Here is a 57,069-nt window from a genome sequence, read left to right on the forward strand (position 1 = left end):
CTCGCGGTGGGCTACACGGTGGCGGTGGCCCGGCGGCCCAGGTGCGCCGGCATGTGCGCGTACCCGTGCAGCGTGTAGAGCGGGCGGCGTTCGGGCGCACCCGCCAGCGCCAGATCCGGGAACGCGTCGAACAGGGCCCGCAGCGCGTGCACGCCCTCCATCCGGGCCAGGCTCGCGCCCAGACAGGTGTGGATGCCGCTGGAGAAGGTCAGGTGCTCGCGGGCGTTCGCGCGGGTGATGTCGAACCGATTGGGGTCGGTGAACTTCTGGGGATCGCGGTTCGCGCCCGCCAGCGACATCACCAGGACGCTGCCCGCCGCCAGCCGCTGATCGCCGACCTCGGCGTCGGCCAGGGCGATGCGCGCGGTCATGGTGACCGGCGGGTCGAAGCGCAGGATCTCGTCGATAGCCTGCGGCCACAGATCCGGATCCGCGCGCAGCATGGCCAGCTGCTCCGGGTGCGACAGCAGCTGGACCACGCCGTTGCCGATCAGGTTCACGGTGGTCTCGAACCCCGCACCCATGAGCAGGCTCGCGGTCGCCTTCAGCTCGCGCTCGTTCAGTTCCCCGGCCGTCACCAGACTGGACAGGATGTCCTCGCCCGGGGTGGCCCGCAGCTTCGCCAGATGCCCGTTCAGGTACTCGTCCATCACGCCCATCGCCGCGTACGCGTCGCGCCAGGCCCGCCACGAGACGCCGATGTCCAGCAGCGGGCTGGCGGCGTCACCCCAGCTCAGGAACTCGTTGCGGGACGCCTGCGGGAAACCCAGCATCTCGGTGATGATGGCGATCGGCACCTGCTGGGCGAAGGCCGAGATCAGGTCGGCCGAGCCCTGCGGCGGCAGCTCGTCGAGCAGTTCGGCGGTCACCGACTCCACCCGATCACGCAGTCGGCCGATGGCGCGCGGGGTGAACGCCGCCGACACCGACTTGCGGATGCGGGTGTGATCGGGCGGATCGATCATCAGCATGGACGGCGGCTCCACCGGATTCGGCGGCGTCTGCGCCCGCTTCAGGCGATCGCGCAGCCAGGCGGGCATGTCCACGCCGTCCGGGCCGAACGCGCCGAAGCGATTGTCGCGCAGGATGGCGCGGATCAGCTCGTAGTCGGCCGTCGCCCAGGTGTACGGGTTGTGTACCAGACGGCCGCGGGCACGGATGTCCTCGATCAGGGGGTACGGATCGTGGAGCGCGTCCGACGTGGTGATCAGTTTCGCGAACGGAACATCGTGGCGGGCCTGCCAACGCAGACCCCAGCGCGGGGCACCGTGCTCGACCATCCATCGGGCCCAGTATCGGGGACTCATCATCGCGGGACTCCCTCGTCATCGGATGACTCCACGGTACGTAAACGCTTGCCGTGGATAAACATCCCGAGGAGGGAAAGTGTGCTCCTACCGGGGTAGGAGCAACTCTCAGGGGCAAGCCCCTGAAACCCCATGTCGCCCGACGGCAGCAGCCTCTGAAACCCCATACCGCCCGACGACGGCGGGCTCTGGAACCCCATGTCACCCGACGACGGCGGGCTCTGGAACCCCATGTCACCCGACGACGGCGGGCTCTGGAATCCCAAGTCGCCCGACGACGGCGGGCTCTGGAATCCCAAGTCGCCCGACGACGGCAGGCTCTGGAGCCCCAAATCGCCCGACGGCATGCAGCCCCTGGAACCCCATCGCCCGGCGGCAGATCGTCAGCGGCGCTGGGCGGTGACGCGCTCGGAGGCGACGCGGCGCTCGTGGGCGGTGGGGTCGGGGTTGGTGACCTGGACCAGTGAGGCGCCGGCGGCCAGTACCGCGACGAAGCCGTCGATCAGTTCGGCGGGGGTGTCCCAGGACGTGGTGGACAGGACCCGGTCCTCGGCGGTGAAGCCCTGGCGGGCAGCCGATTTGCGGGCCTCGTCGAGGACGGCGGAGACCGAGGTGCCGTCCAGGGCACAGCCGATGCCGTGCGCGCGGAACTGGTCGCCGTGGACGCGGACCGAGGTGGCGTAGTCGGTGACGCCGATCGGCAGGTCGCGCACCGGCATGCCCATCGGGTCCAGCGAGAGCGCGGCCACCTCGGCGATACCCTCGGCCTCGTCGATGCGGTCGGCGGTCACCAGCGCCAATTCGGCGTCCGGATCGGCGTGCAGCACCACCTCGACGCCGGCCCACCAGCAGCCCAGCAGCACCGCGGCGGTCTGCCAGTGCGCCGGCAGCAGGACCGCCACGCGGGCGCCTGAGGTGAGCCCGAATTCGTCGCGAATCATATTGGCGGTCTTGGCCGCCCAGTTGGCCAGCGTGAGCGCGGACAGTTCGATGCGCGCGCCGGTGGCGTCGTCGTAATAGGTGATGCGCGGCCCGGCGGGGTCGCGGGCGAGGATGGGGTCGAGTACCGCTTCGGTGAGGGTCTCGTTCAGTTCACGCATTTCGGTCCGTTCGTGCCGGCGTCGATAGGTGGGGCTGGGGGCACGGGCGTCGCGGTCGCGGTTCCGGAGAAATCGAACGTGACGCTGCCCTTCGCCGAACCCGGACCAGAGTAGTCACCCGCCAGCACCACGCGGACCGAGCCCTCGGGCAGTCCCGGCTCCGCCATCACCGGCAGCCCGCCCAGCGCCTGCGCCACCGCGCGCGCCTTGGGGTCGCCGCCCGAGGCGGCCAGCACCCGGCTGCTCTGCACCGGCCCGCCGATCCAGTTGTCCACCGTGCCGGTGCGGAAACCCTTGGCCGCCAGCGCCTGTGCGGCCTGCCCGGCCAGGCCGCCGGCGCCGGAGGCGTTGTAGACGTCGGCGACGACAGTGGACGGCTCGATGCCGCCGTCGCCCTTGGTGTCCTCGTCGTCGTCGCCGACCGCGGCGGTCACGTACTTGTGCACGGCTGTCGGATCCACCCGCACCACGGATTCGCCGTTGTCGGTCCAGCCATTGAGGTCCTTGACCGGAATGGTCTCGAACTTCACCTCGCCGCCCGCCAGGTCCTGCAGCTGGTGCAGGAAGCTGAGCACGTCCCAGTCGTCGTCGAGCACCACGGTGCGGCCGACCGCGTCGCTGAGCTCCTTCAACCGGCCGGGGCTGGCGAGCACCTTGGCGCTGAGCACCTGGTGCACCAGTTGCGCCATGTACACCTGCTGGCGCACGATCCGATCGATATCGCCGCGCGGCAGGTCGTGGCGCTGGCGCACGAAACTCAAAGCCTCTGCGCCGTCGAGCTTCTGCTTGCCGGCCGGGAAGTCCGCGCCCGAGAGCGGTTCGTCCACCGCGTTGTTCAGGCACACGTCGACCCCGCCGACCGCGTCGGTGAGCAGCACGAAGCCCAGCAGCCCGACCTCGGCGTAGTGGTCGACGGTGATGCCGGTGAGCCCGGCCACCGACTTGACCAGCGCCTGCCGCCCGGCCTCGGTGGAGCGCTTCTCCGCCTCGGCGGGGGAGACGCCCTGATCGATCAGCTTCTGCTGCAGGGTCGACTTGGTGATGCCGTACGCGGAGTTGATCTTTCCCTTGCCCTGGCCCGGGATGTCCACGTAGGAGTCGCGCGGGATGGAGACGGCCACGGCGGACCGCCCGTTGTTGGGCACCCGGATCAGGATGATGGTGTCGGTATTGAGTCCGCCCTCGCCGTCGTCGCCGGCGTGCAGCATGGCCAATTCGTGCTGGGTGAGCGGATTTCCGTGCGCGTCGGTGCGGGCGTCGATGCCGACCATCAGGATGTCGGTCGCGCCGTCGGACTTGCCGCCGCCCAGCCCCAGATTGCCGATCCGCTCGATGCCCGACACCAGCTGGTCCACGCTGTGCCAGCCGAGTCCGGTCACCGTCAGGGCCAGCACCGCCGCCAGCGCCGCCAGTGCCCGGCCCGGCCCGCCCCGCTGCCGCGGGCGCATCGCTGATGGGCGGGACCCTCGCGGCACGGATGCCCAGGCACTCTCCGGCAACCGACTGTCCTTTCCGAACTCGGCCCACTGGACCCCGGCAAGCGAGGTCGAATCGAATGGGAGACCCCCACCCTGCAGGCTAGTGGCGGTAACCGTTCAGTTGCCGTAGCCCGGACTCCGTGAGTCGCGCGATGTCGCCCGATTACCCCGGTCTGTCCGAATGAATCCACAGGTCGCGACGGGTTCGCGGGGTGGCGGACGTGGCGTGCCACACTGGCAGCCGTGATTGCCGACGACGTGAGCCCGACCATCGGGCGGCCGCGCCACGAGACCGCCCGGCTGCTGGTGACCGGAGCGCGCGGCCAGCTCGGCCGGGCCCTGACCACCCTCGCTCCCGGGGCGCGCGGCCTGGCCCACGCCGATCTCGACATCACCGCCGCCGACGCCGTGCGTGAACTGGTGAAACCCGGTGACGTACTGATCAACTGCGCGGCCTACACCGCCGTCGATCAGGCCGAGTCCGAGCCCGAGGCGGCTTTCGCGGTGAACGCCACCGGGCCGGGCGTGCTGGCCCGGGTGTGCGCCGAACGCGGCGCCCGGCTCATTCACGTCTCCACCGATTACGTGTTTCCCGGCACGGCCTCTCATCCGTACGAACCGGACGATCCGACCGGACCGGCCACGGTCTACGGGCGGACGAAACTCGCTGGCGAGCAAGCGGTTCTGGAGTATTCGCCGGACGCGCGCATCGTGCGGACCGCCTGGGTCTACACCGGCGACACCGGTGATTTCGTGGCGACCATGCGACGGTTGGAGGGCGAGCGCGACACCATCACGGTGGTGGACGACCAGATCGGCTCACCGACCTACGCCCTCGATCTCGCGGCGGGTCTGCTGGAACTGGCGGGGATGCTGGGGACCGGTGTCAATCCCGGGGTACCCCGAATCCTGCACGCCACCAATGCCGGACAAGCCAGTTGGTTCGATTTGGCGCGCGCGGTCTTCACCGGCCTCGGCGCGGACCCTGACCGCGTACGGCCCTGTGGCACCGAGGATTTCCCGAGACCCGCTCCGCGCCCGGCGTATTCGGTCCTTTCGGGCAATTCGTGGGCCGCGGGCGGCCTGTCGCCGCTGCGGGACTGGAAGTCGGCACTGAACGACGCACTGGCCGCCGTCTCCGACTATCCTGGGCCCCCGTGAGCCCCTCGGATTCTGTCGGACAGCCCCCCGCCGCGGCGAAAAAACCGCAGCTGGCAGTCGTCACGGTGACCTACTCGCCCGGCGAGCACCTGGAACACTTCATCAGCACCCTGGCCATCGCGACCGGTGAGAAGCCGCAGGTCATCCTGGCCGACAACGGCTCGGTCGACGGTTCCCCGGAACTGGCCGCCGAGGCCAACGCCCACGTGCGCCTGCTGCGCACCGGCGGCAATATAGGCTACGGCGGCGCGATCAACCGCGCGGTGGCCGAGATCGACCCGGACATCGAGTTCATCGTCATCGCCAACCCGGACGTGCGCTGGGGTACCGACGCCATCGACGAACTGCTGGCCGCCGCCCGCCGCTGGCCGCGCGCCGGTGCGCTGGGTCCGAAGGTGCTCGAGCCGGACGGCAGCACCTACCCGTCCGCGCGCTCGGTGCCGGGCATCGCCGACGGCGCCGGCCACGCCATCCTGGGCAGCGTCTGGCCCAAGAACCCGTGGACACTGCGCTACCGCCAGGACAACGAGGCCATCTCGGAGCGTTCGGTGGGCTGGCTGTCGGGTTCCTGCCTGCTGGTGCGTCGCGCGGCCTTCGATTCCATCGACGGTTTCGACTCCCGCTACTTCATGTACATGGAGGATGTCGACTTCGGCGACCGGATGGGCCGGGCGGGCTGGCACAATGTCTTCGTGCCGTCCGCCGAGGTCACGCACGCCAAGGGCCATGCCGCGGGTCGTCACCCGGAGACCATGCTCCCCGCGCATCACGCCAGCGCGTACCGTTTCCAGGCCGACCGGCATCCGCACTGGTGGCAAGCCCCACTTCGGGTGGCACTGAAAGCTGGACTTGCGGTGCGTTGCAAACTTGCGGTTCGATCCGCACTGCGCGAACGAGATCGAAACGGCTCTGTTTAACATTCGGGGCGGTTAGGATCTGCGGTCGCGTATCACTGACCACCTGACACAGGGGAGAAGATGGCGAACAGCGGTAACACCGCCGGGTCCACGGACGCGGTGATCCTGGTCGGAGGCCAGGGCACCCGCCTGCGTCCGCTGACCTTGTCCGCCCCCAAGCCGATGCTGCCCACGGCCGGACTGCCGTTCCTGCAGCACCTGCTCGCGCGCATCGCCGACGCCGGCATCACCCATGTGGTGCTCGGCACCTCCTACAAGGCGGAGGTGTTCGAAGAGCACTTCGGCGACGGCTCCGACCTCGGCCTCGAGCTCGAATACGTCACCGAGAGCGAGGCCCTGGGCACCGGCGGCGGCATCCGCAACGTGCTGCCCAAGCTGCGCGCCGACACCGTGCTGGTGTTCAACGGCGACGTGCTCGGCGGCACCGACCTGGGCGGGGTGCTCGAGACCCACCACACCTCCGGCGCGGACGTCACCCTGCACCTGGTGCGGGTCAGCGACCCCCGCGCCTTCGGCTGCGTCCCCACCGACGAGAACGGTCGCGTCACCGCGTTCCTGGAGAAGACCCAGGATCCGCCGACCGACCAGATCAACGCGGGCTGCTACGTCTTCCGCCGCGAGTACATCGAGAAGATCCCCGCGGGTCGTCCGGTCTCGGTCGAGCGCGAGACCTTCCCGTCCCTGCTCGCCGAGGGCGCGCACATCCAGGGCCACGTGGACGTCTCCTACTGGCGTGACATGGGCACCCCGGAGGACTTCGTGCGCGGCTCGGCCGACCTGGTCCGCGGCATCGCCCCGTCCCCGGCGCTGCCGGGTCAGCGCGGCGAATCCCTGGTCCACCCCGGTGCGGGCGTCGCGCCCGGCGCGCTGCTGATCGGCGGCACGGTCGTCGGCCGCGGGGCCGAGGTCGGCGCGGGCGCGCGCCTGGACGGCGCGATCCTGTTCGACGGGGCGCGGGTGGAAGCCGGTGCCACCGTGGAACGTTCGATCATCGGCTTCGGCGCCCGGATCGGTCCGCGCGCCCTGGTCCGCGACGCCGTCATCGGCGACGGCGCGAATGTCGGCGCGCGCTGTGAACTGCTGCGTGGCGCGCGCATCTGGCCGGGGGTCGACATCCCGGACGGCGGCATCCGCTTCTCCACCGACGTCTGATCCGTCACAACGACATCGGCCGCTCCCATGGATGGGGCGGCCGATGTCGGGTGTGTGGCGGAGGTTTCCGCGGGCGCGGTCAGCGCTCCCACTTGCCGGGGTTGAGGTGGAACTGCGCCAGCGCGGTGGCGTGCCCGTGACCCATCTCGTGCTCGGTCTCGAGCCAATTCACCAGGTCCTTCTGACCGGTGATGCCGGTCTCGGCGAGCAGGGTGAACCAGTCGTCCACGGAGCGGCCGTATTTGGCCTCGATGGACGGGAAGTACGAAGCCGGTCCGTGGGGCTTGGTGGTCGCCATGTCAGTCTCCTCTGCGCTGGGTGTCATGGGTGTGGACGGTGCGGCCCAGCGGAATTCATCGTGCCGTGGCGAGGGTCACAGTGGGGAGAAGGCTCGCGGGGTTGGGCCAGTGACTGACCTTTTGCGTCGGTAGATTGTCTAGCAGTGCTAGAGTTCGGCTATGAGCGCCATCCAGACCCGCAAGGAACGCGAACGCATCGAACGGCGGCAGCGCATCATCGACACCGCCCGGGAGATCGCCGAGACCGAGGGCTGGGACGCCGTCACCGTGCGCAAACTCGCGGATCGCATCGAATACAGCCAGCCCGTGCTGTACAGCCACTTCGCCGGGAAGGACGCCATCGTCTCCGCGGTCGCCGAGGCGGGGATGGCCGAATTCGCCGGGGTGGTCCGCGAACTCCGCGAGTCCGCGGACACCCCCGAGCAGGCCCTGCGCGCGGTGGTTCAGGGCTACCTCGACTTCGCCCGCGACAGCGCCGCCCTCTACGACGCCATCTTCCTGCTGCGCACCGACCTGAAATTCGGTCCGGACGCGCCGCAGGCCCTCAAGGACGCGTTCGTCGAACTGCTGCTCACCTTCGCGCCCTTCGCGCCGCCGCACGACCCCGAGACCTTCACCGAAGTCGCCTGGAGCACCATGCACGGCCTGGCCACGCTGGATCGGGGTGGCCGCCTGCGGCCCGACTTTCGGCAGCAGCGCCTGGAAATCCTGGTCGCCCAATGGGTTCGCGGTGACCGGCCCCACTGATCACCCACGGACCTCCCACCCGGGCATACGCTGAAGGCATGGCTGACGCGGTGGTGGTCGGATCCGGTCCCAACGGGCTCGCGGCGGCGGTGATCCTGGCCCGCGCCGGGCTCGACGTCGAGGTGTACGAGGCCGCCGACGGGATCGGCGGGGGGTGCCGCACCGGCGAGGTCACGCTGCCGGGCTTCCACCACGACCTGTGCGCGGGCGCGCATCCGATGGCGGTGGCGTCCCCATTCTTCCGGGCCTTCGATCTGAAGGCGCACGGGGTCGAACTGCTCACCCCCCAGGTGTCCTACGCGCATCCGCTGGACGGCGGCCGCGCCGGACTGGCCTGGCTCGACCTCGACCACACCGCCGACGGCCTGGGCCGGGACGGCGGAGCGTGGTGGCGGCTGTTCGGTCCGCTGGTGCGCAAGTGGGAGGACCTGGTCGCCCTGCTCATGTCGGATCTGCGGCATCCGCCGATCGACCCGTCCGGCATGCTGCGCCTGGACCCCGGAATCGAACTGCGCGTCCTGCGCCGGATGGTCGAGCAGGCGACGCCGTTGTGGAACATGCGTTTTCGCGAGGATGTGGCGCCCGCGTTGCTCACCGGTGTATCGGCGCACGCCATCCGGCCGCCGCGCGGATTCCCGGGGGCCGGCGTGGCCATGCTGCTGGGCACGCTCGCCCATGTGCGCGGCTGGCCGGTGCCGCGCGGCGGCAGCCAGGCCATCATCGACGCCCTCGCCGAGGATCTGCGCGCGCACGGCGGGCGCATCGTCACCGGCCACCGTGTCGACTCCCTCGACGAATTCGACGAGGTCCGAGCGGTATTGCTGGATGTCGCACCCGCCGAGCTGCAGCGCATCGCGACCCTGCCCGCGCGATACGACTTCGCGCTCAACAGGTTCCGCTACGGCGGCGCGGCCTGCAAGGTGGATTTCGCGCTCTCGGGTCCGGTGCCGTGGCAGGCGCGGGGGTGTGATCGGGCCGGAACTCTGCACCTGGTCGGCACCCGTGCCGAGGCCGTGGCCGCCGAAAAGGCCGTCGCCGCAGGGCGGCACGCGGAGCGGCCCTATGTGCTGGCCATCCAGCCCGGCGTCGTCGACGACACCCGTGCGCCCGCGGGCAAGCACACCCTCTACACCTACGCGCACGTGCCCAACGGCTCGGCCGAGGACCTCACCGAGACCATCACCGCCCAGGTCGAACGCTTCGCGCCCGGCTTCCGCGACCTGATCCTGGCGACCCATGTGCGCACCGCGGTCACCATGCCCGCGCACAATCCGAACTACATCGGCGGCGACATCTCCGCGGGTGCGATGACCCTGCGCCAGACCGTCTTCCGGCCCGCCCCGCGCTGGAATCCGTACGCCACCCCGCTGCCCGGCGTCTACCTGTGCTCCTCGGCCACGCCGCCGGGGCCGGGCGTGCACGGCATGAACGGCTACCATGCCGCCCGCCATGCCCTGCGCAAGGAGTTCGGCATCCCGACCGATCCGCTCGAACTGCTTACCGGCCGCTGGCGCATCTGATTGCTACGCTGCGGCCATGGCCGGTTACTCGGGCACGCCACTCCCGCGCAAGCTCGGCATCAAGCCCGGGAGCCGGGTGCTGCTGGCCGGGGCGCCCGCGGGATTCGAGCTGGGGGAGTTGCCCGGCGGGGTGCTGTTGCACCGCCGCGCCGGGATCGGGCCCTATGACGTGATCCTCGGCTTCTGCCCCGACCGCGCCGCCCTGACCCGCCGGTTCTCCGGCTGGCGGGAGCGTCTCGCGATCGACGGCGGTCTGTGGCTGGCCTGGCCCAAGAAGTCGAGCGGCGTCCCCACCGATCTCGGTGAGAACGCCGCTCGCGCTTACGGTCTGGGCCAGGGCCTGGTGGACAACAAGGTCGCCGCCATCGACGGCACCTGGTCGGGTTTGCGGTTCGTGGTCCGCCTCGCCGATCGCTGACTACTGCTGGGCCGGCTGGGCGCGATAGAGATCCGGCTCCAGGTAGATGACCCGGGCGGCCGGGACCTCGGCGCGCACCCGCGCCTCGGCCTCGTCGATGGCCGCGGCGATCTCGGCGATCTCCAGACCGGGCACGATGGCGACCTTGGCGGCCACCAGCATTTCCTCCGGGCCCAGGTACTGGGTGCGCAGGTGGATGACCCTGTCGATGCAGCGGTCGTCGACCAGGGCGGCGCGGATGGCCGCGTCCTCCTCGGGGGTCGCGCCCTCGCCGATGAGCAGGCTCTGCATCTCGACGATCAGGATGACGGCGATGACGCCGAGCAGGATGCCGATCGACAGGGTGCCGACGCCATCCCAGATCGGGTCGCCGGTGATCATGGTCAGGCTGATCGCGGCGAACGCGAGGACCAGGCCGATGAGCGCGCCCGAGTCCTCCAGCAGCACCACCGGCAGTTCCGGATTGCGCGAGTTGCGAATGAACCGCCACCAGCTGGCATTGCCCTTGAGCGGCTTGGATTCCCGCATGGCGGTGATGAAGCTGAACCCCTCGAGCCCGATGGCCAGGCCGAGGATGACGATCGCGACGATCGGGTTGGACAGTTCCTCGGGATGCTCGATCTTGTGGATGCCCTCGTAGATGGCGTACACCGAGCCGAGCGCGAAGATGACCAGCGCGACCACGAACGAATAGAAGTAGCGGTTGCGGCCGTAGCCGAACGGGTGCAGCTCGTCGGCCTCCTGTTCGGCGCGGCGCTGGCCGAGCAGCAGCAGGCCCTGGTTGGAGGTGTCGGCCACCGAGTGCACGGCCTCGGCGAGCATGGACGCGGAGCCGGTGATGGCCGCGCCGACGAATTTGGCCGCCGCGATGCCCGCATTCGCGCTGAGCGCCGCCAGGATGGCCTTCTTACCGCCGCCCGCAGACAATGAACCGCCCCTTCCGATGTCCGTTTTGTCGAGAAAACGTGTGTGACCGGGAAGGAGCCTACAGTCCGCTCGTCACTCCTCGCCCACCGCGGCGCAGAACAGCTGCGCGGGACCGTCCACCGCCTGAGCCCGGATTCCGCCGTCCGCCGCCGAGATCCACGCCGCCCGACCGCGCTCCACGATCAGGTCGTGATTGCCCTGGAGAAGCCGCACCCGGCCATGGGTGACCAGCGCGATCACCGGACCGGAACCCACCACCGTCACCGGCTCGGCCTCCGGCTCCAGCTCGAAGCGGCTGAGCGCGAACTCCGGCGCGGGCGTGTGATAGCGGAAGACACTGTCCGACATCTGTTCCGCGCGGACCACCGGCAGGTCGAGCGGCTCGAAGTCGAGCACCCGCAGCAGCTCGGGGACGTCCACGTGCTTGGGGGTGAGCCCGCCGCGCAACACATTGTCGGAGTTGGCCATGATCTCCACGCCCACCCCGCGCAGGTACGCGTGCAGGTTCCCGGCATCGAGGAACAGGCCCTCGCCGGGTTCCAGGGTGATGCGGTTGAGCAGCAGCGCCGCCAGCACCCCGGCATCGCCGGGATAGGCCTCGGCCAGCTCGAGCGCGGTGCGCACCTCGGCCACGAATTCCTTACCGCCGCTGCCCGCCTCGGACAGGTAGCGCACACAGCCGTCGAGCACCTTGGGCAGCAGCGTGCTCAGGCTCGCCTGCGGCAGCGCGATCCAGGTGGTGAACAGCGTGCGCAGGCCCGCGGAGTCGGGCTGGGCGGCAAGCAGCTCGGCGTACTGGCTCAGCTCGGGGACGTCGAGGGCGGCGAGCAACCGCACGGTCTGGCGCGGATCGCGGAACCCGGCCAGCGCCTCGAAGCGGCCCAGCGCCACCACCAGTTCCGGCTTGTGGTTCTCGTCGCGGTAGTTACGCATGGCCGAGTCGAGGGAAACCCCGGCGTGGTTCTCCCGCGCGAACCCGGCCCGGGCCTGTTCGACGCTGGGATGCGCCTGCAGCGAGAGCGGCTCCTCGGCGGCCAGGATCTTCAGCAGGAACGGCAGCCGTCCGCCGAATTCGCCTGCCACCGGCCCGAGTTCGTGTTGCGGGTCGGCGCTGACCAGCTCCAGCAGGGATTCGCTGTGACCGTTGATCTGGACGCGGGCCGGGTCGGCGGGATGCGCCCCGAACCAGAGTTCGGCTTCCGGATGCGCGGAGGGAACCGGTCGTCCGCACAGCTGTGCGAGCGCGGTGCGCGAACCCCAAGCGTAGGAACGCAGCGCACCAACGAGTTCGTGCACTAGTAATTGCCCCCGTCGTAGCGTCCCGGTCCGGTGGCCGGGCGGGAACCGAGTAGTCGGAGATAGGCGGCCGCCATCTCCAGCCGAAGTGCGAGTACCGCAAGCTTTTCCACCTCGCCACTCGCGGCGGCGGGCACGGGCTGCCCAGGCGCGTCGGTCGGCGGGGCGGCGGCCGCCTCCGTGTCCACGGTGATCAGGTCGGTGTCGACGAGCCCGGCGTCCGAGCCGAACACGGCCAGCCGGCGACGCACGGCGACCTCGTCCGGGCCGGCGCTCACCACGAAGATCCGCACCTGCTCCACCGGCGCGGGCCCGTCGAGCTCCTCGTCGTGGAACAGCGGATCGAAGCCGGGCGCGGCCACGCCCGCGGCCTGCACCAGGCGGCCGTGCGCGGCAATGGCTTCCGAGAGCGAGACGGCCGAGGTGATGTGTCCGGCCGTGGCCAGCAGCACCTCCGACCCGTGTCCGGCGAGCTCGGCGGCCGCGGCGGAATCACCGGCCAGCACGACGCGCTTGCGCTGCATCATGCGGGTGGCCAGCGTCTTGGCCGGGTTGTGGAAGGCCTCGTGCTGCGGGCCGTCGCGCAGCGCCTCCTCGTCGAGCAGGTCTGCGAGAGCGTTCAATTCGGGCACCAGCGGTCCGACCCGATGCGGGTCGATGGTGCTCAGCACGGCCAGGCCCGCGGCCAGATAGCGGAGCATCAGATTGTGGTCGAGCACCCGCACCCGCGGCGCGAGAATGGTGGCGCGTCCGGCGGCCGCGGCCCGGATGGGGCCCTCGTCCGGTGCGGCGACGACCACTTCGGCGCCCCGTCGGAGTGCTCGGTCCACCGCCTCGGCCAGGCGCGGATCGCCCGCGTCGTCACCCGCCACCAGCACCACGTCCAGCGGCCCGACCCACGGCGGGATCGAGGTCGCCGGCACCAGCGGCAGACTGGTGTGGTTGCCCAGGGCCGCGATCAGCAGCGCGGCCGCGCGGGCGGCGCGTCCGCTCCCGGAGACCAGGACCAGACTGCGCGGGCGCAGATCGGTCAGCCGGGCGAGCGCATCCTCGGAAAGCGCGGCGGCGGTTGCCCTTACCTGCGCTCCCCCCGATGCGGCGGAGCGCAGCACACCCCCGGCGTCCGCCGCCTCCAGCGAGGCGACGTCATCGAGGTCGATTACCGGTGTCCCAGCGATCATCGGGCGTTGCCACCTCCCCTCATCGGGTCACCAGGCGCTGGTGAATCCAAGCTCTGTGATTCCACTATTCCAGTCAGGCGCGCACGATGCTCAGGATCTCGGTTACGAGTGCGTCTACATCGTCCTGCGATCGCGCCTCGACGTTGAGCCGCAGCAGCGGTTCGGTATTCGAGGCGCGCAGGTTGAACCAGGCGCCGTCGGCCAGCTGCACGGTCACGCCGTCCAGCCGATCGACCGAGGTGGCGCGGCCGCCGAAGGCCTCGACCACCGCGGTGGTCCGCTCCTGCGCGTCGGCGACCGTCGAGTTGATCTCGCCGGAGGCCGCGTATGTCGAGTAGGCCGAAGCCAATTCCGACATCGTGCGGTCCTTCTCGCCCAGCGCGGCCAGCACGTGCAGCGCGGCCAGCATGCCGGAGTCGGCGCCCCAGAAGTCGCGGAAGTAGTAGTGCGCGGAGTGTTCGCCGCCGAAGATCGCGCCGGTGGCCGCCATCTGCTGCTTGATGAAGGAGTGGCCCACGCGGGTGCGCACCGGGGTGCCGCCCAGCTCGGTGACGAGCTCCGGCACCGCCTTCGAGGTGATCAGGTTGTGGATGACGGTGGCGCCCGGCTCCTTGGTCAGCTCGCGCTCGGCGACCAGGCCGGTGACCGCGGACGGGGAGACCGGGTCGCCCTTCTCGTCCACCACGAAGCAGCGGTCGGCGTCGCCGTCGAAGGCCAGGCCCAGGTCTGCGCCGGTCTTGCGGACGTAGTCCTGCAGGTCGACCAGGTTCTTCGGATCCAGCGGATTGGCTTCGTGATTGGGGAAGGAGCCGTCCAGTTCGAAGAACAGCGGCTCGATGGTGAACTGCGGCAGCGTGCCCAGCACGGCGGGCACGGTGTAGCCGCCCATGCCGTTGCCCGCGTCCACCGCGATGCGCAGCGGACGCGAACCGCTCAGGTCCACCAGCTTGTGCAGGAAGTCGGCGTAGGCGGTGAGCAGGTCCTCGCGGGACTCGGCGCCGCGCGGGCCGTCGAAGGCCGGGACGCCGGCGATGACTTCCTCGGTGATCGTGGCCAGGCCGGTGTCCTGACCGACCGGCAGCGCCTTGGCGCGGCACAGTTTGATGCCGTTGTACTTGGCCGGGTTGTGGCTGGCGGTGAACATGGCGCCCGGGCAGTCCAGGTGGCCGGAGGCGAAGTACAGCTGGTCGGTGGAGGCGAGGCCGATGTGCACCACGTCCAGGCCCTGGGCGAGCACGCCCTCGGCGAAGGCCGCGGCCAGTTCGGGGGAGGAGTCACGCATGTCGTGACCGATCACGATGCGCTGCGCGCCCTCGGTGCGCATCAGCCGGGCGAAGGAGCCCGCGACATCGCGGACGAAGTCCGCGTCGATCTGCTCGCCGACCACGCCGCGAACGTCGTATGCCTTGATGACTGCTTGAACGGACTCGGCGGACCGGGCGACTGTCATGGGGAACACCCTAGTAGCAGACCCTTGCCGAGGCGGACTTCGCCTGCCCCTACTTGTCGGGTCAAGTGATTCGGTGAGCTGAGGGCGACTTGTCGGGTATGGCCTCGGTGTCGCGCGCTCGATCAGCTGGGCGGGTCGGGTAGGACACGTAGATGCCCGCGGCGGCCGGTGCGGCCCGTGCGGGTGGGGCGCTGCGGGGCCGGGGCGTAGTCGGCGTAGGCGCGCGGGTCGGGATCCGTTGTGCGACGGCGCAATCCGGCTTCGCGGACGGCTTCGGCCAGGGCGGTCAGATCGTCGTCGTCGGGGGTGGAGCTGGAAAACCCGCCCTCGTGACGGACCAACTCCCATCCCTTCGGCGCGGTGATCCGGGAGGCATGTGTTTCACACAAGTCCCAGGAGTGTGGTTCCGCGACCGTGACCAAGGGACCCACGACCGCCATCGAGTCGGAGTACACATAGGTCAGCGTCGCGACGGCCGGGTTCTTGCAGCCTGGACGGCAGCAACGACGCATGGGGATCACGCCAAGCAGGGTAACCCCCCTGGCGGCCCTCTGGACACAGACACGCTCAATGAAGCCCGTCTCACTAGCGTCAATCGGGCCCACATGGAGGGTTCGCGGCGCGTCTCGTTCCGGACCGAGTGGAGCGGGGGAGCGAAGCGGAGGAGCGGAGGGAGGGAAGAACGAGACCTCCAGCGCCGCGAACCAGCCGGAGCGGAGCGGAGGCAGAAGAAAGAGCTAGATTCAAGGTATGACCCGTTCACGTAAGAGGCGGCCGCCCACCGCGCGGTCGGTCATCCGCCGCGGGCGGGGTGTGCGCGGGCCGATGCTGCCTCCGACGGTTCCGGCCCGGCGCACCCGCGGCCAGGAGTTCGACCGGCTGGTGCTGGAGGCGTTCGCGCCTTTGGAGAGCCGCTGGCACGAGCAGTTGACCAAGCTCGACATCGCGGTGGATGACGTGCCGAAAATCCGTCCGCTGCACCCGGATTCGGTCACCTGGCCGGACGAGGTGGTGGCCGACGGACCAGTGCCGCTGTCCCGTCTGATCCCCGCGGGGGTGGATCGCTACGGCATGGCCACCCGCGCGCGGGTCGTATTGTTCCGCAAGCCTTTGGAGTTGCGGGCCGGTGACCCGGACGACCTGGTCGACCTGCTGCGCGAGGTCCTCGTGCAGCAGATCGCGACCTACCTCGGGGTGGAGCCCGACATCATCGATCCCGAGCCCGAGTAGTAAGCCCCCGAACTACGTTTCGCGACAACGGGTTTCGTGAGGCCGGGGTGACTCGTCGGGTACGCCTGAAGTTGTATCGGCTCCCAACCGCCGGCACGGGTTGCCGGCGGTCGACGGCTGTCAGCCGTCCGCTGAAGGCGCGGAGAGGCGGGTCAGATGATGCCGCGCTTGAGGCGGCGGCGCTCACGCTCGGAGAGGCCGCCCCAGATGCCGAAGCGCTCGTCGTTGGCGAGGGCGTATTCCAGGCACTCGTCGCGGACCTCGCAGCCCAGGCAGATGCGCTTGGCCTCGCGAGTGGAGCCGCCCTTCTCGGGGAAGAACGCCTCCGGATCGGTCTGGGCGCACAGTGCCCGTTCCTGCCATTGTTCGGCTTCGGTCATCATCCGACCGCCGCGCGCGAAAGTGTCGTACATATCCTCGGCACCGGTGACGATCAGGCTCAGCCGCGGTGGTTCGGGCTGGTAGGCAGCTCGCGCCCACTGTCCGCCCCCCGGCCGCGTCGTCATCGGTTCACCCCCCTCGTATCCGTTCCGATCGTCGGCGCAGAAGTCAGGTGCTGCGCCAGTCGTGGAATCGGTTTGCGATACACCGCCCGGAATGCCCGACGGGGCCAGCTCATCGGCCATCGCTCCGCCTCCTCACTGTGTGTTAGCGCAGAATGATTAATCCGTCGGAGCCGATCCCACCGACGGCCCAACACCGCGGCGTAGTCCCGCGGCCATCCCCGAGCTTGCGCCACTCCGGTGCGAACAGTTGTTCGAAAACCCGTCCGCGCCTTGCACTCTCACGCGGACCCGGAATGACATGCCTGTGATTAGACACGCCGGGAGCGGCGATGGTCAAGCTGCCGAAGCGATTCCGTTACCATCTGTGACCCCTTCTGGCGACGTTCCCGCAGATCAGGCAGCAAATTCACAGCAAATGAGCTGCGGGCCGCTTTCGGCCCGCCACCGCATAGGCTGTGCGGATGTGACTCGAGAACAAGCGGACACCGCGCCCGGCGCCGGCCTGCGGATCGCGGTCCTGGTCGGCGGAGTCGGCGGCGCCCGGTTCCTGATGGGCGTGCGCGAGCTGCTGCCCGGAGCCGACACCACGGCCATCGTCAATGTCGGCGACGACGTCTGGATGCACGGGCTGCGCATCTGCCCTGACCTGGACACCTGCATGTACACCCTGGGTGGCGGCATCGATCCGGAACGCGGCTGGGGACACGCGAACGAGACCTGGAACGCCAAGGAGGAGCTGGCGAAATACCACGCCCAGCCCGATTGGTTCGGCCTCGGCGACCGCGATATCGCCACCCATCTCATCCGCTCGGAAATGCTGCGTCAGGGCTACCCGCTCTCCGCGGTGACCGAGGCGCTCTGCAATCGGTGGCAGCCCGGGGTGAAGCTGCTTCCGGCGACCGACGACCGCTGTGAAACCCATGTCGTCATCGGTGACCCGGAGAACCCTGGCGAACGCCGCGCGATCCATTTCCAGGAGTGGTGGGTCCGGTACCGGGCGAACGTGGAGACCCATGGATTCGTGACTATTGGGGCAGAAGCTGCGAAACCGGCCCCTGGTGTGACGGAAATCATAGAATCCGCCGATGTGATCCTGCTCGCTCCGTCGAACCCCGTCGTGAGCGTCGGAGCCATCCTCTCGGTGCCCGGCATTCGGGGTGCGATCCGCACCTCGGGCGCGAAGGTGATCGGCCTGTCCCCGGTGATCGGTGGAAAAGCCTTGCGCGGCATGGCCGATGAATGCCTGTCGGTGATCGGCGTGGAGACCTCCGCGGAGGCGGTCGGGAACTACTACGGCGCGCGCTCGGGCACCGGCATCCTCGACGGCTGGCTCGTCCACACCGGCGACACCGCCGACATTCCGGGCGTCGAAGTCCGCAGCGTCCCCCTGCTCATGACCGACCCGGCCACCACCGCCGAGATGGTTCGCGAAGCCCTCGACATCGCGGGAGTCAAACCGTGACAACGGATTCCATCCAGAACCCGGGCGACCACGCGTCCGGCGGCGAACTGCGCATCCTGCCGATTCCGGGCCTGCCCGAATTCCGGCCCGGCGACGACGTCGCCGACGCCATCGCCGCACAGGCGCCTTGGTTGCGGGACGGCGACGTGCTGGTGGTCACCAGCAAGATCGTCGCCAAGGCCGAGGGCCGCGTGGTCACCGTGCCCACCGACCCCGAGGAGCGCGACGCCGCCCGCCGCCGGCTGGTGCTCGAGGAGTCGGTGCGGGTGCTCGCCCGCAAGAACCGCACCCTCATCACCGAGAACAAACTCGGCATCGTGCAGGCCGCCGCCGGCATCGACGGCTCCAATGTGGAGCAGGACGAACTCGTGCTGCTGCCCGAGGATCCCGACGCCAGCGCCAAGGCCCTGCGCGCGGGCCTGGCCGAACGGCTCGGCGTCCAGGTGGCCGTGGTCATCACCGACACCATGGGCCGGGCCTGGCGCAACGGCCAGATCGACGCCGCCATCGGCTCGTCCGGGCTGCGGGTGATGCACGACTACAACGGCGCGGTCGACGGGCAGGGCAACGAACTGCACGTCACCCTGGTCGCGATCGCCGACGAACTGGCCGCCGCCGCGGACCTGGTGAAGGGCAAGCTGGGCGGCGTCCCGGTCGCGGTGGTGCGCGGGCTCGACTACACCGACGACGGCTCCACCGCCGGGGACCTGCTGCGCCGCGGCGAGGAGGACCTGTTCTGGCTCGGCACCGAGGAATCGGTGGACCTGGGCCGCAAACAAGCGCTGTTGCTGCGCCGCTCGGTGCGCCAGTTCGCCGACACGCCGGTCGAACCCGAGATCATCCGGGCCGCCGTCGCCGCCGGTCTCACCGCGCCCGCCCCGCACCACACCCGCCCGGTGCGGTTCGTCTGGGTGCGCAAGCGTGGTCTGCGCGACCAGCTGCTCGAGGCCATGGCCGAGAAGTGGCGGACCGATCTGACCGGTGACGGCCGCTCCCCGGAGAGTGTGGAGAAACGAGTCGCGCGGGGCCGCATCCTGTTCGACGCCCCCGAGGTGATCATCCCGTTCTGCGTGCCCGACGGCGCGCACGACTATCCGGACGAGACCCGCCGGGCCGCGGAGAAGACCATGTTCACCGTGGCGGTCGGCGCGGCCGTGCAGGGTCTGCTGGTGTCGCTGGCCGTGCGCGGGGTGGGCAGCTGCTGGATCGGTTCCACCATCTTCGCGCCCGACGTCACCCGGGAGGTGCTGGGTCTGCCCGCGGACTGGAGCCCGCTCGGCGCCATCGCCGTCGGCTACCCCCTCGACGAGCTCGCCCCGCGCGAGGTCGGCGAGCCCGGCATCGGCCTGGTCGAACTGTGAGCGCGGAGTCGCTGCACAAGTCCGCCACCGAACTGCTCGAGACCTGGTCTCCGGCAACGGGTCCCGAGCAGTCCCTGCGCGAGGCCATGCTGGCCTTCCTCGGTTCCGCGCCGCGCGGCTGCCTGCGCGAGCACGCGGCCGGGCACATCACCGCCTCGGCCATCGTGCTCTCCCATGACGAGCGGGAGGTGCTGCTCACCCTGCACCCCCGCGTGGGCCGGTGGATCCAGCTCGGCGGTCACTGCGAGGAATCCGACGATTCGGTCGCCGCGGCCGCCTTCCGCGAGGCGACCGAGGAATCCGGCATCGAGGGCCTGACCCTCGAGCCCGGCCTCTACGGCGCCCAGGCCCACCCCATCACCTGCTCCCTCGGCGTCCCCACCCGGCACCTGGACCTGCTGTTCAAGATCAAGGCCCCGGAAGGCGCTGTCCCGGTACGCAGTTCGGAATCCACCGACCTGCGCTGGTGGCCGGTCGACGCCCTGCCCGCCGACGCGGACGTGCTGTTGCGCTGACCGGACACGGGGGTTCCGGATGGCGGAACCCCCGTGTTACTGTCCGGTCGTACACGTTCTCAGGGCGGGGCGGAATTCCCCACCGGCGGAAATGGCGATCCGGACCGATCCGGGACGCATGAGCCCGCGAGCGCCACACCCCCGGGTGTGGGTCCAGCAGATTCCGGTGTGATCCCGGAGCCGACGGTCACAGTCCGGATGGAAGAGAACGCGGCACCGGCTCGTCCGCTCGCGCGGCCGGCCCTGTTCGCGTCTATGCCCTGGGTGACAGCGAACAGGAGGAATCCCCATGTCACCCATGCCGAATCGCATCGCCCTCGTCGCCGCCCGCTGGCACAGCGACATCGTCGACAAGGCCGTCGAATCCTGCCGCGCGGAGCTGCTCGAACGCGGCTACACCGAGATCGACGTGATCGAGGTGCCCGGCGCGTTCGAGATCCCGTTGCAGGCCAAGCGTTTGGCCACCAGCGGCGCGTACGCCGCGGTCGCCGGGGTCGCGCTGGTGGTGGACGGCGGCATCTACCGCCACGACTTCGTCGCGCCGACCGTGGTCGACGCCCTCATGCGGGTGCAGCTAGACACCGACGTGCCGGTGTTCTCGGCCGTGCTCACCCCCCACCACTTCCACGAGCACGCCGAACATCTGGAGTACTTCGCCCGGCACTTCGTGAAGAAGGGCGCGGAGCTGGCCAATGCCATCGCCGCCACATTGGCGCTGGGCGCGGTCCACGCCTGAGTAAGCGTTCGCGCACCCTGCCCGCGCGAGCCGGAGGCGGCTCGTCGCGCGGACAGGGTGCGCGGTTCCGACGACGCGCAGCAGGGGAGAACGCGCCGGCGGTCCGGTTTCGGCCCAGGGGTTGGGGTCAGGCCGGAACCAGGTCCTTGTCGTGCGGGCCGGGATGGTCGTCGTCGACCATGGCCCGCTCGTCGAACGGGATCTCGCGGTCCAGCACCGCGCGGACGCGGGCCGGGTCGATGGTGTCGGTCCAGGTGCCGACCAGCAGGGTGGCGACGGCATTGCCCGAGAAGTTGGTCAGCGCACGGGCTTCCGACATGAACCGGTCGATGCCCACGATCAGGCCGACCCCGTCCAGCAGCTCCGGGCGATGGCTCTGCAGACCGCCCGCCAGTGTGGCCAGGCCCGCGCCGGTGACACCCGCCGCGCCCTTGGACGCCACGATCATGAACAGCAGCAACCCGAGCTGCTCGTGCCAGGCCAGCGGCTTGCCCATGGCGTCGGCCACGAACAGCGTCGCCATGGTCAGGTAGATGGCGGTGCCGTCCAGATTGAACGAATACCCCGTCGGCACAACCACGCCCACCGTGGTGCGATCCACTCCGACATGCTCCATCTTGGCGATCAGCCTCGGCAGCGCCGACTCCGAGGACGAGGTCGCGAAGATCAGCAGATACTCGCGCGCCAGGTAGCGGACCAGCTTGAAGATCGAGGTCCCCGCCACCAGGCGCAGCAGCAGGCCGAGCACGCCGAAGATGAACACGACACAGGTCAGGTAGAAGGCCACCATCAGCAGCGCCAGCTGCTTCACCGCGTCCAATCCGGTGCGCGCCACCACATTCGCCATCGCGCCGAACGCGCCGATCGGGGCCAGCCACAGGATCATCGTCAGAATCCGGAAGACCAGTTTCTGGATCGAGGCCACCCCGCGCAGGATCGGTTCACCCGCCGCGCCCATGGCCTGGATGGCGAAGCCCGCCAGCAGCGCCACGAACAGCGCCTGCAGTACCTTCCCCGAGGTCAGCGACGACAGCAGCGTCGTCGGCACGATGTCCTCGAAGAACTGCCAGGTGCCGCCCGCCGCCTTGGCGTCGGTGGCGTACTTGGTGACCTCCTTCGCGTGCGCGGCCACGTTCAGGCCCGACCCGGGATGCAGCAGATTGCCGACCAGCAGGCCGATGCCCAGCGCCACCGTGGACATGACCAGGAAATAGCCGATGGCCAGACCGCCCACCCGGCCGACCTTGGCGGCCGCCCGCACCGAGCCGATGCCCAGCACGATGGTGCAGAAGATGACCGGCGTGATCATCATCTTGATCAGGTTCACGAAGATGGTGCCCAGCTCACCGACGCTCTTGCCGAAGCCCGGCGCCAGCTTGCCGACCACGATGCCGGCGATGACGGCCACGATGACGGCCAGGTACAGCCAGTGGGTACGGTCTCGGGCCGGTGGTGTTGCACTGTCGCTCATAACGTGAGAATCATGTTCCACCGAGTGACGCCGGTCACTGTTTCGTAAATTATGTTCATGACGTTCGCGGAGGAATCGTGAAGGGCCGAAGACCCCGCCGCACCCTGGCCGGGCAGGTGTTCGTCGTCCAGGTGCTGGTGCTCGCGGCGGTGATCGCCGCCGCCGCGCTGCTGACCTTCCTGCAGACCCGCCGGGTGCAGGACGACGCCACCCGCGCCGAGGTGCGCGACACCGCGGTCGCCGTCGCGCAGTCGCCCTCCACGCTGGCCGGGGTGCGCGGCCCGGACCCGACCGCCGCGCTGCAACCGGTGACCGAGGCCATCCGCAAGGCCACCGGCATGGACTTCATCGTGGTGATGGCCCCCGACCGCACCCGCTACACCCACACCGAGACCGACCGGATCGGAAAACCGTTCAGCGGCAATATCGATCGGGCGCTCGCGGGGGAAACCTTCACCGAGACGTTCACCGGCACCCTCGGCCCCTCCATCCGCGCGGTCACCCCGGTCCGCGACGCCGACGGCCGCATCGTCGCGCTGGTGTCGGCGGGCGTCACCCGCACCCACATCGGCGAGCAGGTGGCCGCCCAGTTGCCGCTCATCCTGGCGGTGGCCGCGGGCGGGCTGGCGCTGGCCACGATCAGCTCACTGTTGCTGCGGCGCCGGCTGTTACGGCAGACCCACGGGCTCGGCACGGCCGAACTGCGGATGATGTACGAGCACCACGACGCGGTGCTGCACTCCATCCACGAGGGGCTGCTGGTGTTCGGCAAGTCCGACGCCGACGCCGAGGTGGTCAACGATCAGGCGCGCCTGCTGCTCGGCCTGCCCGACGGGCCGATCACGCGCGCGGACCTGCCGGTGTCGTTGCAACGCTTGGGGACCGGCGTGGTGCGCGACGAGATGCACGTGACCCCCGAGCGGGTACTGGTGGTGAATCAGGACGTGGTCGAACACGCCGGACGCCGCATCGGCACCGTGGTGACACTGCGCGACCACACCGAATTGCGGGACGTGCTCGGCGAATTGGACTCGGTGCGCGGCTTCGCCGAATCGCTGCGCGCCCAGGCGCACGAGGCCGCCAACCGGCTGCACACCGTGGTCACCATGGTCGAGCTGGGGCGGCACCGGGAGGCGGTGAGCTTCGCGACCGCGGAACTCGAACTGTCCCAAGCCCTCATCGACCGGCTCACCGGGGCGGTCGCCGAACCCGCGGTGGTGGCGCTGCTGCTGGGCAAGGTGGAGCAGGCCGCCGAATACGGCGTCGAACTGACGGTCACCGGCGACACCCAGCTCGACACCACCGAGCCGCTCACCCCGCACGAGATGGTCACGTTGCTGGGCAATCTCATCGACAACGCCCTCGACGAGGTGGGCCACGACGAGGACGCCTGGCTGGAGGTGACGGTGCGCCGCGACGACACCGAGCTGTACATCCGGGTCGCCGACAGCGGCCCCGGCATGTCCGAGGAACTGTTCACCCGCGCCACCGAGCGCGGCTACTCCACCAAGACCGACCACCACGGGCTCGGGCTGGCGCTGGTGCGGCGGCTGGTGGCCCGGCACGCCGGTGAGTTGTGGGCCCGGCGCGAGCCGGAATCCGCTGTGATCGTGAGGTTTCCGCGATGAGAATCGACCGGGAGGCGCCGGTCCGGGTGCTGATCGTCGAGGACGAGCCGAAAATCGCTGCGGCACATCGCTCTTACCTGGAAAGGGTGGACGGTTTCGACATGGTGGCGGTGGCGCACACCGGACGCGAGGCCCTCTCGATCGCGAAAAGGTCACAATCTTCCGGCGTCCCGATCGATCTGGTGCTGATGGACATCGGTTTGCCGGACATGAGCGGGCTCGCGGTGGCGGCCGCGCTCGCGGTGCTGCGCCCACGCCCCGATGTCATCGCCGTCACCTCCGCCCGGGATCTGGCCATGGTGCGCGCCGCCGTCGCGCACGGCGTGGTGCTGTATCTGTTGAAGCCCTTCACCTTCGCCGCGTTCCGGGAGAAGCTGGAACGCTACCGCGAGTACCGCGCCGCCCTGCCCGCCGGCGAGACCGCGGTGTCACAGCACGACATCGACCGCGCCTTCGGCGTACTGCGCACACCCGAACAGCGGCCCACGTCCCCGAAAGGCATTGCGCCGCAGACGATGGACGAGGTGGCACGCGCGGTGCGGGGCGCGCCCGAGGGTCTGTCCGCGGGCGAAGCGGGCCGCGCGGTGGGGGTTTCGCGGGTGACCGCGTGGCGATACCTGGAACGTATGGCCGAAGACGGCGTGGTGGAACGGCGAACCGACTACGGTCGGACGGGACGGCCGCAGGTTCGGTACGTGTGGTTGCGCTGAGTGCGGGGGATTGCACACCGAGCGCGGTTCGCCGCTGATTTGCGCGTACGGGGAAGTGACGGGAACCACAGGGCCGGTTGCACCGGAACCGACTGCTCATGATGTAACAGTGGCCACCTTTCGGTCCGCACACGTGCTGTAACAGCCACTAGGTTTCAAGATATGTAGCTGCGAAGTTCTGACGAAGTTGAGTAGCGGAGAAAACGTGCGAATGTTCGGCAAACGGTTGGGTTCGCCGGATCCCAAACGCCACCTGTGGGTGCTGGGGCTCATCGCCCCCATGTCGGCGTTGCTGCCCTCCCAGCTGGTGTTGCATACCAAGCTGACGGTGTTCTGGTGGATCGGACCGATCATCATCCTGATCGTGATTCCGGTGCTGGACTGGGTCGTCGGGGAGGACGGCACCAATCCGCGCGACGAGGACTACGAACTGCTCAGCAACGACCGGTTCTACCGGTGGTGCACCTACCTGTTCCTGCCGATCCAGGTGATCGGCCTGGTCATCGCCGCCTGTATGTGGGCGGGCACCGACCTGTCCGTGGTCGACAAGATCGGGCTGGCCACCACGCTGGGGCTCGTCAGCGGTATCGGCATCAACGCGGCGCACGAGCTCGGCCACCGGGTCGAGAGCCTCGAGCGCTGGCTGTCGAAGATGGCGCTGGCGCAGTCGGCCTACGGGCATTTCTTCGTCGAGCACAACAAGGGCCACCATGCCCGCGTCGCCACCCCCGAGGATCCCGCCAGCGCCCGCATGGGTGAATCGCTGTGGGAGTTCCTGCCCCGCAGCGTGATCGGCGGCTTCCGTTCGGCAATCAAGCTCGAGGGCGAGCGGCTGGCGCGCAGGGGACACCGCTGGTTCAGTGTCCACAACCACATCCTGCAGGCATGGAGCATGACCGTGGTGCTGTTCGGCGGGCTGATGGCGATCTACAGTCCGGCCATCCTGCCGTACCTGCTGTTGCAGGCCGTGATCGGCGCGGGCCTGCTCGAAACCGTCAACTACGTCGAGCACTACGGGCTGCTGCGCGGTCGTCGCCCGAACGGCAACTGGGCCCGCTGCGCCCCGAGCGACAGCTGGAACAGCGACCGCCTGGTCACCAATATCTTCATGTTCCACCTGCAGCGGCACAGCGACCATCACGCCAACCCCGGCCGCCGCTACCAGACGCTGCGCAGTTCCGAGGAAGCCCCGCAGCTGCCCGCGGGCTATGCCACCATGATCTTGCTGGCCCTGTTCCCGCCGGTGTGGCGCATCGTGATGGACCCGCGCCTGCTCGCGCACTACTCGTGGGACGTCAGCCGGGCCAATATCCAACCCCGCAAGCGCGAGCGCATCCTCGCCGCGTACGACGTACCGGCGGCCGCGTAGGGTTTGGGAGAAGCAGCCGACCAGGAGAGGCAGATGACGACCTCAGTGTCCAGCACGATGACCCCTGATGTTCGCAACGGGATCGACTACAAGGTGGCGGATCTGTCACTGGCCGAGTTCGGCCGCAAGGAGATTCGCCTTGCCGAGCACGAGATGCCGGGCCTGATGGCGCTGCGTCGCGAGTACCACGACGTCCAGCCGCTGAAGGGCGCGCGCATCTCCGGCTCCCTGCACATGACCGTGCAGACCGCCGTGCTGATCGAGACCCTGGTCGCGCTGGGCGCGCAGGTGCGGTGGGCGTCGTGCAACATCTTCTCCACCCAGGACCACGCGGCCGCCGCGGTCGTGGTGGGCCCGCACGGCACCGTCGACGAGCCCAAGGGCACCCCGGTCTTCGCCTGGAAGGGCGAGACCCTGGAGGAGTACTGGTGGGCCGCCGAGCAGATGCTGACCTGGCCGGGCGAGCCGGCCAACATGATCCTCGACGACGGCGGTGACGCCACCATGCTGGTGCTGCGCGGCGCCCAGTTCGAGAAGGCCGGTGTCGTGCCGCCCGAGGACGAGACCCACTCCGAGGAGTACAAGGTCTTCCTGAACCTGCTGCGCGCGAGCCTCGAGGCGGACGGCGGCAAGTGGGGCGCCATCGCCGAGTCGGTCAAGGGCGTCACCGAGGAGACCACCACCGGCGTGCTGCGGCTGTACCAGTTCGCCGCCGCGGGCGAGCTGGTGTTCCCGGCCATCAACGTCAACGACTCGGTCACCAAGTCGAAGTTCGACAACAAGTACGGCACCCGCCACTCGCTGATCGACGGCATCAACCGCGGCACCGATGTGCTCATCGGCGGCAAGAAGGTGCTGATCTGCGGTTACGGCGACGTCGGCAAGGGCTGCGCGGAGTCGATGGCCGGCCAGGGCGCGCGCGTGCAGGTCACCGAGATCGATCCGATCAACGCGCTGCAGGCGCTGATGGACGGCTTCGACGTGGTCACCGTCGAGCAGGCCATCGCCGACGCCGACATCGTGATCACCTCGACCGGCAACAAGGACATCATCACCCTCGATCACATGAAGGCGATGAAGGGCCAGGCCATCCTGGGCAATATCGGCCACTTCGACAACGAGATCGACATGGCCGCCCTGGAGCGCTCGGGCGCGCAGCGCCTCAACATCAAGCCGCAGGTCGACCTGTGGACGTTCCCCGAGACCGGCCGCGCGATCATCGTGCTGTCCGAGGGCCGCCTGCTCAACCTGGGCAACGCCACCGGCCACCCCTCGTTCGTCATGTCGAACTCCTTCTCCAACCAGGTCATCGCGCAGATCGAACTGTGGACCAAGCCGGAGGAGTACGACAACGAGGTCTACCGCCTCCCCAAGCACCTCGACGAGAAGGTCGCCAAGATCCACGTCGAGGCCCTGGGCGGCACCCTGACCAAGCTCACCAAGGACCAGGCCGAGTACATCGGCGTGGATGTGGAGGGCCCGTACAAGCCGGAGCACTACCGCTACTGAGCGGAAACCGCTCGTAACAGCTGACAATTCGGCCGGTCACCCCGCACTGGGGGACCGGCCGAATCTCGTCGCCGGGCGGACTAGCTCACCCACGGCGGGATGTAGACGTCGGTGCATCCGGAGTCCGCGCGCCAGTACAGGCCCTGGCCGGTGATCCGGCACAGGAACCCCTTGTCGAAGAGGTCCGCGGAACCGCCGCTCGAGCCGGTGGTCGTGGCCACGGGCTCCGCGGTGAGCGGGGCGGCGATCGGAGCCAGGACGGGTGTGGCCTCTGCCGCCGGGTCGAGGACCGCGCTGCTCGGGTTGAACACCGGGTACTTGCAGGTGGCGGTGGCCGAATCCCATTTGCCGTACTGCAGTTGGCAGAGGAACTGCATGTACCCTCTGGTCAAGCCGGATCCCGAGGCGAGTTCGGTCGAACCCGCGTTGAGCGCGGAGGAGCCCGGCGACATGCTCAGCGCCATGAACAGGGCCGTCAAATCCGCTCCGAGGCCGTACTCCGAGATCGGCGCCGGCTCGGGCGCGAGCGGGTCGGCGGTGGCGGTGCCGGTGGCCAGGGCGGCGGTGGCCAGGGTGGTGGCCAGGATTGTCGAGACGCGGTGTGTCAGGCGGAATTTCATCGGCCGGGCTCCTTGATGGTTCAACGGAATCGACTGTGCCGCGCTGCTAGCGGGCGCAGGACTTGAAGACGGGCAGCCAGGTGCCGCCGGTGATGATGCAGAACCCGGCGCTGAGCAGCTGGCTGACGCTGGGGTCGGTCCCGACGAAATCGCTCGAGCCGCCGGAGGAGGACAGGGAGGATGCCGAGCCGGAACCGGCGACCGGAGTGGCCGAACCCGGGACGGCGGGATCGAGGGTGGGGGGTGCTGCGGTCGCGGTGCCGGCCGTGGACAGGGCGGCGGCGGAGATGGCGACGGCGGCCAGGGTGAGGCGGGTCTTCATCGGGGGGTGCGCTCCTTGGGGGTCCGGCGTTGGCAAATTCTAAAAGGAACGTGTTTCAGAACTGTGCCGTGAATTCTGGGGGCATCGGCCGGGTGAGTGGGGGTGTAAACGACTGTGCCGCCGACCCGTTGGGGGCGGCGGCACAGGCGACCGGTGGGTGCTAGCGGATACAGATGTCGAAGCCCGGGACCCAGGTGCCACCGGTGATGGTGCAGAGACCGGCGCTGAGGAGTTGGCTGACGCTGGAGCCGGTGCCGAGGACGTTGCTCGAGCCGCCGGAGGAGGAGAGGGAAGAGGCCGAGCCGGAATCGGCGACCTGGGCGGCCGAGTCCGGGGTGGCGGGGTCGAGGGTGAGAGGGGCCGCGGAGGCGGTGCCGACCGTGGAAAGGGCGGCGGCGGAGATGGCGACGGCGGCTACGGTGAGGCGGGTCTTCATCAGGGTGGCGCTCCTTGCAGGGGGAGTGGTGGCTAGAACCTACAAGGGTTGAATCGTGGGCGTTTCGGATTCGTTCATATTGTTCCGGCGATCGCGGATCGGGCTTCCCGGACAAACGGGAACCTGCCGTTATGTGGCGGCGAGGGTTGGGTAGTCTCGCCGCATGGGTGCACTGGTTCCGGTGGAAGGGCTCGACGGCGCGGGCAAGCGCACGCTCACCGAGGCCGTCGTCGCGGACCTGCGCGCCCGCGGGCTGCGCGTCGCGACGCTGGCCTTCCCGCGGTACGGGGTCTCGGTGCACGCCGACCTGGCGGCCGAGGCGCTGCGCGGCGGCCATGGGGATACCGCCCAGTCTGTGAACGCCATGGCGCTGCTGTTCGCCCTCGACCGCGCCGACGCGCGCGACGAGCTCTCGAAACTGCTGGCGGACAACGACATCGTGCTACTGGACCGCTACGTCGCCTCCAATGCCGCCTACTCCGCCGCGCGGATGGAACAGGACGCGCACGGTGAAATCGTGGACTGGATCGCCGCATTGGAGTTCGAACGATTCGGGCTTCCCGCCCCGGATATCCAGATTCTCCTGGATGTTCCGGTCGACGTGGCCGAGGAGCGCGCCCGCCTGCGCGGCGAGGCCGACGCCGCGCGTGCGTTGGACGCGTACGAGAAAGACGGTGGACTGCAGCGTCGCACCGGTAGGGTCTACCGTGAGCTGGCCGAAATCAGCTGGCGTGGACCGTGGTGGGTGCATCGAACCGGAGACGATCCGGCAACACTCGCCGCGCGCCTCGCGGAAATTGTTGCTGGATAGGGTTGGATGTCCGCCGACAGGTCACGAGTGTTGGCGTGGCGGCCGAATCAGAGCCGGAGAGGTGACAAACTAGACGTTATGAAGCCGAAGATTCTGGTCGTCGACGGCGATATGGCTCTCGCGGAGATGCTCACGATCGTCTTGCGCGGTGAGGGTTTCGACCCCCACGTCGTCGGAGACGGCACGCAGGCGCTGACCGCGGTCCGGGAGTTGCGCCCGGACCTCGTGTTGCTGGATCTCATGCTGCCCGGCATGAACGGCATCGACGTATGCCGGGTGTTGCGAGCCGACTCGGGTGTGCCCATCGTGATGCTGACGGCGAAGACCGACACGGTCGACGTCGTCCTGGGTTTGGAAAGCGGCGCCGACGACTACATCGTCAAGCCGTTCAAGCCGAAGGAACTCGTGGCCCGGGTGCGGGCGCGCTTGCGTCGCACCGAGGAGGAGCCGCAGGAACTGCTGTCGATCGCCGACATCGTCATCGATGTGCCCGCGCACAAGGTGACTCGCGGCGGCGCGCAGATCTCGCTGACTCCCCTGGAGTTCGATCTGCTGGTGGCGCTGGCCCGCAAGCCGCGCCAGGTGTTCACCCGCGAGGTGTTGTTGGAACAGGTCTGGGGATACCGGCACGCCGCCGACACCCGCCTGGTCAACGTGCACGTGCAGCGGTTGCGCGCCAAGGTGGAGAAGGACCCCGAGAACCCTGAGATCGTGTTGACCGTTCGAGGTGTGGGCTACAAGGCCGGACCGCCGTGATCGATGGCTCCAGAAACCGCGTGCAGCGGTGGCTGGCGGTAGTGATGGCCTGGTTCCGCAATCTGGGCGAGCAACTGGGCCATGTGTGGCGGCGTTCGCTGCAGTTGCGGGTCGTCGTGTCCACACTCACCCTGTCGCTGATCGTCATCACGATTCTGGGCGTCGTGCTCACGAGTCAGATCACCGACCGGTTGTTGGACGCGAAGATCAACGCGGCCGTCGAGGAAATGGGTCGCGCCCGCAACACCGTTCAGAATCAACTGACCGGTGTGCACGACTCGGGTACTCAGCAGAGCCGACTCGACGATGCCCGCCGCGCGCTGTTCTCCAGCGCCGGCGGGACTCAGACCGGCGGCGCCGCAGGCAGTTACGAGGCCGCTCTGGCGATGACAGGAGACAGCGGACAGGAGCTCACCTCCGGCTCGATCCAGGAGATCCCCACCGAGCTGCGGCAATTCGTCAAGCAGCGGCAGGTCTCCTACCAGTTCTCCACGGTCTCCAGCCCGGACGGGTACAAGGGTTCGGCACTGATCATCGGCAGTCCGTCGGCCGATATCGACTCGCTGGAGATCTATCTGATCTTCCCGCTCACCAATGAGCAACGCAGCCTGTCGCTCATGCGCGGCACCATGCTCATCGGCGGCATCGTGCTGCTGGTCCTGCTGGCCGCCATCACGGCGCTGGTGACCCGGCAGGTGGTGCTGCCCATCCGATCCGCGGCCCGCATCGCGAGCCGGTTCGCCGACGGGCGCCTCAAGGAGCGCATGCTGGTGCGCGGTGAGGACGACATGGCCAGGCTGGCCATGTCGTTCAACGAGATGGCCGAGAGCCTGTCCAACCAGATCACCCAGCTCGAGGAGTTCGGAAATCTGCAGCGCCGCTTCACCTCCGACGTCAGCCACGAACTGCGCACGCCGTTGACCACGGTGCGCATGGCGGCCGACCTCATCCACGGATCCAGCGACGACCTGGACCCGGCGCTGGCGCGCTCGGCCGAACTGCTGGTCAACGAACTCGACCGGTTCGAGGGCCTGCTCAACGACTTGCTCGAGATCAGCCGCCACGACGCGGGTGTGGCCGAGCTGCAGGTGGAATCGCTGGACGTGCGCATGTGCGCGCGGGCCGCGGTCTCCACCGTGCGGCACCTGGCCCGCGAATCCGGCGTGGAACTCGTGGTCGACATGCCCGAGGAACCCCTTGTCGCCGAGGTGGATCCGCGCCGCGTCGAGCGGGTACTGCGCAACCTGCTCGCCAATGCCATCGACCACAGCGAGGGCAAACCGGTCCTCATGCGCATGCGCGGCGACGTGGACGCCAATGCCGTCGCCATCGTGGTGCGCGACCAGGGCGTGGGCCTGCGCCCGGGCGAGGAGAAGCTGGTGTTCAACCGCTTCTGGCGCTCGGACCCCTCCCGCATGCGCCGCTCCGGCGGCACCGGCCTGGGCCTGTCCATCAGCGTCGAGGACGCCAACCTGCACGAGGGCAAGCTCGAGGCGTGGGGCGAGATCGGCGTGGGGGCGAGCTTCCGGCTCACCCTGCCGCTGGTCCGCGGCCGCAAACTGGGCACGAGCCCACTCTCGCTGGAGCCGCCCAAGATTCGCGGCGCGGTCTCACCCGAACAACTGGCCCTGGATATCGCGGGCCCCGACGCCCCGGCGGGCCCGGACACCGCGACCGGCGAAGCCGCCGCGGGCCCCGATTCGGTCCCGGCGGGCCTGCTCGGCCTGGCCGCGCTCGAATCCGTGCCCACCGCAATCGAACCCGGCACCGACGGCCTCGACGCGGACGCGGTGGAATCCGCCGCCGCGGAAACCGGCGACGGCGAACCGGGATTCGACGCCATCGCCCCGGAATTCCCGGCCGCCACCGGCATCGACGACGCGACCGCCGACCACGGCGACGTGACCGCCGCCGACCTGGCCGACGCCGCCGACATGGCCGCCCGCGAGGGCTTCGAGCCCGAGCCCCCCGACAACGACACCGCCGGAACACCTCCCGGCACCGCCGAGGGAACCGGTTCCGGGCGTGACGCTTCCGGGGGCTCCGTACCGGCCGAGCCGGGTGACGACCAATCATGAGGCGGCCGGCGAGGGCCCTGTTCCGGGCCCTGGCGGCCCTCGGCTGCCTGATCGCGGTGAGCTCCTGTGCGAGCCTGCCGGATTCCTCGGCGCCGCAGGCGCTGGGCAGCCTGGACCACCAGCCCACCAGCGCCGCGCTCAACCCGCCGGTCGCCGGGCGCGAGCCCGAACAGCTGCTGCTGGACTACCTGCAGGCCACCGCGGACCCGGCGAACCGGCATCAGCTGGCGCGCCAATTCCTCTCGCCCGCGGCCAATGTGCAGTGGGACGACGGGGCCGGGATCACCATCGTGGACTCCCAGCCGAACACCTTGCGCGAGTCCCGTACGGGTGATTCGGCCACCTATGTGATCCGGGCGCGCAAGATCGGCGAGCTGGCCGCGGACGGCTCCTACCGGGCCGCCGACGGCACGCTGGAGACCAAGATCGATCTGGAGAAGATCGGCGGCGAGTGGCGGATCAAGGACGTGCCCTCGGGCGTCATCGTCGAGCAGGCCGCGTTCGCCAAGTTCTACCACCGGTATTCGCTGTTCTTCCCGAATCTGACCGGGGCCGGGATGGTGCCGGACCTGCGCTGGATCCCCGCCCGCAAGGACCAGCTGGCGCAGCGGCTGCTCAGCATGCTCAGCGAGGGACCGCAGTCGGCGCTGGCCCCGGCCGTGCACAACCCGATGGGCGCGCCCGTCTCACAGCGCGGCCCGGTCACCAAGGCCAATGGCGATCCCGACAGCGTCGGGGTCGCGGGCGGTGGGATGGCCGTCGACTTCTCCGGCGCGGCCGCGCTCGACCCGGCCAACCGGGACCTGCTCGCCACCCAGGTGGTGCTCACCCTGTCCGGGGCCGACGTGCTGGGCCCGTACCTGATCAACGCCGACGGCAAACCGCTCGTCGAGAAGTACGCGGCGGGCTGGCAGCGCGCCGATGTGGAGGCCCGCAGTCCGGATGTGATCGCCCGCAACCGGACCGGTCTGCACGCGGTCCGTGACGGTTCGCTGGTGGCGGTCAACGGCAGCGGCATCACGCCCGCCCCCGGCTTCTTCGGCAGCACCCACGCGCTCCAGTCGGTGGGGCTCTCACCGGACGGGACGCTGGTCGCCGCGGTGGCCCGCTCCGGCCGTCCGGACCCCGAACCCGAGCGCACCCTGATCATCGGAACCTATGACGGGCAGGGCTTTCCGGTCGCCACCGGCGGCACCTTCACCCGGCCCACCTGGCCCGCCGACGGCAGTTCGGCCTGGTCGGTGGTGGACGGGGACCGGGTGATCCGGGCCGTACACGATCGCGGCACCGGCAATGTGTCGGTGCAGGACGTCGACATCGCCGCCCTGATGGCGGCGGCGATCAACTCGACCTCGCCACGCACCCCCATCACCGAACTGCGCATCTCCCCGTCCGGGGCGCGGGCGGCGATCATCGCCAACGGCAAGGTGTACGTGGCGGTGGTGGTCCCGCAGCCGAACGGGAAGTTCGCGCTGTCCGCGCCGCTGCCGCTGGCCATCGGACTGTCCACGCCCGCGGTGTCCCTCGACTGGCTCACCGACGAGCGGGTCATCGTGGCCCGCGACGGCACGGTGGACCCGGTGGCCGGGGTGCTGGTGGACGGTTCCGAGTACCGGGCCCAGTCCTCCCAGAACCTCACCCCGCCGGTGCGGGTGGTGAGCGCCTCCCCGGATCAGGAGTACGTGGCCGACTCGCGCGCGGTGCTGGAACTGACCCGCAATCCCGAAGGGCGCGAGGACTACTGGCGCGAAGTTCCGGGTCTGGGGGCCAACGCGGTTCCGGTGCTGCCCGGCTAGGCGCACACTGGGGGACATGGGGGAACTGCTGGATCTGATCCTGCCACGCACCTGCGGCGGGTGCGGGCGAGCCGGAACCTGGTGGTGCGCGGAGTGCGCCGCCGCGCTGTCCGGCCCGCCCATCCGGATCCGGCCGCGCGCCGATCCCGGGGTGCCGTGCTGGGCGCTGGCCGCCTACGCGGGTCCGCCGCGACGGGCGGTGCTGGGCGTCAAGGAGCAGGGCCGGCGCGAGCTGGCGCGGCCGCTGGGAACCGGATTGGCCAGGGGGCTGGATCATTTGCGGGACGCCTCCCGGCCCCTGGCGCTGGTGCCCGCGCCCAGTCGGGCGGCCGCGGCCCGGCGGCGCGGCGGGGATCCGGTGGTGCGTGCCGCGAGCGTCGCGGCGGGTTGGCTACCGGGTTGCCGCCTGGTACGCGTGTTGCGCATGGGTCCCGGTGTGCGGGATTCGGTCGGCCTCGGGCACCGCGATCGCCAGCACAATCTGCACGGGCGGATCATGGTAGCCACCACCCGGCCCCCGAGCGCGCTGATTCCGGCAAATGCCGAGGTAGTGGTCATCGATGACGTGTTGACCACCGGTGTCACGGTGACCGAATCGGTCCGCGTGCTCACCGCCGCGCGGGTCGCCGTGCGTGCTGTGCTGGTTACCTGCGCTGCTTGATTCTCCGAAATTTGCGTGAACACTGGCGGACAGGTCGCTGGCGCACTAGGTTGGCGATCAGACACCCGAACCGCAAGTTTGGAGGTGGCGCCTCGGACATATGTGCCGATGCGAGTTCCATCGGTCGGCACACGTTTCAATCCCGCCGCACGAGCGGCTTGTGCGGCCAGATCCGGGAGGTACGCGTGACGACTTCTTCACGACTCTCAGCGAAGAACACAAGCACTTCGGTGCTGCTCGATGACGAACTCATCGACGAATCAGCCAGTCGGGCCACCACGGCGGACGTCGTGGTCAAGGGCAGGACCCTGGGGGAGGGCGGAGTGCCCGACCATTTCCGAATTCATGTGGCGGACAAGCTGTCTCGGCTCGAGCGCTTCGACCCCACCATTTACCTCTTCGACGTGGAGCTCACCCACGAACGTAACCGTCGTCAACGCAAGAACTGCCAGCGGATAGAGATCACCGCCCGGGGCAAGGGTCCGATCGTGCGGTCCGAGGCCTGCGCGGACAGCTTCTACGCCGCCCTCGAGGGTGCCGTCGAGAAGCTCGAGAGCCGATTGCGCCGGCTCAAGGATCGCCGCCGCGTGCATCACGGGGACAAGACGCCGATCTCGGTCGCGGAGGCGACCGCGGGTCTGGTCGACGAATCGCTGTTCTCCGACAACGGATCCGAGGCTCACGACCATTCGGCTGCGATGGAAGGCGAATCCGCCGGTCCCGGCCATGTCGTGCGCACCAAGCAGCACCCCGCGATACCCATGACGGTCGATGACGCGCTGTACCAGATGGAGCTCGTCGGCCACGATTTCTTCCTGTTCCAGGACAAGGAGACCGACCGACCGTCGGTCGTCTACCGCCGTCACGCCTTCGATTACGGGCTCATCAGGCTCGCGTAGTCGCGGTAAACAGGGACATCCACTTTTCGACCGGGGTCACGGGACAGGCCCCGGTCGCCTGTTGTCCAGGGCAAGTCTTGCTGTTACGGCGCGTATCAGTTAAAACTGTGCCATGGCTACCAAGGGCGCTCGCCGTGCTGTCATCGTCGCCGGGGCGCGGACCCCGTTCGTGCGGGCATTCACCGACTTCACACGCATGGACTCCATCGACCTCGCGGACATCGCCGTGCGCGGCCTGCTGGAACGAACCGGACTGCCCAAGGGTGACGTCCAGGGCATCGTGTGGGGCGGCGTGGTGCTGCCCAGCGCCGCGCCGAACATCGCCCGCGAGATCGCACTCGACCTCGAACTCGACCCGGGCTGCGAGGGCTACACGGTGACCCGCGCCTGCGCGTCGGGCCTGCAGGCCGTGGTGTCCGCGGCCGCCGCCATCGAGCGCGGCGAACACGACATCATGATCGCCGGCGGCAGCGACTCGACCAGCAATGCCGAGGTCAAGCTGCCGCAGAAGCTGGTGCACGCCGCCGCGCCGCTGGCCTTGGGCAAACCCAAGCCCAAGGACTACCTCACCGCCGCAACGCAATTGGCCCCGTTCTACGACCTGATGCCGCGCCGCCCGCGGATCGCCGAGCGCACCACCGGCGAGGTCATGGGCGAATCCGCCGAGAAAATGGCCCGCATCCACGGCGTCTCGCGCGGCGCGCAGGACTACTTCGCCGCCACCTCGCACCACCGCGCAGCGGCCGCCATCGAATCCGGCCGCTTCGACCGCGAGGTGCTCTCGGTCCGCACCCCCGACGGCACCGCCGTCACCCGTGACGGCCTGGTCCGCCGCGACACCAGCCTCGCCAAACTCGCCAAGCTGGCACCGGTTTTCGCCGAGAACGGCACCGTTACCGCGGGCAACTCCAGCCCCCTCACCGACGGCGCGTCCGCGGTGCTGCTGATGAGCGAGGACAAGGCCCGCGCCCTCGGCTTCACGCCGCTGGCCGCCTTCCGTTCCTGGAGCTTCGTCAGCGTCGACCCGCGCGACCAGGTCCTCATCGGCCCCGCCATCTCCATGCCGCGCGCCCTCGACCAGGCCGGAATGTCGCTGGGCGATATCGATTTCGTCGACATCCACGAGGCCTTCGCCGCCCAGACCCTCTCCGTGGTCTCCGCCCTGGCCAGCGACGAATGGGCCAAGACCCGCCTCGACCGCGACACCGCCGTCGGCGAGATCGACCCGGCCAAGCTCAATGTCCACGGCGGCTCGGTCTCCCTGGGCCACCCGTTCGGCGCGACCGGCGCGCGCATGGTCACCACCATGGCCAACGAACTCGCCGTGACCGGGAAGTCCACCGCGCTGCTCGGCATCTGCGCCGCGGGCGGCATCGGAGCCTCGGCGGTGCTGGAAGCCGTCTAGCCGACACGTTTCGGTGTCACCTGTCCGGTGGCCGACGCACATGCGCCTTCATGCAGGTGAGACCCCGATCCGCTACGGCGGAACGGGGTTTGCGGCGGGCGGATCGAAAATCGTTGGTGGAGACTCGGCGTCGAATGGGTATCCCTGGGGAAACGAGCTGGGCGGAGGCGGATCATGAACGGCAGGACGATGATCGGCACCGCGGCAGTCCTGCTCGCGGCGGGGACCGCCGGGGCGGGAAGCGCTGCGGCGCTGCCACTTCCGGCGACCGGGTCCGAAGGCGGGCAGCCGGTCTCCGATCTGAAGCTGCGGCTGCACGATGCCGGACGACATGTCGGGGAACGGTATCCAGTCTACGGACTGGTGTATTCGGACGCGGCGGTGTGGACTCTCGGGTTCGTGCACGGTGAGCCGACCCGGTACTACACCATCGACGGGGCGCGTGTGGAGCTCACCGGACCGGTCCGGGAGTCGGTCAGACAGGGTGACGAGTTCACCGGGACCATCACCATCAACGGCAAGAACGACTCGGGGGATCCCGTGGTCACCTTGGACGACGTGTCCGTCATCGGGCATCGGCCCACCGACGCGCTGCGCTGAGCCGGGAGCCGCCGCGCCACTCGGAATGATTGCAGCGTGAAACACATCCGGTACACAATCGAGGTGTGGGTTTCCGGGAGTGGAAACAGGCGGTATCGAACGGCGACAGTGATCGCGCCATCGCCGCGCGGATGGGCACCAACCAGATGCGGGTGGCCCGGCACCTGAGCGGCGACTCGCCGGTCGCGGAAACGGTCATCGCGTTCAGCCGCACCTATGGCGTGAGTCCGATCGAAGGCTTGATCGCGGCCGGGTTCCTCACCCGCGACGACGTCCTGCGCGCCTCCCTGGTGGAGGCGCTGCGCGAGGCGACCGGCGCGGAACTGGCCGCCGAGGTGACCCGGCGAATGGCCGAGCCCGAACCGGACGCCGTCGAGGACCGGTCCACAACCACACGACGCGAACGGCTCGGGCACGGATCGCCGGAGGACTAGCGCGGGCCGCCAGGTGCGTCGTCGTCTTCGCCACCGCTCCGCAGCACCGAGTCGTCGAGGTCAGTCGTCCGAACGGGGCGTGAACCGTTCCCAGTGGATGGCCGATTCGAGCGGGCGGCGATTACGCCAGCCGAACCGCTCCAGGTCCGGGACCTGCTGGAACTCGTGGACCGGGCCGACGCAGAGCCAGGCCACCGGCTTCACGCCGGGCGGCAGGTCGAGCAGGTCGGTCAGGAACGGCTCGTCGTAGAAGCTCACCCAGCCCACCCCCACGCCCTCGGCGGTGGCGGCCAGCCACAGGTTCTGGATGGCCAGGATGGTGGAGTAGATGCCGGTCTCGGGCACCGTGGCCCGGCCGAGCACATGGGTACCGCCGCGGGCCTGATTGTGGGTCACCACGATCCCGGTGCCGCTCTCGACGATGCCCTCGATCTTGATCGGATTGAAGGTCTCGGCGCGGTCGGCGGGCAGCGAGTCGTTGAACTCCTGCCGCTTCTCGGCCACGTGGTCGGCGAACTTGCCGAGCGTGCCCGGATCCCGCAGCACCACGAAGTCCCACGGCATGGAGTTGCCGACGCTGGGCGCGCGATGGGCCGCCTCGAGAATCCGCAGCAGCGTGGCGTCGTCCACCACCTCGCCGGTGAATTCGGCGCGGACGTCACGACGCAACTTGATGGCGTCGTAGACGCTCAAACATTCGAGGGGGCTGATCGGGCCTTCGGAACACACGCGGTCCAGTCAACCAGGCCGGAACCGCGCCGAACCTGGCAGCCCTCCACAGCGAAAACGCCTCCCGCCGGCAGTCCGGCGGGAGGCGTTCGCGGTCGTGGGTGACTAGCGCGCCATGGCGGGCTCACGGCGGGCCAGCTTGCGGCGGCCCTCCTGCAGCGCGGTGCGCAGGCCGCGGCGGCGGCCGGTCATCGGGTCCACGGTGGACGCGCCGCCGAACATCTTCTCCGACTTGGTCTCCGGAGCGTCGTCGGTGGAGCGGCGCAGGTACTTGTTGGGCAGCGACAGCTTCATGATGGTGCGCCACGACTTGGCGTACTGCACCGGCAGCGACCCGGCGGTGTACGGCAGGTCGTACTTCTCGCACAGCGCCCGCACCCGCACCGCGATGTCCTTCAGGTGGTTGGACGGGATGTCCGGGTACAGGTGGTGCTCGATCTGGTGCGACAGGTTGCCGGTCATGAAGTGCATGACCGGGCCGCCGGAGATGTTCGCCGAGCCCAGCATCTGGCGCAGGTACCACTCGCCCTGGGTCTCGTTGTCGCAGTCGAACTTGGTGAACTTCTCCGCTCCGTCGGGGAAGTGGCCGCAGAAGATGACCGCGTTGGTCCACACATTGCGGACCACATTGGCGGCCAGGTTCGCGGTCAGCGTGCCCAGGAAGGACGGGCCGGTGAGCAGCGGGAAGATCAGGTAGTCCTTGGCGGCCTGCTTGCCGATCTTCTTCAGAACCGTCTTGCGGTCCTCCTCGAACTGGATGCGCTCGGGCGAACCCGGGGCCCACTTCTTCTTGGCGACCTTGCCCAGCTCCAGGTGCTGGATGGCGACGCCGTACTCGAAGAACATCTGCAGCAGCAGGTTGTAGACCGGCTGGCCCAGGTAGAACGGCGTCCAGCGCTGGTCGCGGGTGACACGCAGCAGGCCGTAGCCGATGTCGTCGTCCATGCCCAGCACGTTGGTGTACTTGTGGTGCAGGAAGTTGTGGGTGATCTTCCAGTGCTCGGAGGGACCGGCGTTGTCCCATTCCCACTTGGTGGAGTGGATTTCCGGATCGTTCATCCAGTCCCACTGCCCGTGCATCACATTGTGGCCGATCTCCATGTTCTCGATGATCTTGGCGGTGCCCAGCAGGGCGACGCCGGCCAGCCACGCGGGCGGGAAAAGACTAGCGAAAAGCACTGCGCGGCCACTGATTTCGAGGCCGCGCTGGAGACGGATCACATTGCGGATGTAACGGGCATCCTTGTCGCCCAGGGATGACTCGACCTCACGGCGGATCGCGTCCAGCTCCGCCCCGATCGCTTCGACATCCTCCGGGGTGAGGTGCGCGTATTCCTTGACATCCGAGATCGCCATGCTGGTTACAGTACCGTAGGTTACGGTCCCGTAGGTTACGACTATCGAATCTCTAACGTGTCGTATACCGCATTGTTTTCGCGACTGCCGTCTGCTAGCGATTGCGGCGGAGTTTACGCGAGAACCAGCCCTCGCGCTGAGCTTTCTCGGTCAGCAAAGCCTTTTCCGCCAAAGCCTTTTCGCGCAACGCCTCCTTGGCCTCGCGCAGCACCTGCTTCTCGTGCGCGGCCTTCTCCTTGAGCGCCACCTTGGCCTCCTGCAGCGCCGACCGCAGCCCGCGCCGCTCACCCGTCTCCGGGTCCAGGCCCCAGCTCGGCTGATGCTCGGCCAGCCACTCCGACGCGTTGTGCACAGCCAGCCACTCACCGGACTTGTTGTGCTCGGCCAGCCACTCCGAGCCGTTCCACGCCGGCAGCGAGATGCCCGCGAACTTGCGCTCCGAGGACGTCTCCGGGGCGTCGTCGGCGGTCCGCTTGAGCCACTGATCCGGCAGCGCCAGCTTGTGAATCGTGCGGAACGCCAACAGGTACTGCTTGCCCAGCGAGCCCGTGGTGTAGGGCAGGTCGTACTTGTCGCACAGCTCGCGCACCTTCACCGACACCTGCGCGTAGCGGTTGCTCGGCAGGTCCGGGAACAGGTGGTGCTCGATCTGGTAGCTCAGGTTGCCGCTCATGAACGCCATGGCCGGGCCCGCGTCGAAGTTGGCGCTGCCCAGCATCTGCCGCAGGTACCACTCGCCCTGCGTCTCGTTCTCGAACTGCTCCTCGGTGAACTTCTCCGCGCCGTCGGGGAAGTGGCCGCAGAAGATGACCGCGTAGGCCCACAGATTGCGGACCAGGTTCGCGGTCGCGTTCGCCTTCAGCGTCGACTTCCACGCCGGACCGGTCAGCGCCGGATAGATCACGAAGTCCTTGGCGACCTGCTTACCGGCCTTGCGCCAGAACGCCTTGTTCGGCTCGGTGACGATGTGCCGCGGCGGGAAGAACTGGCTCGGCGGAATACCCATCTGCTCCTTGGTGGCCGCCAGATCGTGCAGGGCGATGCCCCACTCGAACAGCGCCGCCAGGAACAGATTCGCGACCGGCTGCACCAGGTTGATCGGCTTCCACTCCTCGTCGCGCGTCATGCGCAGGATGCCGAAGCCCAGATCCTCATCCATGTCGAGGATGTTGGTGTACATGTGGTGCGAGTAGTTGTGCGCGGCCTTCCACTGCGCCGACGTCCCCGTCATATCCCACTCCCACGTGGTGGAGTGGATCTCCGGGTCGTTCATCCAATCCCATTGCCCGTGGCTGACGTTGTGCCCGAGCTCCATGTTCTCGATGATCTTCGCGACCGACAGCAGGGCGGTGCCGGTCAGCCACGCCCAGCGCTTCTTGGATGCGAACAGGGTGGCGCGACCGGCCGCCTCGAGGATCCGCTGCGCGGCGATGGTGCGCTTGATATAGCGCGCGTCACGCTCGCCGAGCGAATGCTCGACATCGCGCCGGATGGTGTCGAGCTCCTGGCCCAGGGTCTCGATATCGGCCGCCGTCAAATGGGCGAACGCCTTGATGTCGGTGATGGCCACCGGCAGGTCCTTCCGTGGTTGATCTGCCTCGCACCGCTGCGCGGATGGGGCGGCCCCGACGGGGGCCGGTCAGGCTCGATTGCTATCGAGGGTAGCCGTTCTCGGGCGGGACCGTCTCACACGGTGCGGTGTGGGTCGGCCCCCCGGACAGTGTCGGTCAGGCCTCGAGGGTCGGTCGGTCAGACCTCGAGGGTGCAGTCGCCCGCGGCCGCGGAGATGCAGGTCTGGATCTTGTCCCCGGCGCGGTGTTCCTTGCCGTTGCGCAGGTCCCGCACATGCCCCTCGGTCACGGTCACCACGCAGGTCTGGCAGATGCCCATCCGGCAGCCGAACGGCATCTGCACGCCCGCGCCCTCACCGGCCTGCAGCAGCGTGGTCGCGCCGTCCACCTCGACGGCCCGGCCGGTCTTGGCGAAGGTGACGGTGCCGCCCTCGGCGGTGGCGCTGCGCTCGATCTCGAACCGCTCCACATGCAGCTGGTCCGCGATACCGGCGGCGGCCCAGTGCTTTTCGATCTCGTCCAGCATGGGCAGCGGGCCGCAGGCCCAGGTCTCGCGCTCACGCCAGTCCGGGCACACGGTGTCCAGATCGGCGAGCGCGAACTTGCCGTTCTCGCCGGTGAGGTGCAGGTGGGCGGTGAAACCCGGACGGCGGTCGTGCAATTCGCGCAGCTCGTCGCCGAACATCACATCGTCGGGGGTGCGGGCGGAGTGCACGTGCAGCACATCCGGGACCGCGTCGCGGCGATCCATGGTGCGCAGCATGGCCATCACCGGGGTGATGCCCGAGCCCGCGGTCAGGAACAGCACCTTGCGCGGCGCCGGATCCGGCAGCACGAAACCGCCCTGCGGCGCGGCCAGGCGCACGATGGTGCCCGCCGGGACACCCGAGACGATGTGGGTGGACAGGAAGCCCTCCGGCATCGCCTTCACCGCGATGGAGATCAGCCGGCGGCCCTTGTGGGCGCCGTCGCCGGTCCAATCCGGCGGGCTGGTCAGCGAATACGAGCGCCAGTGCCAGCGGCCCTCCACCAGCACACCGATGCCGATGTACTGGCCCGGGGAGAACTTGAAGTCGAAGCCCCAGCCCGGCTTGATCACCAGGGTGGCCGAGTCCGCGGTCTCCTTGCGGACCTCTACGATGCGGCCGCGCAGCTCGCGCGCCGACCACAGCGGGTTCACCAGGTGCAGGTAGTCGTCGGGCAGCAGGGGAGTGGTGATCCGGGCCGCGGCTCCGCGCAGGGCGTCGAGCGGAGTCCGCCCGGCGTTCCCGCCTTCGGCCACGGGGGCCTCCAGCCATTCGCGCAGTCCTCGCACGGAGAATCCGCCACTCTTCGATGCCATATCCGGAAAGCTTTCTGTCGTCGTGCACGCTGGTCAGCGCATCGTCGCGCACGGTTCGCCCGTGTGATGGGCGACCATCACAACAAGGTTACGGCATCGTAGGTTACGCAGCCGGATGTACCTGTCTCTCGAGACTTCCGGGGAATTCTCGGGTGGCGGTCAGAGCAGGTCGAGCAGGAACGGGAGTTCCTGGGCCGCGTACCAAGCCAGTTGGTGATCTTCGGCGTCGCCCAGGACGAATTCGGCGTCCGCGTCGCCCATGTCGGCGGCGTCGATGACCTCGACGGCCTTGGCCACCTCGGACTCGGCCTCGGCCAGGTCCACATGGATGGACGCGATGCGGTCGTAGGGGATGGCGGCGGAGAGCCGGACCACGGCGTCGTCGAGGTCGGGGCGCAGGGTGGCGCCGGTGACGTCGGCGGCGATGACCGCGCGGCGGAAGATCGGGCCCCGGGGCGCGGCCTCGTCGCCCGCGTCCTCGCCGCCCAGGTCCGCGACGGCCTGCTCCTCGGCGAGCAGCCGCAGCGAGGCGCGCGCGGCTTCGGCCATGGCGACCTCGGCGAGTTCCTCGTCGTCGCCGGAGGCGTAGGCCTCGCGCAGCGCGGGGGTCACCGCGAAGGCGGTGTCGTTGAGGGCGCGGATCTCCCGGTCCTTCACCAGTTCCCGCAGCATCGGCACCGTGGCCGGGACGTAGACCCGTAGCTTCTTCGACACGGCGGACGACTCACTGGACGCAGGCACCGAGCATCTCCTCCATCGACTCGTGCACCGAAGCGGTCAGCACCGCGATATCGGCCATGGCGTCGCGATCGGCGGTGAGTCCGTAGAACACCCGCCCGTCGTAGGACGTGATCCCGATACTCAGAGCCTGAAAGCGCAGCAACGGCGACACCGGGTACATCTCCAGCATCCGCGCGCCGCCGATGTACATGGCCTGCTGCGGACCCGGCGCGTTGGTGATCACCAGATTGAACGTGTGCTCTGCAAAAGTACTCGCCGACCGCACGCTCATGGCATGCAGGCTCGCCGGGGCGAATCCGGCCATGTGCACCAGCGTGCGCGCCCGCACCCCGCGCTGATGCCGCGAGTGCGCCTCGGTGGCGTGCTTGATGTGCTCGATGCGGATCACCGGATTCGGTTCGCCCACCGGCAGATCCAGCAGCAGCGAGGTGACCTCGCCCGCGGGCTTCAGTTCGCCGTGCGGACCGTCGGCGTACACCGACATGGGGACCACCGCGCGCAGCGCGTCGGCCTCGGTCAGCACCTGCCCGCGGGAGAGCAGCCAATTGCGCAGCGCGCCGGTCACCACCGCGAGGATCACGTCGTTGATGGAGCAGTCGAACCGCTTGCGGATCTTGCGGTAGTCCTCGAGATCGGTGCGCACCACCTCGAAGCGGCGATTGCGGGAGGTGCGGGTGTTCAGGGGGCTGTCGGGCGCGCCGATGGCCGCGGTGCGGACCATGGACACCACCTTCTGCACGGCCTTGCCGGTGGCGTCGACCATGGCGAACGCCTCGGCCATGTGGTGCCGCGCCACCTCCAGGCCTTCGCGCGGCTGGGTGGCCAGGTGGGCGGCCGCGCCGAGCAGCAGTTCCAGCTCGGCGGGCTCGCGGTGGGCGACCCAGGCGTCGTCGGCGACCTCGCGGGGCGCTGTCGAGGTGTCCAGGATCACATGCCCGATCTCGAGCGCGCTGTCGCCGTCCACCAGGGCCGAATGGGTCTTGGTGAAGATCGCGCAGCGACCCTCCGACAGGCCCTCGACCAGGTACATCTCCCACAGCGGGCGGCTCGGGTCGAGCGGGCGTGAGGCCAGCCGGGCCACCAGGTCCAGCAGCTGTTCGTCGGTGCCCGGCTCGGGCAGCGCCGAACGCCGCACGTGGTAGGTGATGTCGAAGTGGCTGTCGTCCACCCAGATCGGGCGGCCCAGCGCGAACGGGATCTCCCGCACCTTGCGCCGGTACAGCGGCACCAGCGGCAGCCGCGACTCGACCAGCGACACCAGCCGGTCGTAATCCAGCGGCCCGGGCCCGGATCTACCGGTGGGCGCGGGATTGCGCAGAATCGCCAGCGAGCCGATGTGCATGGGGTTGCTGCTGGATTCCAACCGGTAGAACGACGCGTCCTGCGGCGTCAGTCTGGTGATCACGCTGCCCGCTACTCCCTTATCCCTGCCCGCGCCTCGCAGTTTCCCCCTGCCGAGGCGCCGGCTTTCATGCGGATGAACCGCCTGGAGGCAAGCTATCGCAATACGGTCACCTGGGGGAATGTATGGGCCGCACTGCCCGAGATAACGCACCGTCGTCGGTGCCGCCGTTCCGGGCGCGCGGGCGCAGACCGCCGCACGCCGGACCCCCTACATGGTACGTCAGGGGTCTCGAATCAGCCTCGGCCGCAACCCCATTCGCTGGGCGTTCGCCAGGGTCGGGAGCGGCGGTGCGGGCGTCGCGCTTTCACAGCTTCTCCTCAGCGCCCGGGCCGTCCCGTGCGCAGTTCAGCACCTACGATGGGGGCCGGATTACCATGGCTTGTGAATGCGCGCCCGCGCGCAGGCCTCCCGCCATGGTGGGGGCTACCGACAACACCGACCAGAGGACTACAAGACCCGTGCCTGCGCTGAGTTTTTCAAGGTTGCTACGGATTGGTGAAGGTCGCACGGTCAAGCGGCTGGCAAGCCTGGCGGACGAGGTCATCGCCCTCGACGAGGAGTACACGGCGCTCTCCGACGCCGAGCTCCAGGCCAAGACCGCGGAGTTCAAACAGCGCTACGCCGAGGGCGAGACCCTCGACGAACTGCTGCTGGAGGCCTTCGCGACCGCGCGGGAAGCGTCCTGGCGAGTGCTCAACCAGAAGCACTACAAGGTGCAGATCATGGGCGGTTCCGCCCTGCACATCGGCAATGTGGCGGAGATGAAGACCGGTGAGGGCAAGACCCTGACCTGTGTGCTGCCCGCCTACCTCAACGCCATCTCCGGCGAGGGCGTGCACGTCGTCACCGTCAACGACTACCTGGCCAAGCGCGACTCCGAGTGGATGGGCCGCGTGCACCGCTTCCTCGGTCTCGAGGTCGGCGTGATCCTGGGCGGCATGACCCCGGCCGAGCGTCGCGAGGCCTACGCGGCCGACATCACCTACGGCACGAACAACGAGTTCGGCTTCGACTACCTGCGCGACAACATGACCCACACGCTGGACGATCTGGTCCAGCGCGGGCACAACTTCGCCATCGTCGACGAGGTCGACTCCATCCTCATCGACGAGGCCCGCACCCCGCTGATCATCTCGGGCCCGGCCGACGCCTCCTCGAAGTGGTACGCGGAGTTCGCGCGCATCGCCCCGCTGCTGAAGAAGGACCTGCACTACGAGGTCGACATCAAGAAGCGCACCATCGGTGTGCACGAGGCGGGCGTCGAGTTCGTCGAGGACCAGCTGGGCATCGACAACCTCTACGAGGCCGCGAACTCGCCGCTGGTGAGCTACCTGAACAACGCCATCAAGGCCAAGGAGCTCTACACCAAGGACAAGGACTACATCGTCCGCGACGGCGAGGTCATCATCGTCGACGAGTTCACCGGCCGAATCCTGGTGGGCCGCCGCTACAACGAGGGCATGCACCAGGCCATCGAGGCCAAGGAAGGCGTGGAGATCCAGCCGGAGAACCAGACGCTGGCCACCATCACGCTGCAGAACTACTTCCGCCTGTACGACAAGCTGTCGGGCATGACCGGTACCGCCGAGACCGAGGCGGCCGAGCTGCACCAGACCTACGGCCTGGGCGTGGTGCCGATCCCGACCAACAAGCCGATGGTCCGCCAGGATCAGTCCGACCTGATCTACAAGACCGAAGAGGCCAAGTTCGCCGCGGTCGCCGACGACATCCAGGAGAAGCACGAGCTGGGCCAGCCGGTCCTGGTCGGCACCACCTCGGTCGAGCGTTCGGAGTACCTGTCCAAGCTGCTCACCAAGCGCGGCATCGCGCACAGTGTGCTGAACGCCAAGTTCCACGAGCAGGAAGCGCAGATCGTCGCCGAGGCCGGTCGGCCGGGCGCGGTCACCGTCGCCACCAATATGGCCGGTCGTGGTACCGACATCGTGCTGGGCGGCAACCCGGACATCATCGCCGACATCCTGCTGCGCCGGCAGGGTCTGGATCCGGTCGAGACCCCCGACCAGTACGAGGCCCAGTGGCACGCCACCCTGGACCGGGTCAAGCAGCAGGTCGACGCGGACGCCGAGGCCGTGCGCGAGGCTGGTGGCCTGTACGTGCTGGGCACCGAGCGCCACGAGTCGCGGCGTATCGACAACCAGCTGCGCGGTCGTTCCGGCCGTCAGGGCGACCCGGGCGAGTCCCGCTTCTACCTGTCGCTGGGCGACGAGCTGATGCGGCGCTTCAACGGCGCGGCGCTGGAGTCGATCATGACCCGGCTGAACCTGCCCGACGACGTGCCGATCGAGGCCAAGATGGTCTCGCGGGCCATCAAGTCGGCGCAGACCCAGGTCGAGCAGCAGAACTTCGAGATCCGCAAGAACGTCCTCAAGTACGACGAGGTCATGAACCAGCAGCGCAAGGTGATCTACGCCGAGCGCGCCCGCATCCTCGACGGTGAGGACATGGAGGGCCAGGTGCAGGAGATGATCACCGACGTGATCACCGCCTACGTCAACGGCGCCACCGCGGAGGGCTACGTCGAGGACTGGGATCTGGACAAGCTGTGGGGCGCGCTCAAGACGCTGTACCCCGGCAGCCTCGACTACCGCGAGCTCACCGGTGAGATCGAGAGCGGCGAGCCCGGCGACCTGTCCCGCGAGGAACTGCTGGACGCGCTGCTCGACGACGCGCACACCGCCTACGACAACCGTGAGGGCGAGATCGACGGCCTCGCGGGCGAGGGCAGCATGCGCAACCTGGAACGCCAGGTGCTGCTGAGCGTGCTGGACCGCAAGTGGCGCGAGCACCTCTACGAGATGGACTACCTCAAGGAGGGCATCGGCCTGCGGGCCATGGCGCAGCGCGACCCGCTGGTCGAATACCAGCGCGAGGGCTTCGACATGTTCGCGGCCATGCTCGAGGGCCTCAAGGAGGAGTCGGTCGGCTTCCTGTTCAACCTCCAGGTCGAGGTGCAGCAGCCGCAGCCGGTGGGTGTGAACGTGGCCGCGGGCCTGCAGTCGCCGGTCGGCAACCGTCCGCTGCCCACCCAGGAGGACGCGGCGCAGGCGGGTAACGGCGCTCCGGCGGCGTTGCGCGCCAAGGGAATCGACGAGTCCGGCCCGCGCGGGCTGTCCTACAGCGGCCCCGACGAGGGCGGCCACGCGGCCGTCCGCAGCGACAGCGACGAGTACGGCGCCGAGGACGGGCAGGGCGGCACCCGCCGCGAGCGTCGTGAGGCGGCGCGGGCGCAGTCCAAGGCGGATCGGTCCAAGCGCCGCCACTGAGTTCGCGACCCTGTCGAAACGTGCCGCGCCCCGGGTGTTCTCACCCGGGGCGCGGTGTCTTCCATAGTGCGCCAGGAGTTTTCGCGCGGTCATGAAACGATCATGATCGGTGCGATGAAATGGTTTCGGTCCGATCGCCTCGGGGCGGTCGCTAAGGAAGGAAATCAGATCATGCGCAAGACTCTCGCCCTCGCCGCCATGGCCTTGGGAATCGCCGGACTGGGCGCCGCGACCGCGCACGCGGAGACGCTGACCGTGGACGGCAGCTACCCGACGGTCGACGCGTGCGCCTCGGATGGCAACAATGGCCGGTTCCAGGCCGGTGGCGTGCAGCTCCGCGGCGAGGACGGTTGGCAATGGAGCTGTGACCAGGGCTGGGATGGCCAGTGGTACATGACCATCTTCCGTTGATCGGAAGCCGGTAACCGGCCCTGTTGAACTCTGTGCTCCCGGTGAATTCGCCGGGAGCACAGTTGTTTTCGTAGCGCGGCTGGTCCTGGGGCGCGTATCCTAATTTGTGCCTTTTTCGCTTTTGCGGTCCCCGATGCGGGGGTATTCATATCGCGCGAACTCGGTTGCGCGTTAATTGAATTGCTCCTATTGATCTTGTGATCTGCGTCATTCGGGACAATTTGTGCCAGTTACTTGCGGAGGGCTTGGTTGCACGCTATTAGCTAGACTAAATTTCCGGAATGTGTGGGAGGACCTGAAGCTCTACGGGAGGGAACGAGAACGCATCCACGTGGATAGCGTTCTCGCGGAGGCGCGTTCGGGCCGCGGTGCGGCGCTGGTGCTGTCCGGGGATCCGGCGATCGGCAAGACCGCTCTGCTCCGGGCCGCGCTCGACCAGGCCGCGGACTTCCGGGTGCTGCGCTGCCAGGGCATCCGCGCCGAATCCGGCCTGGACCACGCGGCCCTGCACGAGCTGCTGCTGCCGGTCGCCGACCGGCTGCCGCTGCTCCCGCCCGCCCAGGCCCGCGCCCTGGGCGTGGTGCTCGGCCTCGACGCCGGTCCCGCCGACGCGTTCCTGGTGGGGGCGGCGCTGGTGCGGCTGCTGACCGAACTGGCGGCCGAGCAGCCGCTGCTGCTGATCGTGGACGAGGCCCGCCTGGTCGACCCGGAATCGGCGCGGGCCATCGTCTTCGCCATCCGCCGCCTCACCGCCGCCCCCGTCGCGCTGCTGGCGGCGCTGCGCGACGACCCCGCCGACACGCTGTGGCGGGACCTGCCCGCGCTGCGGGTCACCGGCCTGCCCGACGCGGAGGCCCGCGGCCTGCTCGCCGACCGGTACGGCCCGCTCGGCGCGCTGCGGCTGAGCCGGATTCTCGCCGTGGCCGGCGGCAACCCCCTCGCGCTGCTCGAATTACCCGGTGTCGTGGGCGATCTCGCGGGCACCGCCCCCGAACCCATGGCCCTGGGCCCCAGCGTGCGCACCGCGTTCGGCGAACGCGTCGCCGCCCTGCCCGCCACCGTCCGGACCCTGCTGACCGTGGCCGCGACCGAGACCCGCGGCGTGCTCGGCATCGTCACCACCGCCGCGGCCGCCCTCGGCGTGGACTCCCGGGCCTGGGAGTACGTCACGGCGACCGGGCTGCTCACCATCAGCGACGGCCGCGTCGAACGCACCCACGCGCTGCTGTGCGCCGCCGTGCACGCGGCCGCGACCGTGGCCGAGACCCGCGCCGCCCAGCTGGCCGTCGCGGACGCGCTGACCGGGACCGGCGATCACGACCTGAGCGCCTGGCATCGCGCCCTCGCCGCGGGCCGACCCGACGAGGACCTCGCCGCCGCGCTGACCGAACGGGCGACCGCCGCCGCGCACGGGCCGATGACCGCGGCAGCCATGCTGCGCCAGGCCGCCGCCATCTCACCCGATCCGGAGCGGGCCGGGGAGCGGCTGGCCGCCGCGGGCCGATTCGCCTGGGCGGGCGGCGATATCGCCTCCGCGCACGGCCTGCTCGACCGCGCCGTCGCGCGCCTGGGCCCCGAACGGGCCGCGACGGCCGCGCGCGGTCTGGCCGGACTGCTGGAATTCGTTGCGGGAGAACCGGAACGGGCGAGCCGCCTGCTGCTGCGCGACGCCGAACTGGTGGACCCGGCGACCGCCGCCAACCTGCGGGTCGACGCCGAACGCGCGCGCTGGGCCGCCGGGCACGGCGTGCTCGACCTGGATCCCGCGGAAATGACCGTGCGGGAAGGCATCTCCCGCTTCCACACCATGATCCGGCCGCTGCCGCCCGCCCCGCTGGTGCTGCTGTGGGGGTTGGCCGAGACCGCCCTGGAGCCGTACACCCAAGCGGCGGCGTCGCTGCGGGGCAGCGCCGCCCCGGCGGCGGTGTCGCTACTGCCGCAGCTGGCCATCCTGCAATTCGCCAATGGCCGCTTCCCGGCCGCCGAGCGCACCCTGGCCGAGGCGTTCGAGCTGGCCGAGGCCGGGGGCGTGGACAACGTGCTCGCCCAGTGCTGGGCGCTGCGCGCGAAGATCGCCGCCCTGCACGGTGATTCGGACGGGGTGCTGGCGGCCGCGGATCAGGTGCTGGCGCTGGCCCGGCCGCGGCGCGCGCACGCGGTCATCGCATCGGCGCACTGGCACCTGGGCTTCCACGCCCTCAGCCTCGGCGATCCGGAGACCGCGTACCTGCGCCTGCGCACCCTGGCCCAGCCGGGCCACGACGCCCGGCATCCCACCTACGCGCGGCTGGCCGCGGTGGATCTGGTGGAGGCGGCGGTCCGGGTGGGCCGCCACGACGAGGCCGCCGGGTACTACGAGGAGATCCGGGACTGGGCGCTGCGCTCCCGCGCCGACTGGGCGATCTCGGCCGCCTACACCTGCCGGGCGCTGCTGTGCACGGACGACCGCGCCGACAAGTACTTCCGGCGCGCGCTGGCCGTGCGGCGCACCCGCCACGATCTGAACCAGGTGCGCACCCGCCTGCTCTACGGCAAGTGGCTGCGCCGGGCCCGCCGCCGCGCCGACGCCGCCGAGCAATTGCGTTCGGCCGCCGAGGCGTTCGAGGGCATGGGTGCGGCCCAGTGGGTGCTGCGCGCCCGGCAGGAGCTCGAACTCACCGGCCGCCGGGCCGCGCCGGTCACCGCGCACGGCGAGACCTCGGTGCTGACCGCGCAGGAGCTGCGGGTGGCTCGGTTGGCGGCCCACGGGCTGACCAATCGGGAGATCGGGACCGAGCTGTTCCTCAGTCCCCGCACCGTCGGGCACCACCTGTCGCGGGTGTTCGGCAAGCTGGGGCTCAGCGGCCGGTCCGATCTGGTGGATGTCGACTTCGACAACGGCATGCGAATCGTGCGGCCGCGCTGAGGCTTCCGGCTCGCGGTGAGCGGTGGACCGCGACCGGTCAGTCCAGGTTGACCGACTCGCCCCAGTAGCGCGGGTCCCAGTTGATCAGGATCATTCCGGCCACGCTGCCCGCGCAGCCGCCGCAGGCGTGCACCTGGATCACGCTGTCCACGTCGGTGTCCCCGGCCATGACGGCGCGGGTGGACAGCCACACCGCGCGCAGGTGCAATGCCGCGGGTCTGCCGCAGCGGACGCATTCGGGCAGCGCGTCGTCCGGGTCGTTGCGCCCGATCCGGACCTCCGGGGTGACGGGTGCTCCCGGGCCGAGGGCTGCGTCGAGGAGCGGCGAAAATTCCTTGCGCTCACGGTCTTCCACCTGCGCAGGCTAACTATTTCCGGCGGGGTCCGCACGCCGTGCGACCGAAACGTGTCCTGGGCCCGGCCCGGTGCGGGCCGGAATGTTTAACCGGGGCGCCGCCGGGAATGCAATGGAAAGCGTTTCGGAGTGATGTCCGAATCAGGGGTTCCCTAAACGCGCCCGCATTTTAGTCCTCCCGATCCGATGGAGAATCGGTCATCGTATCGGTCGGTCAATCGGTCGATCGCGAAATGTCCGGAATCGCTTATCCCGGCGGTGATCTCAGCCGCTGGGAAGGTCGCGTTTACAGGTTTGTCGGTTGCTCGTAATGCGAGGTACCTTGCGACGTGCGCGAGATCCGGGTGCTCCAGGGGAGGGAACGAGAACAGAACGAACTGTCTCGGGTCCTGACTCGGGCGCGTGCCGGTCACGGCGGGGGAATGCTGCTCTGGGGAGAACCCGGGATCGGGAAAACCGCGCTACTGCGTGACGCCGAACAACGCGCCACCGAATTTCGAGTTCTGCACTGCCGCGGAAATTCCGCCGAAAGTGGAGTGGATTTCGCGGCATTGCGCGAACTGCTCGGCCCGCTCGCCGATCGTGTGCCCGCGCTGCCCGGTCCGCAGGCCCGCGCCCTGACCGCCGCCCTCGGCCGCGGCCCCGGCCCGGCGGACCGGTTCCTGGTGGGCGCGGCCGTGGTCTCCCTGCTGGCGGTCGTGGCCGCGGATCAGCCGGTCCTGCTCATCGTCGACGACGCGCAGTCGGTGGATCTCGCGACCGCCCGCGCTCTCACCTTCGCGTTGCGCCGCCTCGGCGGCGTCCGGGTGGCCCTGCTGGCCGCCATGCGCGACAGCCCCGCCACCACGGTGTGGCAGTCACTGCGGGTACTGCCGGTCGCGCCGCTGCCCGACCCGGAGGCGCGGCGGCTGCTGGCGCGGCGGGCGGGCGGCGTCGGCGCGCCCCGGGCGAACCGCATGCTGAAGCTGGCCGGCGGAAACCCCCTGGCCCTGCGCGAATTCCCGATCGACACCGAGGACGGCGCCGGAATCGCGTGGGGGCCCGCGCCTTTCGGCCCCCGCCTGCGCGCCGCCTTCGCCGACCGGCTCGCCGCCCTGGACCCCGGCGTCCGCCTGCTGCTGGTGGTGACGGCCGCCGAGGACCGCGGCACCCTGTGCCCGATCGCGTCCGCCGCCACCGAACTCGGTGTCGCCCCGGCGGATTGGGAGCGGGCGTTCGAGGCGGGCCTGCTGGTCGTCACCGACGGCCGCGTCGACATGCGGCACCGCCTGCTCGGCGGCGCGGCCTACGATGCCGCCCCGCCCGCCCAGCGCCGCGCCGTCCACCTCGCCCTGGCCGCCGCCCTCCCCGGCTCCGGCGCCGAACAGCTCCGCGCCTGGCACCTGGCCGCCGGACTCGACACCCCGGATCCCGAACTGGCCCGGGCCCTCGCCGACGGCGCACCCCGCGTCCTGCGCCACAATGGTCCCCTCGCCGCCGCCGCCGTCCTGCGCCGCGCCGCCGCCATCACCGCCGATCCGGCCACCGCGGGTCTGCGTCTCGCCGCGGCGGCCCAATTCGCGTGGGAAGGCGGCGATATCGAATCCGCCCGCCGCCTGCTCACCCTCGCCGAATCCCGCACCACCCCGGCCGCCATCACCACCGCCGCGGCGGGCCTGCCCGGTCTCCTCGAACTCGTCGCCGGCGACCCCGCCCGCGCCCACACCCTCCTGCTTCGCGACGCCGACGCCATCGCCGCCCGCCTCGCGCAAACCCCCGCCACCCTGGTCGGCCCGTCGACGGTGCCACCCGTTCCGACCGGGCCGGAGGAAGTCGCGGTCAGGAGCGCGAATCCGGTCCCGTCCGGCCGAGATTCGGAACCCGCGCCGACCCTCGCGGGCTCGAGGCTCGAGCGCGGGGCCGACCTGGTCGCCGGACTGCGGCTCTTGGCGGAGCGGACCGAGTGGGTGCTCGGGCAGGGCGTCGACCGGCCGATGGACGGGCAGCTGGAGGCCGTGGTGGCGGAGCCGTCGCCGACGTACGCGGTGCAGCTGCTGCCGCCCGCGGCGCAACTGCTGGAGTGGGGGCTGGCCGAGGCGGGGCTGGAGCCGTATCTGACGGTCGCGGCGGGGCTGCGGGCCGCGGGCGATCGGGCGGCGGCGGTCGGGATGCTGCCGCAGCTGGCCACCATGCAGTTCGCCACCGGGCGGTGGGAGGCGGGGGAGGCCACCCTCGAGGAGGCGTTCGACCTGGCGTCGGGGGCGGGCGCGGACAATATCCTCGCCCAGTGCTGGAACCTGCGGGCCCGGCTGGCCGCCCAGCGCGGCGACGCGGACCTGGTGGCCGACAGCGTGGAGCGCGCGCTGGCGCTGTCCCGCCCGCACGCGGTGCCGCTGCTCACCGGCGGCGCCTACTGGCACCACGGCTTCCACGCGCTCACCGCCGGTGACGCCGAGGCCGCCTACCGCCGGCTGCGCGCGCTGTCGCAGCCGGGCCACGAGGCCGCGCATCCCACGCTGGCCCGGCTGGCCACCCTCGATCTCGTCGAAGCGGCGTGCCGCGTGGGTCGTTTCGACGACGCCGCCGCGCACTCGGAGCACATCGTGCTCTGGGCGCGGCGGTCCCGCGCCCGCTGGGCGCTGGCCGCCGCCTACGCCTGCCGCGCGCTGCTCGCGGAGGAGGACCGCGCCGAGCACTACTACCGGCGCGCCGTCGCGGTCGGCGATTCCCGGCACGGCAGTTTCGGGCGCGCCCGCACCCAGCTGCTCTATGGCAAGTGGCTGCGCCGGGTCCGCCGCCGCCGTGACGCCGCCGAGCAATTGCGGCTCGCCGCGGACGGTTTCGAGCTGATCGGCGCGACCGCGTGGGCCGCGCGCACCCGCACCGAACTCGATCTCACCGGCACCGGGACCAAACCCGCCGGAGGTTCGGACACTCCGCTGACCGTGCAGGAGTCCCAGGTGGCCCGCCTCGCCGCCCAGGGCCTCACCAATCGGGAGATCGGCGCGGAACTGTTCCTCAGCCCGCGCACCGTCGGCCACCACATGTCCCGGATTCTCGAGAAGCTCGGTCTCACCGGCCGTTCCGAGCTGCGCGGCATCGACTTCGACAATGGCATGCGGCTGACCCGCCCGCCGCTGTGACCCCGCTCAGGCGCGGGTGAGTTCGAACAGCCGGAACCGGCGCGTCCCCGCCAGCCGCTGCTCCATGGCGTAGCCGGGCCAGAATTCCAGCGCCCGCCGCCAGGCCCGATCCCGATCGTCGCCGGTGAGCTCCCGGACCCGGACCGGGAACCGCTCGCCCCGCACCATCAGCTCGGCCGCTTCGGCGTGCCGCAGATTGGCCGACCAGGACGGCTGTTCGGGCTTGCCCCAGTTCGACGTGACGATCAGGAACCGCTTCTCGTCCAGGAGATCGGGCGTGTAGAGCAGACTGACGGTGCGCGGCAGCCCGGTGCGGCGGCCCGCCACCGTCAGCACTACCGCGGGCAGACCCGCCACATCGAGAATCCCCTTGCGGCCCTTGGTGGTTCGCCGCGCGAGCCGTTCCAGTGCGAAGACCAGCGGGGCGGCGCGCATGACGGTGCGGCGGCGAGCCAGCGTCCGCCCCAGTCGAGGGAGCGGATTCCAGCGGGCGGGAGCGCCGGGGCCGCGCTGCCATTCAGCGAAAACCATGTCCCCGATTATGTTGCCGGGCCGCCGCTAGGGCGCCCAACGCGCCCGGTCCCAGTCGTCGTTCCAGTCGTTCGGGTCGGCGGGGGAGCGGTCCTCGTCGTGTTCGCGGCGCAGTTGTTTCTTCTCGTCCTCGCGCGGGTCGGCGTCGTCGTCATGCTCGCGCGGCGGAGTTTCCTCGCTCATGACTTCCCTTCGTGCCTGTTATGCACAAAAGGTATCGAATGGGCGATTCTTCAGCTACTAGTGGCGGCCCGTGTCGCCTCAGGATTCGCTGTTGCCGCGGAACCAAGGGTCGTTGGAATTCAGCGCGGTCAGCAGACGGCGGATGGCCGCCACCCGCTGCTCCTTGCCTTCCAGCAGGTCGAGTGCACATTCCGGATCGGCTGGCGGGCCCAGATGGGTGCAGCCGCGCGGGCAGTCCTCGATGGCGTCGGCCAGATCGGAGAAGGCGGCGATCACGTCGTCGGGAGTGATGTGGGCCAAACCGAACGAGCGCACGCCGGGCGTGTCGACCACCCAGCCATCGTCGGGCAACGGCAACGCCACCGACTGGGTCGAGGTGTGCCGACCCTTGCCGACCCCCGACACCTCACCGACCGCGCGTTCGGCGTCGGGGACGAGCCGGTTCACCAGGGTGGACTTGCCCACCCCCGAATGCCCGATGAAGGCGGTCAGCTTGTCGTCGAGCAGCTCCAGCACCGGCTCCAGGGGATCCTCGATGCCCGCGTAGACGATGGTGAGATCCAGATCCTCGAAGGCCGAGGCGAATTCGGAGTCGGCGGCCAGATCGTGCTTGGTGAGGCACAGGATCGGTTGCAGCCCACCGACATACGCCGCGACCATGGCCCGCTCCACGAACCCGGTGCGCGGCGGCGGATCGGCCAGCGCCACCACGATGAACAGCTGCTCGGCGTTGGCCACCACCACCCGCTCGAACGGATCGGTGTCATCGGCGGTGCGGCGCAACACCGTTCGCCGTTCGGACACCCGCACGATGCGGGCCAGGGTGTCGGGCTTGCCGGACAGGTCGCCGACCAGATCCACCTGGT

General features: G+C 69.6%; 52 protein-coding genes and 1 riboswitch (1 of these 53 cut by a window edge). Of the genes, 28 read left to right on the forward strand and 24 right to left on the reverse strand.

Annotated elements, in window-relative coordinates; genetic code table 11:
- Positions 1–11: 11 nt before the first annotated feature.
- From ACFYTS_RS23195 to ACFYTS_RS23205, 3 genes are all read right to left on the reverse strand, one after another.
- Positions 12–1,307, reverse strand: coding sequence for a cytochrome P450 (locus tag ACFYTS_RS23195; protein ID WP_357283717.1), 1,296 nt, complete (start codon positions 1,305–1,307; stop codon positions 12–14).
- A gap of 383 nt (positions 1,308–1,690) precedes the next feature.
- Complete coding sequence (locus ACFYTS_RS23200) at positions 1,691–2,407, reverse strand: TIGR03089 family protein (RefSeq protein WP_387307094.1); 717 nt, start codon at positions 2,405–2,407, stop codon at positions 1,691–1,693.
- Positions 2,395–3,855 carry an LCP family protein gene (locus ACFYTS_RS23205; RefSeq protein ID WP_387307096.1) on the reverse strand — a complete coding sequence of 487 codons (1,461 nt, stop codon included), beginning with the start codon at positions 3,853–3,855 and terminating at the stop codon, positions 2,395–2,397. The genes ACFYTS_RS23200 and ACFYTS_RS23205 overlap by 13 nt, the downstream gene beginning before the upstream one ends.
- A 273-nt stretch (positions 3,856–4,128) precedes the next feature.
- Here ACFYTS_RS23205 and rfbD point away from each other — a divergent pair, with 273 nt between their 5' ends.
- Genes rfbD through ACFYTS_RS23220 form a run of 3 tightly spaced genes read left to right on the forward strand, consistent with a single transcriptional unit; the run spans position 4,129 to position 7,115 of the window.
- The gene (gene rfbD, locus ACFYTS_RS23210) at positions 4,129–5,046 is read left to right on the forward strand and encodes a dTDP-4-dehydrorhamnose reductase (protein ID WP_387307098.1); all 918 of its coding nucleotides are present in this window, start codon (positions 4,129–4,131) and stop codon (positions 5,044–5,046) included.
- Positions 5,043–5,963 (forward strand): glycosyltransferase family 2 protein, encoded by a 921-nt coding sequence (locus ACFYTS_RS23215; RefSeq protein ID WP_357283512.1) that lies wholly within the window; start codon positions 5,043–5,045, stop codon positions 5,961–5,963. The genes rfbD and ACFYTS_RS23215 overlap by 4 nt, the downstream gene beginning before the upstream one ends.
- Before the next feature lie 60 nt (positions 5,964–6,023).
- The gene (locus ACFYTS_RS23220) at positions 6,024–7,115 is read left to right on the forward strand and encodes a sugar phosphate nucleotidyltransferase (protein WP_213559707.1); all 1,092 of its coding nucleotides are present in this window, start codon (positions 6,024–6,026) and stop codon (positions 7,113–7,115) included.
- A 79-nt stretch (positions 7,116–7,194) separates the two neighbouring features.
- On the opposite strand, the gene ACFYTS_RS23225 is transcribed toward ACFYTS_RS23220, so the two are convergent.
- On the reverse strand, positions 7,195–7,413 hold the full coding sequence (locus tag ACFYTS_RS23225; protein ID WP_357283514.1) for a DUF4287 domain-containing protein: 219 nt from the start codon (positions 7,411–7,413) through the stop codon (positions 7,195–7,197).
- Positions 7,414–7,573: 160 nt separating this feature from the next.
- Between ACFYTS_RS23225 and ACFYTS_RS23230 the strand changes: the two genes are divergently transcribed.
- Genes ACFYTS_RS23230 through ACFYTS_RS23240 form a run of 3 tightly spaced genes read left to right on the forward strand, consistent with a single transcriptional unit; the run spans position 7,574 to position 10,099 of the window.
- Positions 7,574–8,161 carry a TetR/AcrR family transcriptional regulator gene (locus tag ACFYTS_RS23230; protein WP_357283517.1) on the forward strand — a complete coding sequence of 196 codons (588 nt, stop codon included), beginning with the start codon at positions 7,574–7,576 and terminating at the stop codon, positions 8,159–8,161.
- A 38-nt stretch (positions 8,162–8,199) separates the two neighbouring features.
- Positions 8,200–9,681, forward strand: coding sequence for a phytoene desaturase family protein (locus tag ACFYTS_RS23235; protein ID WP_387307101.1), 1,482 nt, complete (start codon positions 8,200–8,202; stop codon positions 9,679–9,681).
- 16 nt (positions 9,682–9,697) lie between these two features.
- The gene (locus ACFYTS_RS23240; protein WP_379094013.1) at positions 9,698–10,099 is read left to right on the forward strand and encodes a hypothetical protein; all 402 of its coding nucleotides are present in this window, start codon (positions 9,698–9,700) and stop codon (positions 10,097–10,099) included.
- Here the strand turns inward: ACFYTS_RS23240 and ACFYTS_RS23245 are convergent, their stop codons facing one another.
- From ACFYTS_RS23245 to ACFYTS_RS23265, 5 genes are all read right to left on the reverse strand, one after another.
- On the reverse strand, positions 10,100–11,026 hold the full coding sequence (locus ACFYTS_RS23245; RefSeq protein WP_357283525.1) for a cation diffusion facilitator family transporter: 927 nt from the start codon (positions 11,024–11,026) through the stop codon (positions 10,100–10,102).
- A gap of 72 nt (positions 11,027–11,098) precedes the next feature.
- A complete protein-coding gene (manA, locus tag ACFYTS_RS23250) occupies positions 11,099–12,322 on the reverse strand; it encodes a mannose-6-phosphate isomerase, class I (protein WP_387307103.1) in 1,224 nt (407 codons plus the stop codon).
- Positions 12,322–13,503: a tobH protein gene (locus ACFYTS_RS23255; RefSeq protein ID WP_387307105.1), complete on the reverse strand. Its 1,182-nt coding sequence runs from the start codon at positions 13,501–13,503 to the stop codon at positions 12,322–12,324. The genes manA and ACFYTS_RS23255 overlap by 1 nt, the downstream gene beginning before the upstream one ends.
- A 73-nt stretch (positions 13,504–13,576) precedes the next feature.
- Positions 13,577–14,953: a phosphomannomutase/phosphoglucomutase gene (locus ACFYTS_RS23260; protein ID WP_357283533.1), complete on the reverse strand. Its 1,377-nt coding sequence runs from the start codon at positions 14,951–14,953 to the stop codon at positions 13,577–13,579.
- Between the two features lie 122 nt (positions 14,954–15,075).
- Entirely contained in the window at positions 15,076–15,465 is a 390-nt protein-coding gene (locus ACFYTS_RS23265; RefSeq protein ID WP_387307193.1) for a DUF3499 domain-containing protein, read from the reverse strand.
- Positions 15,466–15,703: 238 nt separating this feature from the next.
- Between ACFYTS_RS23265 and ACFYTS_RS23270 the strand changes: the two genes are divergently transcribed.
- The gene (locus tag ACFYTS_RS23270) at positions 15,704–16,183 is read left to right on the forward strand and encodes a metallopeptidase family protein (RefSeq protein WP_357087107.1); all 480 of its coding nucleotides are present in this window, start codon (positions 15,704–15,706) and stop codon (positions 16,181–16,183) included.
- Between the two features lie 152 nt (positions 16,184–16,335).
- On the opposite strand, the gene ACFYTS_RS23275 is transcribed toward ACFYTS_RS23270, so the two are convergent.
- The gene (locus ACFYTS_RS23275) at positions 16,336–16,596 is read right to left on the reverse strand and encodes a WhiB family transcriptional regulator (RefSeq protein ID WP_213560898.1); all 261 of its coding nucleotides are present in this window, start codon (positions 16,594–16,596) and stop codon (positions 16,336–16,338) included.
- A 595-nt stretch (positions 16,597–17,191) separates the two neighbouring features.
- Between ACFYTS_RS23275 and cofD the strand changes: the two genes are divergently transcribed.
- From cofD to ACFYTS_RS23295, 4 genes are all read left to right on the forward strand, one after another.
- Positions 17,192–18,151 (forward strand): 2-phospho-L-lactate transferase, encoded by a 960-nt coding sequence (gene cofD / locus ACFYTS_RS23280; protein WP_387307195.1) that lies wholly within the window; start codon positions 17,192–17,194, stop codon positions 18,149–18,151.
- On the forward strand, positions 18,148–19,512 hold the full coding sequence (locus tag ACFYTS_RS23285; protein WP_387307107.1) for a coenzyme F420-0:L-glutamate ligase: 1,365 nt from the start codon (positions 18,148–18,150) through the stop codon (positions 19,510–19,512). Before cofD ends, ACFYTS_RS23285 begins: the two co-directional genes overlap by 4 nt.
- A complete protein-coding gene (locus tag ACFYTS_RS23290; RefSeq protein ID WP_357283541.1) occupies positions 19,509–20,027 on the forward strand; it encodes an NUDIX domain-containing protein in 519 nt (172 codons plus the stop codon). The genes ACFYTS_RS23285 and ACFYTS_RS23290 overlap by 4 nt, the downstream gene beginning before the upstream one ends.
- 51 nt (positions 20,028–20,078) lie before the next feature.
- Positions 20,079–20,241: riboswitch (FMN riboswitch) on the forward strand.
- A 75-nt stretch (positions 20,242–20,316) separates the two neighbouring features.
- Positions 20,317–20,763: a 6,7-dimethyl-8-ribityllumazine synthase gene (locus ACFYTS_RS23295; RefSeq protein WP_357283543.1), complete on the forward strand. Its 447-nt coding sequence runs from the start codon at positions 20,317–20,319 to the stop codon at positions 20,761–20,763.
- 127 nt (positions 20,764–20,890) lie between these two features.
- On the opposite strand, the gene ACFYTS_RS23300 is transcribed toward ACFYTS_RS23295, so the two are convergent.
- Positions 20,891–22,234, reverse strand: a complete 1,344-nt coding sequence (locus tag ACFYTS_RS23300; RefSeq protein ID WP_357283546.1) for a cation:dicarboxylate symporter family transporter — start codon at positions 22,232–22,234, stop codon at positions 20,891–20,893.
- 77 nt (positions 22,235–22,311) lie between these two features.
- Between ACFYTS_RS23300 and ACFYTS_RS23305 the strand changes: the two genes are divergently transcribed.
- The 4 genes from ACFYTS_RS23305 (at position 22,312) to ahcY (ending at position 27,450) form a co-directional block, all read left to right on the forward strand.
- Positions 22,312–23,862, forward strand: a complete 1,551-nt coding sequence (locus tag ACFYTS_RS23305; RefSeq protein WP_387307110.1) for an ATP-binding protein — start codon at positions 22,312–22,314, stop codon at positions 23,860–23,862.
- Entirely contained in the window at positions 23,859–24,572 is a 714-nt protein-coding gene (locus ACFYTS_RS23310; RefSeq protein WP_387307111.1) for a response regulator, read from the forward strand. Before ACFYTS_RS23305 ends, ACFYTS_RS23310 begins: the two co-directional genes overlap by 4 nt.
- 211 nt (positions 24,573–24,783) lie before the next feature.
- Positions 24,784–25,941, forward strand: a complete 1,158-nt coding sequence (locus ACFYTS_RS23315; RefSeq protein ID WP_387307113.1) for an alkane 1-monooxygenase — start codon at positions 24,784–24,786, stop codon at positions 25,939–25,941.
- A 33-nt stretch (positions 25,942–25,974) separates the two neighbouring features.
- Positions 25,975–27,450 carry an adenosylhomocysteinase gene (gene ahcY / locus ACFYTS_RS23320; RefSeq protein WP_357283557.1) on the forward strand — a complete coding sequence of 492 codons (1,476 nt, stop codon included), beginning with the start codon at positions 25,975–25,977 and terminating at the stop codon, positions 27,448–27,450.
- An 80-nt stretch (positions 27,451–27,530) separates the two neighbouring features.
- Here ahcY and ACFYTS_RS23325 read toward each other — a convergent pair whose 3' ends face one another.
- The 3 genes from ACFYTS_RS23325 to ACFYTS_RS23335 form a co-directional block, all read right to left on the reverse strand.
- On the reverse strand, positions 27,531–28,070 hold the full coding sequence (locus ACFYTS_RS23325; RefSeq protein ID WP_387307115.1) for a hypothetical protein: 540 nt from the start codon (positions 28,068–28,070) through the stop codon (positions 27,531–27,533).
- Between the two features lie 46 nt (positions 28,071–28,116).
- Positions 28,117–28,392: a hypothetical protein gene (locus tag ACFYTS_RS23330; RefSeq protein WP_387307117.1), complete on the reverse strand. Its 276-nt coding sequence runs from the start codon at positions 28,390–28,392 to the stop codon at positions 28,117–28,119.
- A gap of 160 nt (positions 28,393–28,552) precedes the next feature.
- Positions 28,553–28,828: a hypothetical protein gene (locus ACFYTS_RS23335; protein WP_387307119.1), complete on the reverse strand. Its 276-nt coding sequence runs from the start codon at positions 28,826–28,828 to the stop codon at positions 28,553–28,555.
- A gap of 163 nt (positions 28,829–28,991) precedes the next feature.
- On the opposite strand from ACFYTS_RS23335, the gene ACFYTS_RS23340 reads away from it, so the two are divergent.
- The 9 genes from ACFYTS_RS23340 to ACFYTS_RS23380 all read left to right on the forward strand — a co-directional run bounded on the left by ACFYTS_RS23340 (position 28,992) and on the right by ACFYTS_RS23380 (position 38,268).
- On the forward strand, positions 28,992–29,639 hold the full coding sequence (locus ACFYTS_RS23340) for a dTMP kinase (protein WP_357283567.1): 648 nt from the start codon (positions 28,992–28,994) through the stop codon (positions 29,637–29,639).
- A 78-nt stretch (positions 29,640–29,717) separates the two neighbouring features.
- A complete protein-coding gene (mtrA, locus tag ACFYTS_RS23345) occupies positions 29,718–30,395 on the forward strand; it encodes an MtrAB system response regulator MtrA (protein WP_387307122.1) in 678 nt (225 codons plus the stop codon).
- 44 nt (positions 30,396–30,439) lie between these two features.
- Positions 30,440–32,473: an MtrAB system histidine kinase MtrB gene (gene mtrB / locus ACFYTS_RS23350; RefSeq protein ID WP_387307197.1), complete on the forward strand. Its 2,034-nt coding sequence runs from the start codon at positions 30,440–30,442 to the stop codon at positions 32,471–32,473.
- A complete protein-coding gene (gene lpqB, locus ACFYTS_RS23355; RefSeq protein ID WP_387307124.1) occupies positions 32,470–34,269 on the forward strand; it encodes an MtrAB system accessory lipoprotein LpqB in 1,800 nt (599 codons plus the stop codon). The genes mtrB and lpqB overlap by 4 nt, the downstream gene beginning before the upstream one ends.
- A gap of 16 nt (positions 34,270–34,285) precedes the next feature.
- The gene (locus ACFYTS_RS23360; protein ID WP_357283571.1) at positions 34,286–34,930 is read left to right on the forward strand and encodes a ComF family protein; all 645 of its coding nucleotides are present in this window, start codon (positions 34,286–34,288) and stop codon (positions 34,928–34,930) included.
- 251 nt (positions 34,931–35,181) lie between these two features.
- A complete protein-coding gene (hpf, locus tag ACFYTS_RS23365) occupies positions 35,182–35,829 on the forward strand; it encodes a ribosome hibernation-promoting factor, HPF/YfiA family (protein ID WP_387307199.1) in 648 nt (215 codons plus the stop codon).
- A 112-nt stretch (positions 35,830–35,941) separates the two neighbouring features.
- Positions 35,942–37,234, forward strand: coding sequence for an acetyl-CoA C-acyltransferase (locus ACFYTS_RS23370; RefSeq protein WP_387307126.1), 1,293 nt, complete (start codon positions 35,942–35,944; stop codon positions 37,232–37,234).
- A gap of 174 nt (positions 37,235–37,408) precedes the next feature.
- Entirely contained in the window at positions 37,409–37,834 is a 426-nt protein-coding gene (locus ACFYTS_RS23375; protein WP_387307128.1) for a hypothetical protein, read from the forward strand.
- A 65-nt stretch (positions 37,835–37,899) separates the two neighbouring features.
- A complete protein-coding gene (locus tag ACFYTS_RS23380; RefSeq protein WP_387307130.1) occupies positions 37,900–38,268 on the forward strand; it encodes a hypothetical protein in 369 nt (122 codons plus the stop codon).
- A gap of 60 nt (positions 38,269–38,328) precedes the next feature.
- Here ACFYTS_RS23380 and bluB read toward each other — a convergent pair whose 3' ends face one another.
- The 6 genes from bluB to ACFYTS_RS23410 all read right to left on the reverse strand — a co-directional run bounded on the left by bluB (position 38,329) and on the right by ACFYTS_RS23410 (position 45,412).
- Positions 38,329–38,961, reverse strand: coding sequence for a 5,6-dimethylbenzimidazole synthase (gene bluB, locus ACFYTS_RS23385; protein WP_357283582.1), 633 nt, complete (start codon positions 38,959–38,961; stop codon positions 38,329–38,331).
- Positions 38,962–39,102: 141 nt separating this feature from the next.
- The gene (locus tag ACFYTS_RS23390) at positions 39,103–40,353 is read right to left on the reverse strand and encodes an acyl-CoA desaturase (protein WP_357283585.1); all 1,251 of its coding nucleotides are present in this window, start codon (positions 40,351–40,353) and stop codon (positions 39,103–39,105) included.
- Positions 40,354–40,447: 94 nt separating this feature from the next.
- Positions 40,448–41,923: a fatty acid desaturase gene (locus ACFYTS_RS23395; RefSeq protein ID WP_357283588.1), complete on the reverse strand. Its 1,476-nt coding sequence runs from the start codon at positions 41,921–41,923 to the stop codon at positions 40,448–40,450.
- A gap of 179 nt (positions 41,924–42,102) precedes the next feature.
- A complete protein-coding gene (locus ACFYTS_RS23400; RefSeq protein ID WP_357283590.1) occupies positions 42,103–43,266 on the reverse strand; it encodes a ferredoxin reductase in 1,164 nt (387 codons plus the stop codon).
- A gap of 159 nt (positions 43,267–43,425) precedes the next feature.
- Positions 43,426–44,007: a DUF6912 family protein gene (locus tag ACFYTS_RS23405; protein ID WP_387307133.1), complete on the reverse strand. Its 582-nt coding sequence runs from the start codon at positions 44,005–44,007 to the stop codon at positions 43,426–43,428.
- Positions 43,991–45,412 (reverse strand): wax ester/triacylglycerol synthase family O-acyltransferase, encoded by a 1,422-nt coding sequence (locus tag ACFYTS_RS23410; protein ID WP_387307135.1) that lies wholly within the window; start codon positions 45,410–45,412, stop codon positions 43,991–43,993. Before ACFYTS_RS23410 ends, ACFYTS_RS23405 begins: the two co-directional genes overlap by 17 nt.
- 458 nt (positions 45,413–45,870) lie before the next feature.
- Between ACFYTS_RS23410 and secA the strand changes: the two genes are divergently transcribed.
- The 3 genes from secA (at position 45,871) to ACFYTS_RS23425 (ending at position 52,012) form a co-directional block, all read left to right on the forward strand.
- A complete protein-coding gene (gene secA, locus ACFYTS_RS23415) occupies positions 45,871–48,696 on the forward strand; it encodes a preprotein translocase subunit SecA (protein WP_387307137.1) in 2,826 nt (941 codons plus the stop codon).
- A gap of 171 nt (positions 48,697–48,867) precedes the next feature.
- Positions 48,868–49,107, forward strand: coding sequence for a hypothetical protein (locus tag ACFYTS_RS23420; protein ID WP_387307139.1), 240 nt, complete (start codon positions 48,868–48,870; stop codon positions 49,105–49,107).
- Between the two features lie 283 nt (positions 49,108–49,390).
- Positions 49,391–52,012 carry a LuxR C-terminal-related transcriptional regulator gene (locus ACFYTS_RS23425; RefSeq protein ID WP_387307141.1) on the forward strand — a complete coding sequence of 874 codons (2,622 nt, stop codon included), beginning with the start codon at positions 49,391–49,393 and terminating at the stop codon, positions 52,010–52,012.
- Between the two features lie 37 nt (positions 52,013–52,049).
- On the opposite strand, the gene ACFYTS_RS23430 is transcribed toward ACFYTS_RS23425, so the two are convergent.
- A complete protein-coding gene (locus tag ACFYTS_RS23430) occupies positions 52,050–52,367 on the reverse strand; it encodes a hypothetical protein (RefSeq protein WP_357283604.1) in 318 nt (105 codons plus the stop codon).
- A gap of 344 nt (positions 52,368–52,711) precedes the next feature.
- Here ACFYTS_RS23430 and ACFYTS_RS23435 point away from each other — a divergent pair, with 344 nt between their 5' ends.
- The gene (locus ACFYTS_RS23435; protein ID WP_387307201.1) at positions 52,712–55,489 is read left to right on the forward strand and encodes an ATP-binding protein; all 2,778 of its coding nucleotides are present in this window, start codon (positions 52,712–52,714) and stop codon (positions 55,487–55,489) included.
- Positions 55,490–55,495: 6 nt separating this feature from the next.
- Here ACFYTS_RS23435 and ACFYTS_RS23440 read toward each other — a convergent pair whose 3' ends face one another.
- The 3 genes from ACFYTS_RS23440 to rsgA form a co-directional block, all read right to left on the reverse strand.
- Positions 55,496–56,020, reverse strand: coding sequence for a nitroreductase family deazaflavin-dependent oxidoreductase (locus tag ACFYTS_RS23440; protein WP_357283607.1), 525 nt, complete (start codon positions 56,018–56,020; stop codon positions 55,496–55,498).
- Positions 56,021–56,047: 27 nt separating this feature from the next.
- Positions 56,048–56,203, reverse strand: coding sequence for a hypothetical protein (locus tag ACFYTS_RS23445; protein WP_357283610.1), 156 nt, complete (start codon positions 56,201–56,203; stop codon positions 56,048–56,050).
- A 78-nt stretch (positions 56,204–56,281) separates the two neighbouring features.
- Positions 56,282–57,069, reverse strand: the 3' portion of a protein-coding gene (gene rsgA / locus ACFYTS_RS23450; protein WP_387307144.1) for a ribosome small subunit-dependent GTPase A. It continues 274 nt past the right edge of the window; 788 of the gene's 1,062 nt are visible here — the last part of the coding sequence; the start codon falls outside the window, past its right edge; its stop codon occupies positions 56,282–56,284.

It is taken from the genome of Nocardia sp. NPDC004151 (assembly GCF_042874235.1).
In the GTDB taxonomy this organism is placed as follows: domain Bacteria; phylum Actinomycetota; class Actinomycetes; order Mycobacteriales; family Mycobacteriaceae; genus Nocardia.

Bases quoted from the DNA above. Each gene is read 5' to 3' on its own strand.
- ACFYTS_RS23360 (WP_357283571.1), top strand. From the start codon at position 34,286: ATGGGGGAACTGCTGGATCTGATCCTGCCACGCACCTGCGGCGGGTGC.
- ACFYTS_RS23200 (WP_387307094.1), bottom strand. From the start codon at position 2,407: ATGCGTGAACTGAACGAGACCCTCACCGAAGCGGTACTCGACCCCATC.
- ACFYTS_RS23230 (WP_357283517.1), top strand. From the start codon at position 7,574: ATGAGCGCCATCCAGACCCGCAAGGAACGCGAACGCATCGAACGGCGG.
- ACFYTS_RS23205 (WP_387307096.1), bottom strand. From the start codon at position 3,855: ATGCGCCCGCGGCAGCGGGGCGGGCCGGGCCGGGCACTGGCGGCGCTG.
- ACFYTS_RS23255 (WP_387307105.1), bottom strand. From the start codon at position 13,503: ATGATCGCTGGGACACCGGTAATCGACCTCGATGACGTCGCCTCGCTG.
- lpqB (WP_387307124.1), top strand. From the start codon at position 32,470: ATGAGGCGGCCGGCGAGGGCCCTGTTCCGGGCCCTGGCGGCCCTCGGC.
- ahcY (WP_357283557.1), top strand. From the start codon at position 25,975: ATGACGACCTCAGTGTCCAGCACGATGACCCCTGATGTTCGCAACGGG.
- ACFYTS_RS23445 (WP_357283610.1), bottom strand. From the start codon at position 56,203: ATGAGCGAGGAAACTCCGCCGCGCGAGCATGACGACGACGCCGACCCG.
- ACFYTS_RS23295 (WP_357283543.1), top strand. From the start codon at position 20,317: ATGTCACCCATGCCGAATCGCATCGCCCTCGTCGCCGCCCGCTGGCAC.
- mtrB (WP_387307197.1), top strand. From the start codon at position 30,440: ATGGCCTGGTTCCGCAATCTGGGCGAGCAACTGGGCCATGTGTGGCGG.
- ACFYTS_RS23225 (WP_357283514.1), bottom strand. From the start codon at position 7,413: ATGGCGACCACCAAGCCCCACGGACCGGCTTCGTACTTCCCGTCCATC.
- ACFYTS_RS23330 (WP_387307117.1), bottom strand. From the start codon at position 28,392: ATGAAGACCCGCCTCACCCTGGCCGCCGTCGCCATCTCCGCCGCCGCC.
- ACFYTS_RS23375 (WP_387307128.1), top strand. From the start codon at position 37,409: ATGAACGGCAGGACGATGATCGGCACCGCGGCAGTCCTGCTCGCGGCG.
- ACFYTS_RS23390 (WP_357283585.1), bottom strand. From the start codon at position 40,353: ATGGCGATCTCGGATGTCAAGGAATACGCGCACCTCACCCCGGAGGAT.
- ACFYTS_RS23265 (WP_387307193.1), bottom strand. From the start codon at position 15,465: ATGCGTCGTTGCTGCCGTCCAGGCTGCAAGAACCCGGCCGTCGCGACG.
- ACFYTS_RS23370 (WP_387307126.1), top strand. From the start codon at position 35,942: ATGGCTACCAAGGGCGCTCGCCGTGCTGTCATCGTCGCCGGGGCGCGG.
- ACFYTS_RS23335 (WP_387307119.1), bottom strand. From the start codon at position 28,828: ATGAAGACCCGCCTCACCGTAGCCGCCGTCGCCATCTCCGCCGCCGCC.
- ACFYTS_RS23315 (WP_387307113.1), top strand. From the start codon at position 24,784: ATGTTCGGCAAACGGTTGGGTTCGCCGGATCCCAAACGCCACCTGTGG.
- ACFYTS_RS23300 (WP_357283546.1), bottom strand. From the start codon at position 22,234: ATGAGCGACAGTGCAACACCACCGGCCCGAGACCGTACCCACTGGCTG.
- ACFYTS_RS23220 (WP_213559707.1), top strand. From the start codon at position 6,024: ATGGCGAACAGCGGTAACACCGCCGGGTCCACGGACGCGGTGATCCTG.
- ACFYTS_RS23270 (WP_357087107.1), top strand. From the start codon at position 15,704: ATGACCCGTTCACGTAAGAGGCGGCCGCCCACCGCGCGGTCGGTCATC.
- ACFYTS_RS23400 (WP_357283590.1), bottom strand. From the start codon at position 43,266: ATGGCATCGAAGAGTGGCGGATTCTCCGTGCGAGGACTGCGCGAATGG.
- ACFYTS_RS23340 (WP_357283567.1), top strand. From the start codon at position 28,992: ATGGGTGCACTGGTTCCGGTGGAAGGGCTCGACGGCGCGGGCAAGCGC.
- ACFYTS_RS23195 (WP_357283717.1), bottom strand. From the start codon at position 1,307: ATGAGTCCCCGATACTGGGCCCGATGGATGGTCGAGCACGGTGCCCCG.
- ACFYTS_RS23420 (WP_387307139.1), top strand. From the start codon at position 48,868: ATGCGCAAGACTCTCGCCCTCGCCGCCATGGCCTTGGGAATCGCCGGA.
- ACFYTS_RS23325 (WP_387307115.1), bottom strand. From the start codon at position 28,070: ATGAAATTCCGCCTGACACACCGCGTCTCGACAATCCTGGCCACCACC.
- ACFYTS_RS23275 (WP_213560898.1), bottom strand. From the start codon at position 16,596: ATGTACGACACTTTCGCGCGCGGCGGTCGGATGATGACCGAAGCCGAA.
- ACFYTS_RS23235 (WP_387307101.1), top strand. From the start codon at position 8,200: ATGGCTGACGCGGTGGTGGTCGGATCCGGTCCCAACGGGCTCGCGGCG.
- mtrA (WP_387307122.1), top strand. From the start codon at position 29,718: ATGAAGCCGAAGATTCTGGTCGTCGACGGCGATATGGCTCTCGCGGAG.
- ACFYTS_RS23240 (WP_379094013.1), top strand. From the start codon at position 9,698: ATGGCCGGTTACTCGGGCACGCCACTCCCGCGCAAGCTCGGCATCAAG.
- ACFYTS_RS23260 (WP_357283533.1), bottom strand. From the start codon at position 14,953: ATGACAGTCGCCCGGTCCGCCGAGTCCGTTCAAGCAGTCATCAAGGCA.
- ACFYTS_RS23310 (WP_387307111.1), top strand. From the start codon at position 23,859: ATGAGAATCGACCGGGAGGCGCCGGTCCGGGTGCTGATCGTCGAGGAC.
- ACFYTS_RS23440 (WP_357283607.1), bottom strand. From the start codon at position 56,020: ATGGTTTTCGCTGAATGGCAGCGCGGCCCCGGCGCTCCCGCCCGCTGG.